The following is a 55,343-nucleotide window of genomic DNA, read 5'->3' on the forward strand; positions in this document are numbered from 1 at the left end:
TTGCGCACGGCCTGTACCAGCATCGGCCAGTTGCTGTCGATGCAGATCACCTTGCTGCAAGAGAAGGAAGCCCGCCGCCAGCAGCAGGAAAAAACCGGCATGATCGACGCGTTGGCTAACGCCATGGCGGGCGACAGCCTCGATGTGATGGAAAGCCTGCTGCCCCATGTGCAAACCCTGTTGAACCTGACCCTCGCCGACGGCCTGGCGATTCTGGTCGAGGAGCGCCTGCACTGCTTCGGGGTGTGCCCGACCGAGGCTGAAATACGCGCCCTGTACCCGTGGGTGCAAGCGCAAGGCAAAGGTGTCGTGGCCAGCCACCAGCTGGCTATCGACTTCCCGCCGGCCGCCGCCTACTCAGCGATCGCCAGTGGCTTGTTGGCCTTTCGTTTGCCTAAACCGGTGGACAACGCCGTGATGTGGTTTCGCCCTGAGCTGAAATCCACGGTGAACTGGAGCGGCCAGCCGATCAAGCATCAGGAGGCAGGTGCCAAGCCTTTGAGCCCGCGCCTGTCGTTTGAGCTGTGGAAGCAGCAGGTCGACGGCAAGGCCTTGGAATGGTCGGCCTCGGAACTGCTGGCGGTGGAGAGCCTGCGCCGCCATGCCCTTGAGCTTGACCTGGCGCGCCAGGTACAGCGCGAACATGCGGCTGTGCATGCACGCGATGAACTGGTGGCGGTGGTCTCCCACGACCTGCGCAGCCCGTTGACGATCCTGCTGATGCAATGCGGCATGATGCGCAAGCTGGTACCCGCCGACGACAGCAGGGCCAACCTGCGTCTGACCACGGCCATTGAAACCATGCAGAACGCCACGTCGCGCATGAATAACCTGCTGGAGGACCTGATCGACATTTCGCGCATCGAAGCCGGGCGTTACCAGGTCGCCCTGCAACCGCTGGAAGTTAAGGCGACCCTCGATCAGCTCGGCTTGATGTGGCACCCGCTGGCGGCAGCCAAGGGTATCAACCTGACCTGGCGTGCTGAGCCGGGATTACACATCCAGGCCGATCCGGAGCGGTTGTTCCAGGTATTTTCCAACCTGCTCGGTAATGCCCTGAAGTTTACTGACGTGGGGGGCGCCATCGAAGTGATCGCCCAAGCGGCGGACGACGAGGTGCTGTTTCGCGTGTGTGACAACGGGGTGGGCATCAGCGCGGCGCAATTGCCCTACATTTTCGAACGCTACTGGACGTCCCGCGAAGGTAACCCTACCGGCAGCGGGCTGGGATTGTATATCTCCCATGGCATTATCCAGGCCCATGGCGGCACGCTCTGGGCCGAGAGCGTGGCGGGGCAGGGCAGCGTGTTCAGCTTCAGGATCCCGGCGGCGCCTTAGGGCCGGTCGAGTAACTCAATGATCGCCGCGAGGGTCACTTGCGGCGCTTCCTGAGGCATATTGTGGCCCACGCCCGGCAACACCTGGCGCCGGTAAAACCCGCTGAAATGCTCGACGTCATCATCCACCTCGGGCGGCGGACCTACACCGTCATCGGCGCCGCACAACGAAATGCTCGGCACCGAAATCGTCGGTTGCAGTGCCAGGGCCTGCTCGATGGATTCCAACGCTGGGTCGCCGGGCGCATACATGAAACGGTGGCGATAGGAGTGAATCACCACCTCGACAAAGTCCGGGTTATCGAACGACGCCGCCGTCTGGTCATACAGGCCCGGCCCTTCGGCCCAGGACGGCGACCACAGTGACCACAATAGCTTGCAGAGCTCACGGCGGTTGGCAGTCAAACCGTCGACACCGCGCTGGGTGTGAAAGTAGAACTGGTACCACAAGCGATGCTCCGTCGCAGGCGTGCGTGGCGTGAGGGATTTGCCGATGTCCTGGATGTTGTAGCCATCGCCGGTCACCAACCCACGCACCCGTTCGGGCCACAGCGCCGCGACGATACACGCGGCACGCCCACCCCAGTCATAGCCGGCGAGGGTGGCTTGCGCAATGCCCAGCGCATCCATGAACTCCAGCAGGTCCTTGGCCAACGCTGCCTGCTGCCCGGAACGCATCACCTGCTCATTGATAAACCGCGTCGGGCCATAACCGCGCAGATACGGCACCCACACCCGACAACCGCGCGCGGCCAGCACCGGCGCGATCTCGTCATAGGCGCGCGGGTCGTAGGGGAAGCCATGCAGCAGGATCACCGGCGCACCGTCGGCAGGGCCGTGGGCTTCATACGCCATGTCGAGCATGGAAGTGCGTACGGAGTACAGGGGGAAGGCGGTGGTCATGGTGGGCTCCTTTCAGGTGCTGGAACGCTAGCCGATGGGCGTGACGGGCTGGCGCACGATTGAAGGCCATAGTGTGACTTGTCGAGACCATGGTCGAGGGCCTGCCCATCATGCACACGCCACCTCAGGGTTGCCAGGTGGTTTTCTCGCCGCTGAGCTTACGGTCCAGGAAGGTCGCCGCGCTGATCAGCGCCAGATGGCTCAAGGCCTGGGGCGTATTGCCCAGGTGGCGCGCCTGGCTGTCGAATTCTTCGGCGTACAAACCCAAGGGGTTGGCGTAGCGCAGCAGTTGTTCGAATTCCAGGTGGGCCTTTTCCACTTGACCGGCACGGGCCAGGCATTCGACGTACCAGAATGAGCAGGCCGCAAACGCGCCTTCGGTGCCTTGCAGGCCGTCGATCTGGCTGTCGTCGTTGCGGTAGCGGTAGACCATACCGTCGCGTACCAGGCTTTTCTGGATGGCTTCCAAGGTCGAAAGCCAGCGTGGATCGGTCGCCGCGACAAAGCGCACCAACGGCATCAGCAGCATCGAACCGTCGAGCGCGGTGCTGCCGGTATGCTGCACGAAATGCCCGCGTTCTTCGTTCCAGAAATTGCTCCAGATGTCGGCGTAGATCGCTTGGCGAGTCTGGTCCCAGCGCGCGAATGGCGCCGGCAGCGAACGCTTGGACGCCAGGCGGATGGCGCGGTCCAGCGCGACCCAGCACATCAGCCGCGAGTGCAGGAAGTGATGCTGCTCGCCGCGCATTTCCCAGATGCCCACGTCCTCGGTGTTCCAGATTTCGCAGACCTGGTCGGCGACATCGACGGTGTGTTTCCAACCCTCGTGGGAGATGGCTTCCCCGTACTTGTTGACCAGGTACACCGCGTCCATCAGCTCGCCGTAGATGTCCAGCTGGATCTGGTCGAACGCCTCGTTGCCGATGCGCACCGGTTTGGCGCCGCCGTGGCCGGTAAAATGCTCGAGTTCGGCCTCCGGCAATTCCTGGCGACCGTCGATGCCGTACAGGATATTGATCTTGGTCGGCTGGCTGCAGCAGTCGCTGACCCGTCCTTTGAGCCAGCGCATATAGGCGTTGGCTTCTTCGACAAAGCCCAGGCGCATGAAAGCGTAGACGGTGAACGACGCATCGCGGATCCAGGTGTAGCGGTAGTCCCAGTTGCGTTCGCCGCCCGGCGTTTCGGGCAGGCCGAAGGTGGCGGCGGCGATGATCGCGCCGTGTTTGCGCGAGGTCAGCAGCTTGAGGGCCAGCGCCGAGCGGTTGACCATTTCGCGCCAGCGCCCACGGTAGTTCGACTGCGCTATCCAGCCGCGCCAGTATTTCAAGGTGTGGGCGAGTGCCAGGTCGGTGCAACGGCTGTCCACGCGTTCATCGTCCTGGCCGCCGAGGACGAACTCGGAGCCTTCTTCCTGGTCCAGGACAAAGCTGGCCACGGCGGCGCCGTCCTTGATCTGCAGCGGATGGCTGCCGGACAGGCGCAGGCCGGGTTGGCCGTCGGCACTGAAGACGACGGTGCCGTCGTCGATGTTGGCGTGGGTCGGTGTGCGGGCGTAGTCATGCCGTACCGCGCAGCGCAGATGAATATTGGCCTTGCCACTGACTACTCGCACCCGGCGGATCAGCAACGGCAGGTCATCGATTTCTTCGCTGATGGCCAGCAGGTCAGTGATCTCCACCACGGCTTCGTCGCTGAGCCAGCGGGTTTGCAGCACGTTGGTGTCGGGCAGGTAGATCTGTTCGCGGCGCGCGTTGGGCAGGTCCGGGGTGAGTTGGAAAATCCCGGCATCAGGGCTGTCCAGCAGCGAGCAGAAGATCGACGGGCTGTCGAATTCCGGCCAGCAGAAGAAGTCGATACTGCCTTTGTCGTTTACCAATGCGGCACTGCGCATATCGCCAATGATGCCGTGGGCATCAATGGCGCTCTGTGGTTCGTTCTTCAAATCAACCATTGCCACGGAACTCCGGATAAAGGCTCATACCGCCGTCAATAAAGAGTGTGCTGCCTACGACATAGTCGGAGGCATCGCTGGCCAGCCACACCACGGCGTTGGCCACATCTTCCACATCGCCTACGCGACCGTAGGGAATCAGCTTGAGCAGCTCTTTTTCTGCCGCGCCTTCGGTGGCGGCACGGTTGATTGCCGTCCGGATCGCCCCCGGCGCAATGCCGTTGATGCGGATGCGCTGTTCGCTGACTTCCTGGGCGAGGGTGCGCATTAGCATCTCCACGCCCCCCTTGGACGCCGCGTAATTCACGTGCCCGGCCCACGGGATCAATTGGTGCACCGAACTCATGTGGATGATTTTGCCGGCAGCCCGCGACACGCCTTCGCGCACGCCCTGGCGATTGAAGATGCGCACCGCGGCGCGGGCACACAGGAACTGGCCCGTCAGGTTGACGCCGATCACCGCATTCCAGTCGTCAAGGGTCATGTCCACCAAGTTGGCGTCCTTCTGCATGCCGGAGTTGGCCACCAGAATGTCCAGATGGCCGAAGGCATCCAGGGTCTGAGCAAACAGCCGTTCGACATCTTCTTCTATTGAGACGTTGGCGCCGATGGCAATCGCCCGGCCACCCTCGGCGTTGATCTGCTTCGCCAGGGCCTCGGCCGGCGCGGCCTGGCTGTTGTAATTCAGCACCACGGCCGCTCCGGCTTGCGCCAGGGCCTTGGCCGCGCCGGCGCCGATTCCTGAACTGGCGCCTGTCACCAGGGCCACTTGTTGCTCCAAAGAGATACGCATTGCTCACCGACCTTAAATACGTGAGTTCCAGTAGCTGACTGGCCGCGCGCAGGGGAAGTTCATCCGTGTGATTTTAGCGACTACAACCATGGTGAAAAATGGAATAACAGAACTATAAAAAATAACCATAAGATACTAAAAAACCGCTCAAAAGCGTTTGACAGGCTTTTTCGCCACGTGTCTTATAGGCACACCTCAACCCGCTCCGTTGGTAGTTCGGAAGTCATCGCGGGGCCACCTATAAGAGATACCTATGTGCCTTTCGGCCGATATAGGGGAACTACCTGGTCAGGTAAAAGCAGCGGCCTTAGTTGGCGTGCCTAAGTTAATTATCTTCGATTGCGACGGCGTACTCGTCCAAAGTGAAGAAATAACCCTGTCTGTGTTGATCTCCATGCTTAATGCGCTTGCTTCGCGCGACAGGTTGCTTGATGTAACCCGCTTTATTGAACACTTCCGTGGTCGCAAGATTGCGGATTGTCTGCGCGAAGCTGAACAGATATTAAAACTCACGCTGGACACTGAGTTTGAACAGCGTTTTCGCCAGCAGGCCCTGGAAGCACTGACACTCAGTTTGAAGGCGACTGAGGGGATGGTTGAAGTATTGGAAAGCCTGAAGGTTCCCTATTGCGTCGCCTCGAGTGCGCCGCGCAATAAGATAGAACACTGTCTGCGTATTGCTGGATTGTTTTCTTATTTTGAAGGGCGAATATTCAGTTGTTATGAAGTCGGTCGCTGGAAGCCTGATCCGTTGGTATTCCTGACGGCGTGTGACACTTACAACGTCGATGTCAGTGACGCGTTGGTGATTGAAGACAGTGTTACGGGTATTCAGGCGGCGGTCGCTGCCAATATTAGTGTTATCGGTTTTGGTCCGACGTATCGGCATTCACAGTTGGTCGCAGTCGGCGCAGTGCCGATTACCGATATACGTGAATTACTGACCATTTTTAATTGATCTCATTACTCAGGGAGGAGGCGTCGTGAATACACTTGGTTACCTGGAACGACTTAAGCGCAACGATCAATGTTCGCAAGTTTGGTGGGATTCATCGCCTGCTGTGTACCTGCCTTACAAACACCACTTGCTGGAAAAGTACCCGGCGGCGGCTACCTATATAGAAAGGTTGATGCCGGATGATTTTTCCAAACCCTGGGGCTTGTGCAGTGTGACCACCAACCCCCGATTGGTGACGGCCGTTATCCTCGAAAAGCGTGAGTATTGGTCTTCACGCTTCAACCTTGCCAGCCTCTCTCCGGATGAGTTGCGCAAGCAGCTGTACAACGAAGTCATCATCGAAGGGGCCGCGAGTCTCCAGCCGCGCTGGGTGCAATCGGCACAGGCCGAAGGCTGGATTTCCGCGCAGGTCGACCCGGTGGATGTGCGCTGCGCCGAGCGCATGACGGCCAGGGGCCTGGAGCTGCAGCGCCTGGCACCGAACGTGATGGTCAAGGTGCCGGGCAGCCTGGAAGGCATGGCAACAGTCGAACAACTGGTGGCCCAAGGCGCGTCGGTCAATATCACCTTCTGCTTCACGGTCGCCCAGTTCCAGGCCGGCATCCAGGCCATCGAGCGCGGCCTGGCGACGGCGCGCAGCAACGGTGTCGACACCGCCCACTGCAACCACGTCATCACCTTCATGATCGGGCGTTTCGCCTGCCAGCCTGAATTCACGCTGCAAGCGGCCGAACGCGGCCTGGCATTGAGCGCCGAGGAACTGCGCTGGGCCGAGTTGATGATTTACGAGCAGATCCAGGCGCTGGTGGCGGCCTCGACCGTGCCGGTCAAAACCCTGCTGTCGAGCATAAAGGTCGACGTGGACGAGCGGGGCAACAAGCACTGCTGGCACCTGGAAAAGACCGGGCAGACCGCGACGTGCTACACGCTGACCCCCGACATCGTGGAGTTTCTGGTCGAGCGTGAAAGCCACGGTAAACCGGTAGTGCCCGCCGTGGGACCACAAAAGCCGCCTGCGTCGACGTTCGCGAAGCTGATTCGCATCCCGTACTTCTATGAAGCCTACTTTGTCGACAGCATCGAGCCGTACGACTTTGGCAACCACGAGGCCTTCCTCAACGCCTGCAATGAGGCCAACAGCGCACACCGGCGTCTGGCCGACTACTGCGTTCGGCTCTGCCCGGTGACAAAGCCCTTCAAGCGCGCCCTCAACGCGTTGCTGGCGGCCGAATTCGGGGTGATCGCATGAACCGGATGATCGGGTTGTGGGCACATCCACGTTCGCGCTCCACCGTACTGGAGCGGGTGTTTATCGAGCGGGGGGATTTCGAGGTTTTCCACGAGCCCTTTGCGCATATGGCGTTTTCAGCGGATTCGGCGATTCCTTCGGATGAATGGGACCACAGTTTGCCCACGACTTACCAGGGTATAAAAGAGCATCTACTCAAGGCCCGCGAACGCACTAACGTGTTTCATAAAGATATGTGTTACCACTGCCTGGACGATTTAAAAGTAGACAGTGGCTTTCTCGCGCAACAGGCCAATATCTTTCTTATTCGCGAACCCGCCAGCAGCATTATTTCCCATCATCGGGTGCACCCTGATATGCCGTTGCAGGCCATTGGGCATAAAGCGTTGTACGACATCTTTTGCGTGGTCACCAAACTGACAGGCAACGTGCCTTATGTGATTAATGCGGATGACCTGGCCGCCGATCCGGAACGGGTGATTCGCAAACTGTGTGATTACTTGGGTATTGAGTTTCTGCCACACGCGATGACGTGGAAGCGCGAATGCCCACAACAATGGAAAACCTGGCGCAGTTGGCATGTGGCTGCAGAAAACAGTGAGCGTATTGTGTCGCCGGAAAAAACATCGGTCGACTTGCGGGCATTCGAGCAGTTTCCGAAATTAAAGGAAATGTACGAATACCATCAAACTTTTTACGCGCGCATGAATGAGTTTTGTCAATAAGGATTGTTGTATGAAAAAGTTGATTGTGACCGGGGCAGCCAACGGAATTGGTCGGGCAACTGTAGAGATGGCGATTCAACAGGGCTACTTCGTTATCGGTGCCGACAAGGACGCCGAAGGTCTGAACGTGCTGCAAGGTCTTTACGGTGCCGATGTCTTCGAGGCGCATGTTGCGGACTTTTCCGACATGAATGTTATCAAGGGTTTTATTCCTACGCTGTATGAGCGCCATGCGACTATTTATGGGTTGGTCAATAACGCTGGCATTTACCACGGTAAAAGTGTCTACGCCTATTCCGACGAGCAGATAGACGAGATTCTCACCGTCAACCTCAAGGCCTTGGTGTACCTCTCCAAGGATTTCGCCGAGCGGGAAATGCAGCACGAAGCCCCGCGCAGCATCGTCAATATCGCCTCGGTGGCCGGTGAAGTGGGCAGCTGCGACGCTCTCTACGGCGCCACCAAGGCGGCGGTGATCGGCCTGACCAAGGCCAACGCCTGGAACTTTGCCCCGTTCGTGAGGGTGAACGTGGTGTCGCCGGCGCTGATTCATGAAACCGCCATCTACGGCACCATCCCCGAATACCGACGCGCCGAATACGCCCGCCAGGAGGTCCTCAAGGAGCCGATCCTGCCGAGTGGGGTGGCTGAGGTTATCTTGCTGCTTGTCGGTGATGCCATGCGGCACATCACCGGCCGGGTGATTCCGGTCGACAACGGAGCCTACCCACGATGAGCCATCCAGTGCGCAAGAAAAAACTGCTGCTGGTGGGCGCCGGCAACCTGTGCCTGCAGATCCTCAAGATTCTGGCGCCGAAGAACGCCTTCGAATTTGTAGTGCTGGGCCGCACTGAAGAAGCAACGATTCGGTTATGCAACTTAGTGGCGTTGTCGTGCGCACAGCTGGGGCAGTTCATCGCGATAAAGCCGGTGATTGCCGACCTGACCGACATCGGCAAGGTCGCGCGGCTGCTGCGTGAAGAAGCCCCGGACATGCTGGTGAACTGTGCGTCGCTGCAGTCCTGGCGGGTCATCACCGGGTTGCCCAAGCTCTCCTTTGAAAAGCTCGACCAGGCCCAGTTCGGCCCCTGGCTGCCGATGCACCTGACGTTGATGCATTGCCTGATGCAAGCAGTAAAAGCGTCCGGCATCACCACCAAAACCGTGAACGCAGCGTTCCCGGATGCGGTCAACCCGATCCTGGCGCGCATCGGTCTGGCGCCGGACATCGGCGTGGGCAATGTGGCCAACCTGATTCCCGCCGTGCGTTTTTCCATTGCGCGGTTGCTCGAATGTGCGCCCGCCGATGTGCAGGTGCAGCTGTATGCCCAGCATTACTTCAGCCATTACGTGCCACGCGGAGGCCTGCCTCCACGCGCCAGCTACCGCCTGTTGTATGAGGTGCGCGACCGGCCGGAGGTGGCTCGCCTGCCGGCCGAGGCGATTTTTTCTACGGTGAAATCCGAGTACCGCCGCCTGGGTGGGGTGGACGGGCAGTTCCTCACCGCGTGCTCCGCCGTCACCGTCATCGAAGGGCTGTTTTCGTCCACGCCGGTGTTGGTGCATGCGCCAGGCCCTCTCGGGCTTCCGGGCGGCTATCCGGTGCAGTTGCAGGACGGGCGGATCGAGGTGCAGTTCTCCGAGGCTTGCCCAATGGACGAGGCGGTACGCATCAACACGATCTGCCAGAGCCAGGATGGCATCGACGAAATCCATTGCGATGGTTCCGTCACGTACAACCCGCAGTGCATGGCCGTCATGCAATCGATGCTGGGCTATTCCAAGCACACCATGTCGATCGAGCAGTCCGCCGAGTTCGCCTACGAGCTGGCGAGCAAGTATCTGTCCTTCAAGAATTCAACCTGGTAGGTGTGTGATGAATCAGATGTCGGGGCGTAAGCACAACGAAGTCGCCAGTTATGCCACGCAGTATTCGGCGGATTTCGTCGAGCGTTGGGATGAGTTGATTGATTGGGAGAAGCGCAAGGAAGGGGAGGACGGGTTCTTTGAAAAGCTGCTGCGACGCCACGGCGTGCAGTCGGTGATCGATGTGTCGACGGGCAGTGGCTTTCATGCGGTGCAGCTCAAGCAGGCGGGCTTCGATGTCGTCGCCACGGATGGCAGCAGTACCATGTTGACCAAGGCACGAGCGAACTTTCGCAAACACGGTTTGGACATCCAGTCCCATTACCGCGACTGGCATTCACTGGATTCCCAGGAGCTTGGCCAGTTCGATGCGGTGGTGTGCCTGGGCAGTTCACTGTGCCATGTGTTCGCCGCGCACGATCGGTTGCGGGTGCTGGCGAAATTCAGGGCCTTGCTCAAGCCAGGTGGCCTGCTGATTGTGGATCAGCGCAATTTCTTCGCCATCCGTGCCGGCAAATTCAAAGCCAGCGGTCATTACTACTACTGCGGTACGAAGGCTTCGGTCAGCCTGGGGCAGGTTGATGAGCACCTGTGTGAGTTCATCTATTCGTTCGATAACGAGGAGCAGTACAGGCTGCAGGTTTACCCGCTGTTGCCGGGGGAATTGAAGGGGGAGGTGCTCAAGTCCGGGTTTACCGACCATGAGAGCTACGGTGATTTCGAACGTGACTACGACATGATGGATTGTGATTTCGTCATCCACACTGCGCGCGCCGAATAAGGAGGCTTGATGAGCACACTTGTACAGAGCAATACCCGCCCATTGGACAGCGTCGTGCTGGCGGTGGTCCTCACAGGGTTCGTGGCCAGTACCTATGGCTTTGGCGTTTACCTGTTCGCCAACCTGGTGGTGGACATGCGTCGCGACATCGGTTTCGACTACACCACGGTGGGCCTGATCACCGGCGGCGCGCAGATCGGCTTCCTGCTGTTTTCATCGGTCACCAGCGTGATCAGCCGGTATTTCGAGGGCTGGAAAATCAGCCTGGTGTCCACGGTGATGACCTCCCTGGCGCTGTTGGGCCTGAGTGTCAGTGACAGCATCTGGGTATCGGGAGCCCTGCTGATCCTGCTCGGCGGCTGTTCCGCCTCGGTGTACATCCCGTTGGCGGAAATCGTCACCAAGGGCTTCAGCCCCGGCAATCGCTCGCGGGTCATGGGGCTGATCTCCAGCGGCACTAGCTATGGCGTGTTTATCAACGGCCTGCTGGTGTCGTTCCTGACCCTGAATGGCGGCTGGCGCTCGATCTGGCTCACCGCCGGGCTGATCTCGGTGGCCCTGTGCGTGGTGGCCTGGTTTCTGTTGCGCAACCTGGCCGCCAGCCAGGACCGCGGGTTTGCCGGGGAGCGAGCCACTGCATTTGACAGCCGCCAGCCCTGGCTCAGCCGCTCGTTGTACCTGACCTGGGCCATCGCCTTCCTCAATGGCATGGCGCTGCTACCGTTTCAGACTTACCTGGCGCCGTTCCTGCGCGATGAACTGGGCGTGTCGGTCCAGGATGCCGGGTTTATCTGGACCACCATCGGCGCCGTGGGCATGGCGTCGGGCTTCTTGGTGGGCTGGATTGCCGACAAGGTGGGGGTGCGGGCGTCGCTGGCGATGTGTTTCCTGAGTGCGGGGCTGGCCGCCACCCTGGTGTTCAGTTTCAACAGCCTCCCGCTGTTCTACCTGGCCGCGTTTTTGTTTGCGCTGGCGTTCTATCCCATCTTCGGGCTGGTCCCCAGTTACATCGGGCAAATTGTGCCGGTCAGCCGACTGACCCAGGCCTTCGGTATTGCCAACGTATTGATCGGCCTGGGTGGGGTGTGCGGCAATTTCCTCGGCGGTTTTTCCAAGGACCTGACCGGGTCGTTCTCGACCGTGTATTGGGTGGTTGCGCTGCTGCTGTTCGTGCAATGCGTGATGGTGTTCATGCTGGGTAAACAACCTGTTTCGGTGACGGAGGGTGAGCGGCCATGAGTTATTTTCCAGACAGTCCAAACCAGAATCTGCATGCGTTTGCGTTCAACCACCGGCGCACCGAACACGCGCAAACGAACCATAAGCCAGCCGTGATCTGGATGACGGGTATCTCTGCGTCAGGCAAGTCGACCATTGCCGATGCGCTGGATATTGCCCTGCAGGAACAAGGGCGGCTCACCGCCATTATCGACGGCGATTCGGTGCGTGGCGGGCTGTGCCGGGACCTGGGTTTTACCGACAGCGACCGCGATGAGAATATCCGCCGGGTCGCCGAAGTGGCGCGGTTGATGCTGGAGGCGGGGTTGCTGGTGATCGTGGCGTTGATTTCACCTTCTTCGGCCAGCCGGCATTACGCGCGCTCGATCATCGGCAATGAGTTTTTTGTCGAAGTGCATGTGGATGCGCCGTTGGAAACCGCCGAAGAGCGTGACCCCAAGGGTCTGTATAAAAAAGCCCGCGCTGGCTTGATCAAGCACTTCACCGGTATTGACTCCCGCTATGACGTGCCGGTGTTTCCGGAAGTGCACTTGAATACCCAGGCGCTTTCAGTGGCGCAGTCTGTCGAGACGATTCTGGATTGGGTGGCGCGCAACGACGCTCGCACTTAGCCGTTGGTCTTTGCGCCGAGATGCCAATGTCTGCAACTCGAAAAAACAAGGTAATCTGCGCCATCGCAGGGAGAACGTGTTTTTTCAGGAGCAGGCATGACACATTTTACGGGCACTGCAAAATCGATCCGTCTGATTGGTGGGGCCCGGGTATTGGACTTTATCAATACCACCAATGGCCGGCGTCCCGGCACCGCGCTCAAGCTCATCGAAGAGCGGCTCACCAGTTTTCAGTTTTTCTTCGAATGGGCCTTGCATGCGTCATTGATCTCAGCCCGAGAGTTTGATGACTACAAGCCCATGGTGTTCGAGTCGTCGATCGCCTACCAACCGGACCTGGACGCCGTTATTGCGTTCAGGGAATGCCTGTATGAGGTGTTCTATCCGTTATCAATGAACCACGCCGCCCCCGACGAGGCCTTGCAGCAGATCAACCAGATGTTCCAGCAAGGCGTCGCCTGGCGGGTGCTGCGGTCGGTCGACGGTAAGCCTGCCTGGGCGTGGAAAGCCTGCACCACGGCGCAGGAACTGACGGCCATGGTGCTGGGACGCCTGGCTATCGAGGCCACGCAGTTGCTGGTGTCGGGTGATCTGCACGCGCTACGCAGTTGCAGTGCCACGGATTGCGATTGGGTGTTCATGGACATTTCCAAGAACAAACAGCGCAAATGGTGCCAGATGAGCGTGTGCGGCAGCCGCGAAAAACTCAGCCGTCTCAAACAGGTGAGCGCTCCCCATTAGGTTCTGATCCGCCGTTGACTCACCACATTGCCGCGCTTCCTGCTCAGGTTGGGCGGTAATGCTGTCCAACATAGGGGGTTATCTCTCAACCCTGCCGATGCTCTTCCTACTTGGGTTCTGGAAGTTTTCAGCTGTCTCAGGAACCGCTTCCCACCGTTCTGCCACACAGGATATGCCTGCCTCTGCTGGTTGCCTGGACGGCTTATTGAGCGTCAGGGTCGCTGGGACGGTGAGGTCAGGCGCCTGAACACACCGAACTGGAGAACCAAATGTCGGTATCAGCATTCAATCAGAGCGTCGCTCCCTCCACCGATAATGCCCCTCTTGCAGAGGCAAAACCCAATACTGAGCGGTCTGGTACCTCATCAAGTGCCCAGATCACGGTAGGTGTCAGTTTCACATCGCAGTCCAGCCAAAGCGGCCCGGTATTCAGCGGCCCGCCGCCGCGCCCAGTGCCGGACGGTGTGCGCCCGAACCCCGGCCCGCCGCCGCGTCCAGACCCGACGTTACCGGACCCCTATTACTCCAAACAAAGTAATGAGCAATTGGCCCAGGGGCTTCTGGATAATTATGGGGCGTTCAAGGGCCGCTGGCCTTCACGCAGTGTGACGCCCCAGAGCGTGCAGAAAATGGCCAATCGACCGTTGACCGGCAACCCCTCCCTGGACCCGAATATCCGACTGGCGAAGGAACTGTTGCGGCGTCCCGGTCTGATGCAAGCGCTCGATAGAAATGGCAGTACGGGGGCATTGGATGGCCGTTTGTCCAAGGACGACATCAGTAGCGTTGTTCGTTCCGATAACCCGTTGAAGTTGAATAACGACAAGCAACTCGTGCGAGAAATGCTGACCCATTTCAATTCGCTGAAGGGCGGCTACTTCAGCAGCACGATCAAGCTCCGCGAACTCAGCGCACGTGCGTCGCAAGCGTTGACCGGCAACCCATTCAGCGACCATCTCACCCAGCTGTCGAGGGAAGTGATGGCCCGTTCGGACCTCAGGTCGATGATGGACAACGTTGACAGTTGGCGTCGCGATGGAAAGATCTCTCAGCAGGAGTTGTACCAACTGCTTCGTTAGGCGTGGGGCGGGCCTCTGTCGCGGACTGCGCGGCAGAGGTTGGCAAACGCGTGGTACAGGAAATACAGATCCACCCGCAGGAACCGTTTTCAAAAACGCACCACAGAGTAAATATCCACCGGTCATTGACTACCGATGGGGGCCTTCATCTACCGGATTAGGTCTGGACCATGAACTCGACATCATTTGAATCCCGTCACTCCCAGTACGACGTCTCGGCCATGGCTACGCTTGCGCAACAGCCAGAGACCCCGGGAACGTCCCAGCCACAGGGGCTTAACCTCACATCCTCGCCTAAGTTCAGCTTCAAGGCGCCCACCGCCGAAGATTTTGACAAAGGCACTCGAGCGATCACTGAGGAGCCAGGATCCAATCCTTTGCTCTGCCTATTTGCCAACCTTTGGCACAAATTGTCCAGCCGCTAGTGGGCTGTTCCACGCCATGGATGGCCCGGCCAGGTGAGCGGGTTACAAACGCTCAAGATTCACTGGGGTAAGTCCGGCGTTTTGGACGGCAGTCTTCGGAACCATTGTCTTCTGAGCACCACTCAATTGGTGCTTGTGCCATGTTGATTTCGAGTCGGTTTTGCGGATCAGGTAATCAAGGCCCAGGCTACGAAAATCTAGATAGGGTAGAGGTGAATCATGGCGGAAATTGTCAATAATCTGGGCCGCACGCAAATAGCGGTATTAAATGCACCGAATAATCCCTCAGCAGGTGCGGGTAATGGTCAGTTTCGCCATGAGGTAGATACCCGAGCATTGGGTAAGCCGTTGCCAGCGTTGCAGACATTCAACACCCGTTTCGCGAACGGCGCCGATCGTCACTTTGACGGCCAGAACCTGTATGGAGGCATGTCGAAGGTTGGGAACCCCTTTGTCAGCTCAGACGACCACTTGCTGGCGACCGACCTCAAAAACAACCTGCAATTACTGGATGCCTTCAAGAAAGATGGTCGACTGACCCAGGGATCTTTGCAGGAAATAGCCAAAGAAGAACCCAGCAGCAGCAAGGTGTCGGAGCGCACTATCATGTTGGCGCGAGAGATACTCAACCGTCCCCGGCTGAACGATGCGATTGTTGCCAAAGGCGGTGAAATCACCCATGAAAGCCTTGCCAAAGCGGGCGACTCACAGATCGGCAATACCAACCCCAATACCCAGAGCGCCGATCCGTTCCATGCGAAAACCGATGCGCAGGTCGTGCAGGCATTCAGGGGGAAGTTTGATGATTGGCGGGACAAGTCGGAAGACTTCAGTGCCTTTTTTGGCTCAGAAAAACACCGGTACGTGAAAAGGGAAACGATTGCCGAGATCAGCAAGGACCCTAACGTAACGGACAACAACGGTGAAGCGGTACGGGATCCGCGCACCGGGTTTCCGTTGAAAAAATACACTGAGCAAGAGGTGTACCTGGCCAAGAATCTCACGGAGCGACCCGGGTTAATGGACTCTCTGGACAGTTACAAAGCCAATGGTTTCAGCCTGTTCGGCAGTCGTAACGACGATGGGTGGTTGAAGAACTACAGCCTTGATCGCTGGCTGCAGGAGGACAAGCAAGAGAGGGGAATTTAAAGACGCTCAAGGGGCACGAGTTGCTTGAAATACTCAAGCCGCTCGTGCTGCTTAACGTTCATACCCGCAGTATTTTTCCACTCACCGCCACCGCTGCCAGCAACCCTGCGATCAACAGGAAGGCCGTAGCGAGGCTGCTGCCATGGGCGATAAACCCGATCAAGGCCGGCCCGGCCAATATCCCCGCATAGCCCAGGGTGGTAATGGCCGGCACGGCAATGTGTTCTGGCATGACGTTCTGTTTGCCGACAGCGGTATACAGCACCGGGACGATATTCGAGCACCCGGCACCTACAAGTGCATAACCCAGCAAGGCCATTTCCCAAGCCGGGGATAAGGTGGCGAGGAATGTGCCGACCGCTGCCAGTGCACCGCCAGCCACGATCACCCGAGTAGCGCCCAGCCGGCGCACGATGGCGTCACCGGTCAACCGTCCGAGCGTCATGGTCAAGGCAAAGGCTGCGTAACCCAAGCCTGCATAGGCTTCGTCCAGGCCGCGCTCGGCACTGAGGAACACCGCGCTCCAGTCGAGCACTGCGCCTTCGGCCAGAAACACAATAAAGCACAGGCAACCGATAAACAGCACCACGCCACGCGGAACGGCAAACGCCGGGCCCGAACTTTGACTGCCGTACGGCAGCAGGTGCGGTGCCGCCTTGAGCAGTGCCGCCAGCGTGATGACGATCACCACCAGGGTAGCCTGCAGTGGCGAAAGGCCCAACCCGAGCAATCCCGAGACCCCCCCCGCGCCGATAATCCCACCCAGGCTGAACAGCCCGTGAAAACCGGACATCATCGTCTTGCCACTGGCACGTTCGACGATCACGGCTTGCAGATTGACGGTGGAATCCACCGTGCCTAAACCGGCACCAAACAGGAACAAACCCGCCATCAGCAACGGAATCGAACTGACCGTCGCCAACACCGGCAAAGCCAGGCAGATCATGATCGTCCCGGCACTCAGCACGCGTCGGCAGCCAAAGCGCGATGCCAAGGCACCCGCTGCGGGCATGGCAATGATCGAGCCGACGCCCAGGCACAACAGCAGCAGGCCCAGTGTGCCTTCACTCAGTTCGGCACGGGCTTTGGCATACGGCACCAGCGGTGCCCAGGCGGCAATGCCGAAGCCGGCAATGAAGAAGGCGATACGGGTCGACATTTGCTCCAGCCGCCCGGGAACCACGGGCGCTGAGGTGGAGATGGCAGTCATGAAAAGTCCTTGGTTTGGCGTTCAACGAACGATGTCCGGCGCGACATCCTTGCATATCAGGCGTTGGTTCGCGAGCGGGGTTCCCTTGGCGTTTTGCCGGGCGTGAATTTTATTTTTACACACTTGGAACGGCTGGGCAGTTTGCAGCCACGTAAGAAGTATCGGGTGTGTAGGAGGCGGCCTGGAAGGTGCGTAATCTCCGTGAGGGCTTTTGAACCCCTTCGTGCTCACGGTGATTACCACCTTCCAGGCCGCCTCCCATTGTCGGTAGGTTCTGTAATACGCTGTTGCCTGAATGTGCAGGCAACCAAACGGACGACCCGATGAAGCTGTTCAGGCAAACCACGCTATGACCCTGTTCTACGATGCCCGCGGCAACGTCTATGGCGTGGTCAGCCCAGCCTTGTTAAGAAACAAGGGCATTGAGGTGCCCGACAGCGCGGCGTTGGCCGCGCGTACTCGCAGTCGTTGGACGGCATCGGCCGTCGCTTCCGAATGCGGCTGGGGCGCGATACCACGCCCGGCTGATGCCAAGGCGCATCGCTGTGATGGTTTGTTGGTCGGGCCGTTCCAGGCCGAGCCGCCGTTTGACCTGTTGATCGTAAACACGGATGGCTCTTTGGCCGAGCGCAGCGGCAATGGCTTGACGATTTTTGCCCAGGCACTGACCGAACAGGCCCTGATGACTGACGCCTGTGAATTGCGCGTACACCACGACAAAACGGATGCGGTATCGCCCGTCGCCACTCGGGTGGAGCCGTCCGTTCGTGAGGACGTTGCGGGGTTCTGGCTTGAACTGGGGTTGCCCACGTTCGGACCCTCGGCGGTGGGGGCCCAAGGGGTTGATCAAGCCTTTCTGGAGGAGGCCGAACTGAGCCACATCAGTGAGCTGACGGCGATCAACCCTCAGTGGGCCACCAGTCAATTTGTACGGGTGGGCAACCCCCATTGTGTGACGTTGGTCGAGCGGGTGTCGGCATTGCCCGACAACGCACAAATGCAGCAGCCCGCCCTGTTCGAAGCCTTGAAGGCGATTGCCTTTGCACCTCCCGCAGGCGGCGGGCAACCCTGTGCGGCTGGGGTCAACCTGCAATGGGCGGCGCGAGAGTCCCGCAATCGACTCATCGCGCGGGTGTTCGAACGCAGAGAGGGGCCCACTGCGTCTTCCGGAACCAGCGCCAGTGCCGTGGCATGCGCGGCATGGCGTGCAGGCTGGGTTGAGAGCGGTGATATTGCCGTGGTCATGCCTGGTGGCATTGCGCCGGTGCGCTTGCTCACTCAGGACAAGACGTTGCTGAGCGTCAGTCTGTTCGGTGCAGCGCGGCTGCAAGGGTGAGGTTTCTTAACGGCTGACGCTGTGATTTGGCGTCGGCTGTTTCTCTGTTAGTTAGTTATCGTGACGAACTTTAATGTAGGGCATTTCTTATGACTAAGAAGTGGCGCATTGCCTCGTTTTTTCATTTGGTAAAAGACACTTCCAACTTCTTCGTACGAAACTTCTTTTTTATTTTTGCGCGGCCGATTCTTCCCCGTAATCGCTAAGCTTTGAGGCGTTCAGGCGCTTTTTTCTCGGTCACTTATTCTTTAGCGAGAGAGAGTATTTCAGGGCGGTCATTCATTAGCGGCGGGTAACAACGGATGGTTAACGCGTTTGTTTCGTCACGTTTCAAACTTATTCTTCCACGCATAAATATCGACTTCCAAGTGCTGGCATTCAACGGCAGCGAGGTCCTTGATCAAGCGTTTTTCATCCACGTACAGGTCGTGAGTGAAAACCCCTCCCTAGCGCTGGAGACGTTGCTCCACCAACCCGCCTACCTGGATTTCGGTGACGCGAACGAAGGCCTGCATGGGCATATCTACGCGATAGGCCGAGATGACCCAGGTCAGCGCACCACGCGCTACCACCTGACCCTGGCACCTCGGCTGGCCTATCTTGCGCATCGGCGCGACCAGCGGATTTTCCAGCGGCGCAGCGTGCCGCAGATCATCGCCGCCGTCCTCGAACAGCATGGCATTCTGGCGGACGCCTACGTGTTCGAGCTGGGCCCCGTGGTTTATCCGCCGCGCACGTTCTGTGTGCAGTACGCGGAAAGTGACCTGCACTTCATCCAGCGGCTGTGTGAAGAGGAGGGCATTCACTACCATTTTCGTCACAGCACGGACGCTCATCTGTTGGTGTTCGGTGACGACCAGACGGTGTTTCGCCGCTTGCCGGTGCAGCGCTATTACCCGGCTGGCGGGCCGCAGGCCGAAACGCAGGTTATCCAGCGTTTCGAGGTGCGTTTGGGCACACGCAGCCAGGCGACGGTGCGCCGCGATCATGATTTCGAACACCCTTCGTTGCTTCTGCAGGACACCGCCGGTTCTGCTCCGGCGCATCCTCTTGAGGATTATCACTACCCAGCAGGATTCAGCGGCCATGTCCGGGGTAAGCGCTTGGCGCGGCGGGGGTTGGAGCGTCACCAACGTGACCGTCTTCGGGCATTGGGCAGGAGTGATCAACCCGCGCTGCGCAGTGGACATTTTCTTGAATTACGCGATCACCCCGACCCGTCCTGCAACGATTTGTGGCTCATCACTTCGGTGCGTCACGAGGGCTATCAACCGCAGGTGCTGGAGGAGGCTGCGCCCGCGACTGACCGGTTCCTGGGGTATCGCAATCGCTTCACGGCGACCCCTTGGCAAGCGGTACATCGACCGTCCCTCAAACATCCCAAGCCGAGCATCCATGGCAGCCAGACCGCAACCGTGACCGGGCCGCCCGGAGAGGAGGTGCATTGCGACGCTTATGGCCGGGTGAAGGTGCGCTTTCACTGGGACCGCCTGAATACGTCGGATGATACAAGCAGTTGCTGGGTCCGGGTGGCGTCCGGATGGGCCGGTGACGGGTTCGGTGCAACGCTGATTCCGCGTGTGGGCATGGAGGTGCTGGTGACCTTCCTGGAAGGGGACCCGGACCAACCGTTGATCAACGGTTGCCTGCCGAATGCGTCGCACAGGTCGGCCTATCCCCTCCCGCAGTACAAGACCCGCAGTGTCTTGCGCAGCTGCAGTTCCCCCGGCGGCGCGGGCGCCAATGAGCTGTACCTGGAAGACCGCCGCGGCGAGGAGTTGATTTATCTTCGCGCACAGCGGGACCTGGAGCAGCAGGTCGGCCATGACAGCCGGTTGGAGGTGGCGGGCGAACGCCGGGAAGTCATCCACGGTATGAGCACCACTCACCTGGGCAGCGAGGAGCATCGCCAGGTCACGGGTGATCGCAGCGTCGTACTCAAGGCCAGCGATCACCTCGATGTACACGGCGATAGCCGGACCCACGTTGGCCAGACTTTGTTCGTCGAAGCGGGGCAGCAGCTTCACCTCAAGTCCGGTGCCAGCCTGGTGATCGATGCCGGGGCGCAACTGAGCCTCAAGGCGGGCGGCGAGCACCTGGTCATCCAGGCGGGGGGCATCTTCAGCAGTCGGCCCATCACCCTGGGCGGTTCACCCTCCGTGACCCGAGCGGCGAATGCGTTAGCGGCGGCCGACAGGCCAGCGATCTCCGTGGTGCAAGGCACCCTCATGAACCTGGCCAGCCAACTGGGGGCCGACTACTGCCCGGTGTGCGAGCGCTGCCGCGAAGGCCTGTGTGATCTGCCGGGGAGGGCTGCTTGATGCAGAACATGCCAGGCCAATGGATGGATCAACAGCATCAGGCAGGACATCGGTTGTGTTTGATCCTTGAGGGGCAGCATGAAGCCTGTCAGCCACTGCTGGCGATGCGCGATGTTTCACAGCATCGCAGCCTCTACGCCGAGACCGACTTGGCGGAACTGGCGGGGCAAGGCCCAGTGATTTTGTTGCTGGAGCAGATGAACGAGCCTGCATTGCTCGGCCTTTTGCAGCAGCCCGAGAACAACTGGGGCTGGCTGGGCAGCCTGCCAAGCGAAGACCTGGACGTCGTGACTCGGCACTGGCGTGACAGGCTGCTGGTGGGCCCGGAAGGTGTGCAATCGATGTACCGCTTTCACGACAACCGCACCCTGGCACGCGCACTGGCCTATCTGCGCGCGGAACATTGGCCGCAATTCCTCGGCCCGTTGTTCAGCGTTTGCTACTGGCACGAAGAGCGCTGGCGCACGGCTGACAACCCGGCCCCCGGTGAACATCCGGTGCCCAACCCCGCGCCTTGGCTGAACACCCCCAACCCGAACGCTGAAGCCATCCTGCAGGCCAATATCCTGCGTTACCTGTTGACCGAGCACAGTGAAGACCTGGTCGCGTTAGCGGAATTCCAGGACCCAAGAATCTGGCTGGCGCAGGTATTGGAGCAGGCTCGCACCTGGCAGTGGCGAAGGCCCGAGCAACTGGAGTTTCTGGTGGTACGACGGTTGGAAGAGGCCACACGGGGCACGGTCGTTCAGTGGGGGCCGCGGGGTGGGGAGGCACCGGGAGAGCATTTTGAACGGGTGGCAGCCCAGTGGGAATTGACAGGAGGAAAAAATGGCTAGGCGAAGGTGGGGCGTGTTGATTGTGCTGGCGATGATAGGGCAGGCGGGGTGCGTGAGCAAACCGGTTGAACGGTTTACGTTGGAGGTGGATTTGCCGGCGGAGTTTCGCTTCATCGGCGGCGCCAACTATGGTCCCGCGACTGGGGAAACGTGCACGTTGCCGAGACGTCGAGGCAAAAGGCCCGAGAGGAAAATCTTTATTGCGCGTTACAAACCGGTGGCTGAACGCGTGAGTTTTGAGCTACCGCTGACGGAGATCATTGAAGGGTGCCCTACGGTTTTGCGCAGTGTGGATTTTAGAACGTATGCGAAGTGGGGGACCCGATATTCAGACGTCGGGGGAGACCTCGCAGGTTTCTCAATCACAGATCCCTCGAACGCCGATATACCTGGGATGCCAGATTCGGGCGTTCAGGAATTGCACAAGCAATGTCAGTGGTTGTTTCGGACGGCGGGGCCGCAACACGCGATCATCAAGGTTCTTTCATGCAAGGCTTTTGAGGTGGCCCGTCAACCACACGGACAGGGATCAGGACACGTGGTGCAGCGGGATCAGTTGCCGGGAAAGACACTCAGGGTGACGCTGACTTTAATTGACGAGGAGGAACCGTATTTTGACGGTACCTGGGTGGCAGTACCTGGCGGATGGAAGCGTTGTAAAGGTAACAGCTTTGAAGACCTGTACGCGTTTTGCAACGGTAATACCACCGACTTTAAGCCTATAAAAATGCCCGATGGTCGCATCTGTGATGTCTACCCATCGTGCAAGTAACAAGGAGCAAACTCATGATGTTGGACGCACGGAAGCAACCTTTTTTCAGTGATAACAAGCCGGCTTGTCCATTGCGCGGGCATTGGGTGAGTTTTTGCCTGGCAGATGAACTCGGCGTTGGGACGGCCTACGGTGGGTTGCCTTACACCCTTCACGATAGCGCGGGGCAACAATACAAAGGCAGGCTGGACGGAAACGGATTCGCCACACTCAAAGATATTTACTGTGGGCCTGTGGCCCTTGTTTTTGACGACCTGTATTCAGGAACGGAGCCGTTGTATCAGCAACTGATGTCGCGCCGAGCTTACAAGCTCCCTATCACCGAGCTTCAAATTCGGGCGGAACACACTCGATTTGCTCGCTCCGACGGTCGGCGTACTGAGGGTGATCCGGCTCAACCAACAACCAGTCGGTTTTATCAAGTTGAAGTTCGCGACTTGGTCCGTCATGTCGCCCACTTGCCACCGGTTGCGCAGCGAACTCACCAACCCCAGCGGCACGCGTTAAAGATGCTGGCGGACCTTGGCTTCGGGCCGCCCCAATCGACCTTGGCGGGGATCGTATTATTTCCCAACAACCATACCGTCCTGGAGGTTCGGCCACTGCGAGCGTTGCGTCCGATGCTTTCAACCGAAGACAGCTTCTGTGCCTTGAACCTGTATCAGCTGGCGTTGATGGCCACCTTGAGTTATTGCAATTTCGGCCAGGAGCCACCTCAACGGCCTCGGGACGCAGTTCGATTCCCCTTCGACCCAAGCGTCGGTCATTTTTTTGCTGAAAAGCTCTCGGGTTATCACGAAGCCTGGCGAGTCGATGCAGATCAACAGCAACGGTTCTATCCGCTCTACGAAGAGGTCCCGTATTCCCGGCGCTTCGAGATTTTGCCTTTCGATCCCACGCTGTACCCCCAAAACCGACCTGAATTAGCGGAGAAGCAGGAGCACCCCGCGAGTTTGCATTTTTTTGATGATGAAGAATTTGGTACTGACACGCAGGCATTTATCAGTCATCACGATGAGGTGATCCTGATTGCGGTACGGGGTACTGCCAGCGCTGCAGATGGGCTACGGGATGCAGACGCTCATCAGGTGGCTTTCGCCGAGGGTATCGGCAAGGCGCACGAAGGGTTTTATCAGGCTTATCGGGCGATGCGTGATTTCGTGCTGCATTACCTCACTCAGTTTCACACCGGCCAACGAATCATCATCTGCGGCCACAGCCTGGGTGGCGCAATCGCTTTGCTCTTGGCAGAAGGCCTGCGCCGAGCGCCGGAGGGGAACTACAACATCCTCCTCTACACCTACGGTGCCCCGCGCGCCGCCGACTCCGAATTCACCCTCGGTGCCTCAAGCCTGGTCCACCACCGCATCGTCAACCACAACGATCCAGTCCCCAGCGTCCCGGCTCCGTGGATGAACACCACCGCCAAACTCTGGATCCCCGGCGCCGTCACACTCTTCAGCGCCCCCGCGTCCGGTGGCCTGCTGTTTGCGGCCGGCCTGGTACGTTTCGGTGGCAATCCCTACCAGCACCATGGCGAACAGCAACACTTCATGCCGATCATGCTCGCAGATGGCACGCATTCTTCAGTGTTGTGGAAACCCGGTTGTGAGTCCATCCAGGAAGCCGGCTGCAACCGAGCGTTGCAACTCCACGGTGACATGCCTGACCGTGACAATCTGCTGAAACAGCTGTTTCAGGCCAATCAGCACTTCATGACCGCCAGCTATATCCCAGCCGCCTGGGCGACGCTACGTCGCTGGCAACAAACCCAGGAAAGCAGCGGGCCCTTGGTCACACCGAGAGAATTTGAACGGCTCGATCACGCACTTGAAACCATGCGCCAGCAACTGCGCAACAAGCGCCGCGAACTGGTCCGCCTGAAGCCCGCCAACGATCGGGGCTATGAGCACAACGAAGCCTTGAACGCCGAGATCGACCGCTTGCACACCAGTCGTGAGCGCCTTGCGACCCTGCGCTGGCGCCGTTTGGACGCGCGTGATGTCTACGGCAGTCAAGCCCACAGCGCCAGCTTGCAACCGAGCCTCAGGCGCTGGTTCAGTCACCATGAAAACCGCGAGCTGGCCCAGGTCGCCAGTATCCCTCCTGCCATGCCTGGCGAATGGGGGAGGGCGCAAACACTGGATATCGACTCGATTGCCTGAACAGAGCCTTTACACAAACTCCACCTGCGCCGGCTGACGTTTCATCAAGACCTTGCCGTTGCGGATCGAGTAAAGCGGCAGGCCCTGGCTACGGATGACCTCGTAGTCGCTGTCCGCCGAAAGGATCAGCAGGTTGGCTGGCCGTCCAGGCTCCAGGCCGTATCGTTCGCCCAGGGCCATGGCTTTGGCGCTGTTGTCGGTCACCAGGTCCAGCGCGCTTTGCAGGTTGCGGTAGCCAAGCATGTGGCAGATGTGCAAACCGGCTTCCAGCACCCGCAGGATGTTGCCGTTGCCCAAGGGGTACCAGGGATCGACGATGGAGTCTTGGCCGAAGCACACGTTCATGCCGGCCTCCAGCAGTTCGTTGACCCGAGTGACGCCACGGCGTTTCGGGAACGTATCGAAGCGGCCTTGCAGGTGAATGCTCTCGGTGGGGCAGGAAACGAAGCTGATACCGGAGTGCCCCAACAGGCGGAAGAGCTTGGCGCAGTAGGCATTGTCATAGGAGCCCATGGCGGTGGTGTGGCTGGCGGTAACGCGAGCGCCCATGTCACGGCTGCGGGCTTCTTCGGCCAGCACTTCGAGAAAGCGCGAATGCGGGTCGTCGGTTTCGTCGCAGTGCACGTCCACCAGGCAGCCGGTGCGTTCGGCCAGGTCCATCAGGAACTTCACCGAACTCACGCCCTGGTCGCGGGTGTACTCAAAGTGAGGGATGCCGCCGATTACGTCGGCGCCGAGGCGAATGGCTTCTTCCATCAGTTCGCGACCGTTGCGGTATGACTCGATGCCTTCCTGGGGGAACGCGACGATCTGCAGGTCGATCAGGTGCGTACTTTCCTGGCGCACTTCCAGCATGGCCTTGAGCGCCGTGAGGTCCGGGTCGGTGACGTCGACGTGGGTGCGCACGTGTTGGATGCCGTGGGCGGCCAGGGCCTGGATCGTCTTTTTGGCGCGGGTCTTGGTGTCTGCCTGGGTGATGGTGGCCTTGCGTTCGCCCCAGCATTCGATGCCTTCGAACAGGGTGCCGCTCATGTTCCAGCGCGGCTCGCCGGCGGTCAGTGTGGCGTCGAGATGGATATGGGGTTCGACGAAGGGCGGAATCACCAGGTTGCCGGCGGCGTCCAAGTCGTCGGCCGCGGCAGTCGTTGTACCCGATTGGGGGGTGATGCTGGCGATCCGGCCATGTTCCAGGTGCAGATCATGCAGGCCTTCACGGTTGCGCAGGCGGGCGTTGATGATGTGCATGGGCAAGTTCCTCTTGGCTAAAAACAATCAGGCAGACAGCCGCCAGATCATCAGCGCAATGCCGATGTCCAGGCGGTCATAAGCGTTATCCAGCGTCAGGCCGCACAGGGCTTCGATGCGCTGGACACGGTGTGTCAGGGTGTTGCGGTGCACGGCCAGCCGTTGGGCGGCGGCCACAAGGTTACCATTCTCGTGAAACCAGGCTTCCAGGGTCGGCATCAGGCTGGGGCCATGGTGCACGTCGTGGCGCAGTAATGGGCCGAGGCGTTCATTCAGGAATTGGTCGAGCAGGGCGCGATCACGCACGCCGCTGAGCAGTTTGAGCACGCCCAGTTCGTCGTACATGCAGAGCCCGGCCCGCTCGCTGAAACGCCGTGCAGCGGCCAACGCCTGGCGCGCTTCATCCTGCGCCTGGGCCAGGCGTACCGGTGGGTGCGCGGCGGCGCTGAGGCCGATAAACAGTTTGAGCGGCGCCAGGCGCAGGTTCAGCGGGTTGAGCCAGTTGGCCAATTGCTGGCGGTTGGCCAAGGCGGCGACAGCGTCCGGCGCCGGCAGCAGCAGTGTCCATTGCCCGGCCCGTCCGAGTACCGGCAACCCGGCAGACACCTGACGCAAACGCCGACTGATAGCGTCATGTTGCCGCGCCAGTTGCGCCTCTACATAGGCGGCATCGCCCTGGGCAAACAGCCATTCGCTGCCTTCCAATTGCAGTTGCACAACCTGCCAGTGCCCGGCCAGCGACAGGCCCAATTGCACTGCACGGTGCAGCAGCAAATCCAAGGATTGGTAATCGCCGGTCAGCAAGCGCTCCAACACATCGTGCCGCGAGCGCCCCAATTGCTCGGACTGGATCAGCGCCGAGCCAATGGCCTGGGTCACCAGCACCATTTTCAGCGAATAGGGCTGTTCGATCAGTGGCATGCCGGCGGCTTCGGCAGCCTCCAGCAAACGCGGGGGAATCGCCTGGATATATGCCGGCCCCGTGAGTATCACCAACCCAGCCACTTGGCGCTGACAGGCTTCATCCAGCAGTTGCAGCAAGTTGGCTTCATCCCGTGGGTGATTGATCCCGGTCACGAACACCAGCTCGCCGCCCAAGACCCATTCGGCAATCCCGCTGTTCTCCGCGACATAGGGCCAGCGCACGGTATTATCCAGGCCAACGGCGCCTGCGCGCAGGCGCATTGATTCCAAGCCCGGCAGGGCCAGTACATCGGCAAGGGTCAGGCTCATGCGCGGGCGTCAGCCAGCGGCGCGCGCACCCGGAGTACGGTGGTGAGCACGATGTAGGTCAACGACGCAGCAACGATGCCCACCAACGGCGCGACCCAGGGCGAGCTGAAAGCCAGCACCGTGCCCACCGCATACGCCACCAGCCCAGGCCAGTTGAACGCCGGCAGGCGAGCGTCGGCCAGGCGCGGATAGTGGCCGCGGTAACGGTAGAAGAGGTCCGCCATGATCACCCCGCCAATCGGTGGGATCACCGTGCCCAGCAGGATCAAGTACGGCACCAGCAGGTCGTACATGCCAAGCAACGCCAGCAGGGTGCCGATCACCGCGCCGGCCAGGGTCACGGTCTTGCGCCGCTTAGTGCGCAGCAGGTTGCAGCCGGCCACCGCGAAGTTATAAATGGTGTTGTCCTGGGTGCTCCAGATGTTGAGCAGCAACATGGCCATCGCCGCCATGGCAAAGCCCTGCAGCAGCAACACTTCGACCACATCCGGTTGTTGATAGACGATGGCACCGTAGGCGCCGATCAGCACCATCAAGCCGTTGCCGATAAAGAAACCGATCAGGCTGGCCAGCACCGCCACCTTGGCCGAACGCGAAAAGCGCGTCCAATTGGTGGCTTGGGTCGCGCCGCTGACAAAGGTGCCGAACACCAGAGTGATTGCCGTGGAAAAGTCCAACGCACCGCTCGGCACCACCGCCAACAACCCCTCCAGCCCGCCGACTTTCACGGTCGCCACCCACATCGACAGACACAGAAGGATGCCCATCGCCGGCACCGCGATGTAGGACAGAATCTCCAGCCCGCGATAACCAATGTAGGCCGTGGCGCAAAACACCAGGCCAAACAGCACCATCAACGCCAGCACGCTGCCCTGGCTCAGTTCGAAATACTTGCCCAGCACCACCGCGGCCGTGGCGGTACCCCAGGCGTACCAGCCGATTTGGGTAAAACCGAGGATCAAGTCGCTGAGCTTGCTGCCCAGTTCGCCGAAGCAGAAGCGGCCCATCAGAACCGAATTCAGCCCGCTCTTGAACGCGATGTAACCCAGGCCTGCGGCGTAGATACCCAACAACAGGTTACCCAGGGCCACGACGCCGAGCATGTCGATAAAGCTGAACGCCACCCCCAGCTTGCCGCCGGCAAACATGGTCGCGGTAAAAAACGTAAAGCCCAGCAGCACCATGGCGGTCGACGCCAGGCCTTTGCGCGCATGCATCGGGACTTCGCTGAGGGGGTAATCATTGCCCGGTTCTTGCTGCGTCATGTGCCTTGCTCCCTGAATGAGTGACGCAGGCCTACTGCACCGTGCGTGCCAAACCGGCGGCAGTGACAGGCGCACGGTCGACGCTGTGCATCGTGCACACTATTTATAGCCAAACATGGGAGAAACGCAGGAAGGGTTGTACGCCGTGCCCAGTCGGGCACGAAAGCGGTGCAGCGGTGATACAAATTGGATCAGTCGAATAGCGTGTAGGTCGTCTCGCCGCGATGAAAGGCGAATGCCGCCTCCAGATCACTCTCGATGGTGCGCCCACGGGACAGCGGCGGCAGCGCATCGAGGCGGAAAAAGCCCACTTCGGTAGTCTCGAAACCCGCCATCGGTGCGCACTGATCCACCGGTTCACACAGGAAGTACAGCTTGTAGAAGTCCCGCACGTCCGGACGATACAAACCCTTGGCCTTGTGCGTGACGCTGTACAGCGCCCGCGCGGTGACCGTCAATCCGGCCTCCTCGCGAATCTCCTTGACGATATTTTCCGCCGCCGACAAACCGATATCGGCATAACCGCCCGGCAACGCCCAGCAGCCATCGGTCAACTCGCGCACCAGCAGAATTCGGTCGTCCTCGATGATCGCACCCCGTACGTCGATCATCGGTGTCGAATAGCGCTGGGCAAAGTCGGTGACTAACCCGGTGATGCGCTCCAAGGGCACATTGCCCAATTGCGCGAGCATGCTGTGGGCAATCTCGGCAATTTCTTCCAGGCGCTCGCGCTCGAAATCATCAGTGCAAAAGTGCAGCCCCGTGGACGCCAACGCCTGCAAGCGTTTGGCTTGGGCCAGCCAGGTGTTTTCCATGGGTTACTCCTGGAGTTGTTTGGTCATGTATACGCGGTGCAGGCCATGTTCTTCGGCCCGGTGGGTTTCGACATAGCCACGGCGCGTGTACAGCCTGATGTTCTCGGCCATGGTTTCATTTGTGTACAGGCGGATGGCGGCGAAGCCTGCGGCGAGCGCCTGTTGCTCGGCAAAATCCATCAGCAACCGCCCGAGGCCCAGGCCCTGGGCATCCGGGGCGACGGCCAGATTATCCAGCAGCAGTGCGTCATCAGCATCCAGCAGGATGATAAAACCCTGAACCCGCCCGGCATTTTCCAGCACGTGTACGCCTCCGGCTTTCACTTGTTGGTGATAATCCTCCAGCATCGGCCCTGGCTTGCGGCCGATCCGTTCGATGTACGGCGAGTAGGCCGCCTGGACGATAGCCTCGATGGCAGCAACATCTGCAGCAGTGGCGAGGCGCATCATTGCAATGTGCTCCCTTGGACAGTCGATCAATCTGTCGGCGCTTCGAAGATCCCTTCGATAGGCCGTTCGAACACGTTGGCAATCTTGAACGCCAACGGCAAGCTTGGATCGTAGCGGCCGGTCTCGATGGCATTGATGGTCTGGCGCGATACGCCAAGGCGCTCGGCAAGGTCGGCCTGGGACCAGCCCAGTTCCGAGCGTAACTGACGCATCAGGTTATTCATTGGTAGCGCCTTGTGCCGATGATCGTAGCCACGCACCAGACGCCACCCATGATCGGCCACACCATAAAGGCCGACGAGCGTGGGAAGCCGGCAGTTTCCAGGAAGCCGTAGCTGAAGGTCGTGAGCGCCGTGCACACAAACGCCACGGCCAGCGCGTCCAACTGGATCTTGCGGCCCATTTCATCCATGGCGTTCAGCCGGCGGATGATCGTAACCGCCATCGCGATCATCGGAATCACTGGCAGCAAGGCCAAGGCGATTTTTGCGGCGCCGTCGGGCATGGACGACACATAGGCGCTGGAAATGACGACGCACAGCATGTACGCCAGCATTATCACCGCGAATTCCACCAGAAAGCGTTTGACCGACATGACCATCTCCACAAGTAAAGGGTGCTTTACATTAGGTTTGGATTATTGCCGTGTCAAGGGTGCTTTACATTGAGGGTGGCAGACGTAAAAAAACCACCCGCAGGTGGTTCTTCAACGCGCAATCGCTTACTCGCCGCGATAGATGCAACCGCTGGTGCAAGTCTCGTGGATGCGAATCGCACTGAGCTCAGGCAGCAGGGGTTTCAGCTCATTCCAGATCCACTTGGCCAGCACTTCGCTGGTCGGGTTTTCCAGGCCTGGGATGTCATTGAGGTAGTTGTGGTCGAGACGTTCATAGAGCGGTTTGAAAATCGCCTTGATCTCCGAGAAGTCGCGAATCCAGCCGGTATGGGGATCGAGGTCGCCGCTCAGGTGGATCGCCACCTTGAACGAATGCCCGTGCAGGCGCCCGCATTTATGGCCTTCCGGTACGTGGGGCAGGCGGTGGGCGGATTCGAATGTAAATTCCTTGAAGATTTCCACAGTGTTTTCAGCTCGGTCGGTGTCTGGCAGGCGGCGAGTTTAACAGCTTGATCCCTTGGCGCGCATACCGTCCCTCGCTGTATAGGTATCTACACGACTCTGGGTATGGCGCTGGACCTGTGGCGAGGGAGCTTGCTCCCGCCGGCGGCCTGACAGCTGACCACAATCTAACGGTTACCCCGCGATCCAAATGTGGGAGGGGGCTTGCTCCCGATAGCGGTGTGTCAGTCGATTCATCAGGTGACTGATTCAGCGCCATCGTGGCCTCGGTATCTACACCACCCTGGGTATGGCGCTGGACCTGTGGCGAGGGAGCTTGCTCCCGCCGGCGGCCTGACAGCTGACCACAATCTAACGGTTACCCCGCGATCCAAATGTGGGAGGGGGCTTGCCCCCGATAGCGGTGTGCCAGTCGATTCATCAGGTGACTGATTCAGCGCCATCGGGGCCTTGGTATCTACACAATTTTGGGTATGGCGCTGGACCTGTGGCGAGGGAGCTTGCTCCCGCCGGCGGCCTGACAGCTGACCACAATCTAACGGTTACCCCGCGATCCAAATGTGGGAGGGGGCTTGCCCCCGATAGCAGCGTGTCAGTCGATTCATCAGGTGACTGATTCAGCGCCATCGGGGCTTGGGCATCTACACAATTCTGGCTATGGCGCTGGACCTGTGGCGAGGGAGCTTGCTCCCGCCGGCGGCCTGGTAGACGATCAGGATGTTGGATCAGACCGGGTACATATCCGTTAGTTAGGTAACGGCTGCTATGGGTTCCGCTTTTACAGCGGCTCACTTTTGAAAAGCGCAAAAGTAAGCAAAACGCTCTTGCCCCAACACTCGGCACCTCGCTCACGCTCGGTGTGCCCGTAATCCGACAGGTATTTGGGGGGCCGCCGCCACGCGCCATCCATGGCGCGGGGCGGCTAAACCGGCATCCCTGCCGGTTTACCCCCCAAATCCCTGTCGAATTCCGGCCAGCGTGTTTGACGGGGCGCCTGAGATCAAAAGCTAGATCAAGGTCACGATCAAGAGCGGCTCGCTTCGCATCGTGGTTAGTGGGGTGGAGGGGCTGCACAGTTTTGTGCCGATAACTTTGGTTATCGCTGGTAAGCCGCCGTCTACAAGACTTGTAGTCTCTCGCCCAATCCGCCGTTATCCGCCAATGCCAGAAACTCATCCCCTAGCCGCCGGCTTTCGCTCATCGCTGTCTGCCAGTATTTGTTGCGGCTTGGGTCGTCGCCCATGAAGCGCTTGAAGTCGCTGCGGTCCGGGAGTTTGCCGTGGGGCAGGCGGGCGAGGTAGTCCTTGGATGGCGCCAGCAGTAACACGTCCTGCAGGCCCTGCTGGTTGCTGCGCCGCCACGGCAGGCCCTTGTCGAACCAGCCGGGGATGACCCGGTCGGTGAAGTGCGGGTACAGCACGATGTCATCGCCGTGGTAGGGCAGGTCGAGGTGGTAGTCCAGCAGGCCACCGTCGCGGTAGGTGCCGGCGCCTGCGCCGGGCAGGTCGCGCACGCCTTGCATGACCATCGGGATTGAGCCCGACGCCAGCAGTGCCTGGCGCAGGTTGCCCAGTTCCAGGGCCAGGAAGCGCGAGGGGAAATCCTTTAGCGGGTGCACGGGCGGGGCCTGGCGTGGGTCGTGGATGATCAGCCGTTCGAAGTGCCGCGACAGCCGCGCGCGGCCGCGTAGGTTGTCGGCGATTACTGAGGACAGGCCCAGCCCGAGGCGCCCACGGTGGTCATCGGCAAGCAGGCCATGGCTCTTGACCACCATGATGTTGAGGCGGTAGTCCGGGTTGTCCAGCACCCGTGCATCGCGGCCGGCCAGCAGGTCGTCGAGCATGCGCCGGCAGCTGTGGCTGACTTCGGCCATGGTCACGCCTTTGGCAAAGCGCTGTTCGTTATATAAGCGGCCAAGGTCCAGCAGGCCTTGCACCGGGTCGGGCAGGCAGGCGCTGGCAAACCGCCAGGAACCGATGGACGCGCCGATCAGCGCCCGCTCGCGTGGTGCGCGGGGCAGCCAGTCGCCGAACAGCGCCAGGTCCAGGCCCTGGATGCCCAGCGCCTTGGGGCCACCGGCCGCGCCGGGCAGGATGCCGACATCGGCAGGCTTGAGGCCTTGCTCGCGAATCCGGGCAAAGGCGCGTTTGCCGGCCTTGAGGGTCAGGGCGGGAAACTTGATGTGGATGGCTGTCATACCGGTCTCTGTTGAAGCGAGCGGGGCAGTATAGAAAATCTCGCGGGATGAGGGAAAAAGGCCTGGGCTGGAATTGCCATGGTGGCAATTCAGTTTCAGTTAAGTTGCAGCGCGTACGGTGGCTGGCGTAGGAAAACATCCAGTAACGGAGACTTATCATGAAGCGCCTCACCGCTCTGGTTGCCGCCGGTATCATCGCTCTCACGGCGACCCAGGCCCGAGCCGTGGACCCCGACAAGCCACTGAAAGTGCCGGCCACTGTTACTATTGTCGCCTTTGATCAACTGGAAGCGGCGGCCCTGGCCCTGCACCCTGGTTCGACACTGCTGGATACCGACCTGGACGAGGCCTATGGCAAGTACGTCTACGAGGTCGAATTGGAAGATGCCCACGGCATCGAATGGGATGTTGAATTGGACGCGCTCACCGGGCAGGTTCTCAAGAATCATCAGGATACGTAATGAAGGTAAATTTACGCGCCGGCAGTCGCGTGGCGCTGGTGCTCATGGCATTTTGCTCCAGCTTGGCGGCCCGCGACCTCAATCAGGATGAAGCCTTGGCACTGCGCCAGCAGGGAGTGATCCTGCCGCTCGAACAGCTGTTGCATCAAGCCATGGCGCGCTATCCCGGCTCACGCCTGCTGGAAGCCGAGCTGGAAAAGAAACACGGGCAATATGCCTATGAAGTGGAACTGGTGACCACCGACGGTGTGGTGCGCGAGATCAAGCTGGACGCGAGCACCGGTGTGCTGATCAAAGACGAGGAAGACTGATGCGCCTGCTGCTGGTGGAAGACAACGTACCCTTGGCCGATGAACTGTTGGCTGGCCTCCAGCGCCAGGGCTATGCCGTCGATTGGCTGGCCGACGGGCGCGATGCCGTTTACCAGGGCCGAAGCGAGCCCTACGACCTGATCATTCTCGACCTTGGCCTGCCCGGCCTGCCTGGGCTCGAGGTGCTGGCCCAGTGGCGTGCCGCCGCGTTGGCGATCCCGGTGCTGATTCTCACCGCCCGCGATTCCTGGGCCGAGCGCATCGAAGGGCTCAAGGCCGGCGCGGACGATTACCTGGCCAAACCCTTTCACCCTGAAGAGTTATACCTGCGTATCCAGGCGTTGTTGCGCCGTTCCCATGGCCAGGCTAACCAGCCCACGTTGCAAGCCGCCGGCCTGCACTTGGATGAAGGCCGCCAGTGCGTGTTGCGCGATGGCGCCGAGATCCAGCTGACCGCCGCCGAATTCCGCCTGTTGCGCTATTTCATGCTGCACCCCGAACAGATCCTGTCGAAAAGCCACCTGGCCGAGCACCTGTACGATGGCGAGACCGAGCGGGATTCCAATGTGCTGGAAGTGCACGTCAATCACCTGCGCCGCAAGCTGGGCCGCAGCGTGATCGAGACCCGGCGCGGCCAGGGTTACCGGTTTGGCGCCAACCCTGCATGAGGTCGATCCAGCGGCGCCTGAGCCTTGGCCTTATCAGTGTGATGGTGATCGTCGGCGTGGTGCTGGCGCAGACCAGTCTGTGGTTGTTCGAAGCCGGTTTGCAGCGCTACCTGGAAGCCGGTCTGCGCAACGATGCCGAAAACCTGCTGGTGGCTCTGGTGCGCGGACCCAACGGCGTGCAGCTGGATGAACAACGCCTGTCGCCGGCCTATCAGCGGCCGTTTTCCGGGCACTACTTCCGCATCGATTTTGCCGAGACCCACTGGCGCTCCCGCTCCTTATGGGACCAGGAACTGCCGCGCCTGCCCGAGATCGGGCTCAAGGGTAATCTGCAACTGGGCCCGGAAGGCCAGCAATTGCTGGTGTTGCGTTCGGACTACAAACGCTTCGGCCAGTCGATTTCCATCAGCGTGGCCCAGGACTACACCCCGGTGCGGGAAAGCTTCCACCTGATGCGTCAGATCGGCCTGGTGCTGGGGTTGGCGGCGCTGCTGCTGGTGTTGGTCCTGCAGCGGGTCACCGTACGCCGCGCGTTGCGCCCGCTGGAAACCGCCCGCAACCAGATCGCCCAACTGCAGCAGGGCCAACGTTCGCAGCTCGACACCCAGGTACCGCTGGAGCTGGAGCCGTTGGTGGCGCAGATCAATCACTTGCTGGCCCACACCGAAGACAGCCTCAAGCGCTCGCGCAATGCCCTCGGCAACCTTGGCCACGCGCTCAAAACCCCGTTGGCGGTGCTGTTGAGCGCGGCATCGAGCGAGGCGCTCAAAGATCGTCCTGAGGTGAGCAAACTGTTGCGTGACCAGTTGGAGCAGGTGCAACAACGCCTCAACCGCGAACTCAACCGCGCCCGCCTGGCGGGTGAAACCCTGCCCGGTGCGTTGTTCGATTGCGATAAAGAACTGCCTGGCCTGCTCGCCACCCTGACCATGATCCACGGCGAGCACCTGGACCTCAGCTACCACGCCGCACCCGGCCTGCAGTTGCCCTGGGACCGTGAAGATCTGTTGGAACTGCTCGGCAATCTGTTGGGCAACGCCTGCAAATGGGCGGACGCCGATGTGCGCCTGGGCATCATCGAGACTGAGCACAGCTACCGGTTGGCGGTGGAAGATGACGGTCCCGGCATCCCCGAAGCGCAGCGTGACCAGGTGTTCAGCCGTGGCGCGCGCCTGGATGAACAGATAGACGGCCACGGCCTTGGGTTGGGGATCGTGCGGGACATTGTCGAGGTGTGGGGCGGGGTGTTGCAGTTGCACGAAAGTGAGTTGGGTGGGCTGAAAGTGCTGATCGAATTACCCCGTGGGAGGGGGCTTGCTCCCGATGGCGGTGTTTCAGCCAACGCCTCTATCGACTGATTCATCGCTATCGGGAGCAAGCCCCCTCCCACTGTTGATCTGCGTCAGGTCAGGTGGCGTGCAGTCGCTCAGACGCGGAACTGATCCATTAGCCCCTGTTGTTGATTCGCCAGGCTGTTCAACGCCTGGCTCACCCTGGCAGACTCATTCGCCTGCTCCGACAGCGATTCGGTCACATCGCGAATGGTCGCCACGTTGCTGTTGATCTCCTCGGCCACCGCGCTTTGTTCTTCGGCGGCGCTGGCGATTTGCAGGTTCATGTCGCTGATCACTGTGACCGCATCGCCAATCTGACGCAGGGCAGTCACGGCCTCGCCGACTTGTTCGACGCTGCCCTGGGCCTGGCGATAGCTGTTACCCATGGCGCCGACGACATCGACGGTGCCGCTTTGCAACTGCTCGATCACCAGGCGGGTTTCTTCCACCGATTCCTGGGTGCGTTGCGCCAAGTTGCGCACTTCGTCGGCCACCACCGCAAAGCCACGGCCGGCCTCACCGGCGCGGGCGGCTTCGATGGCGGCGTTGAGGGCCAGCAGGTTGGTCTGCTCGGCGATGCCGCGAATCACTTCCAGCACCGAACCGATCTTCTCGCTATTGGCGGCCAGGCCTTCGACTTGGGCCATGGCGGTGCTCATGTCCGCCGCCAGGCGGCCGATGTTGGCGGTGGTGCGGTCGATCACGGTCAAGCCGTCGCGGGTCGCCTGGTCGGCATCGCGGGCCGCTTGCGCCGCCTGCGCCGCGCTGCGCGCCACGTCCTGGGCGGTGGCGCTCATTTCGTGGGAGGCGGTGGCCACCTGATCGACCTGGCGGTACTGCTGTTCCATGCCGGCGCTGGTTTGCGTGGCAATGGCGGCGGACTGGTCAGCGGTGCCACGGGCGTCCTGCACCGAGCGTTTCACCTCGGCGATGATCGGTTGCAGCTTGTCGAGGAAACGGTTGAACCAGCCGGCCAGTTGGCCCAGCTCATCCTGTTTGTCGTAGGCCAGGCGGCGAGTCAGGTCGCCTTCGCCGCTGGCGATGTCTTCGAGCATGTGTGCCACGCCGAGGATCGGCCGGGTCACACTGCGCGCCATCAGCCACACCAGAATCAGGCCGACCACGGCTGCAATCAGGCCCAGGCTCAGTTCCAGCAGGGTGCCCTTGGCATTGTCGGCATCCAGTTGGGCTTTCAGCGCTTCGGCGGGGGCCACCAGGACGTTCTCTGGCACGTCCAGCAACACGCCCCACGGTTTGCCCTCCGGAATCGGCGCGAATGGTGCCAGTACCTTGAGCTGATGGTTGCTGCGCAGGCTGCGGATCTGTGTACTGCCGGCCAGGGCGCTGATCAACTGCGCACCGTTGGTGGTGTCGACCTGGTCCAGGCGCTGGCTGAGTTTGCTCGCGTCCGTACTGTAGCCGGCGAGCAAGCCGGTGGGGCTGAGGATGCTGACTTGGGTCTGACCGTCATACAACTTCTGGCTGGCCTGTTGGCTCACGGCCTGCAGGCTGTTGAGGTTGATGTCCACCGACAACGAAGCGATGACGTTGCCATTGACCATCAGCGGGAAGACGATGCTGGTCATCAGCACGTTTTGCCCATCGATCCTGTAGAAGTAAGGCTCGATCACGCAGGGTTTGAGGGTCGTACGCGGGCAGGTGAACCAGGCGTTGGCCTTCTCGCCGCTGGGGCTGAGCTGGGTATTGGACATGTCGCTTTCCGGCAACGCCATCGAGGTCAGCTTGCCCGGCGTCGGTTGCGACCAGTACAGGGCGAAGCGGCCCTTGTCATTACTGCCCAGTTCGGCCTGGCCGGCGAATAACTCATCCTTGCCGTCCAGGGCGTTGGCTTCGAACACCAGGGATAAACCGAGCAAGTCCGGGTTGGCCTGCAGGGCGGCCTTCACCTGGCGGGTCAGGTCTTCACGGGTGTCGAAGGCGTCGAGGAAGCGCTTTTCAGCCTGCTCACGCAAAAACAGCACCTGGCGGGAAAAACCGTGGCCGTATTGGTAGGCGTCCATGAATTGGCGACGAATGCCCAACGCTTGCACTTCACCCTGCGCCTCGATGCGCGCCTGGGCGGCTTCATCCAGCATCTGCATGCTGGAGGCTTTGACCTGCTGAGAGCTCTGCGCCATGCGATACAACGAAAGACCCACCAGCAGTGTCACGATCCCCAGCAGGCACAGGCCGGCGAGCAGGGTGATTTTCCATTGAATGGAGAGCTGCCTAAGCGACATCGGAAATCCTTAACCTAAAATACAAACAGAGGCTCTGTATCGGCGGTTTCAGAGGTTTCTTTATTAAAACAGTCATTCTCACTACAGGTTTTTTGACATGCGGGCCCACCTGCTGCAAAGTGCGCGCCCTCTAATAAGACCTCCTTCAAGCCTGCACGCTGGCTGCCATCCGATGGCCGCCTGGGCGCGGGCATGCCTGTTTTTTATGTTTCTGCTTGAGGTAACCATGATTAACGCAGTCATTGCCGCGGTCGGCACCATGCTGGTGCTCAGCCTGTCCCGCGTGCATGTGGTCATCGCCATCATCGTCGGTGCCCTGGTCGGTGGCCTTACCGGTGGCCTGGGTATCGACGCCACGCTCAAAGCCTTCAATGGCGGCTTGGGCGGTGGTGCAACTGTGGCGTTGTCCTACGCCTTGCTCGGCGCTTTCGCCGTGGCAATTGCCAAATCCGGCCTGGCCCACGCCTTGGCCGACAAGGCGCTGCTGCTGGTCGACCGCCAGGAAGCCACCGGCGGCAGTCACGTCAAATGGCTGTTGATTGGCCTGCTGTGGGTGGTGGCGATTGCCTCGCAGAACATCCTGCCGATCCATATCGCGTTCATCCCGCTGTTGGTGCCGCCGCTGCTCTACGTGCTGACCAAGCTGCAACTGGACCGCCGCCTGATCGCCTGTGTGATGACCTTCGGCCTGATCACGCCCTACATGTTCCTGCCGGTGGGCTTCGGCAATATCTTCCTCAACCAGATCCTGCTGGCCAACGTGGCCAAGAGCGGGGTGGATATCAGCCAAGTCAACGTCACTCACGCCATGAGCCTGCCGGCGCTGGGCATGGTGGTTGGCCTGCTGGTGGCGGTGTTTGTCAGCTACCGCAAAAAGCGCGTGTACGACCTGGAGAAAATCGAGCGGGTCGAACAGGTCGCGGTGCAATACAACCCGCTGACCCTGCTGGTGGCCGGCGTGGCGATTGCCTCGGCGTTCATCATCCAACTGTGGCTGGACTCGATGATCATCGGCGCCCTGGCCGGGTTTTTGATCTTCTCGGTGTCGGGCATCGTGCGCTGGCGCGACACCGACGACCTGTTCACCGAAGGCATGAAGATGATGGCGATGATCGGCTTCATCATGATTGCCTCGTCGGGCTTCGCCGAAGTGCTCAAGGCCACCGGTGACGTGCGTTCGCTGGTGGAAACCTCGGCGGCGTTCATCGGCCATAGCCGTGGGGTGGGCGCGCTGCTGATGTTGCTGGTGGGTTTGCTGGTGACCATGGGCATCGGTTCGTCGTTTTCCACGGTGCCGATCCTGGCGGCGATTTTTGTGCCGCTGTGCGTGCAACTGGGCTTCAGCCCGGTGGCCATCGTGTGCATCGTCGGCACGGCGGGTGCCTTGGGCGACGCCGGCTCACCGGCCTCGGACTCCACCCTCGGCCCCACCTCCGGCCTGAACATCGACGGCCAGCACCACCACATCTGGGACACCGTGGTGCCGACGTTCCTGCACTACAACCTCCCGTTGCTGGCGTTCGGCTGGCTGGCGGCAATGACACTCTGACCCGCTGACTACAGATATCTCTTGTGCGGCCGATAGCTTTTCAAGTCGCCTAATAAGAGAGAAAAGCCATGCGTCTGAGCCTCAAGGCCAAAGTCCTTTCACTCGCCGTAGTGCCGGTGTTGCTGTTCGCCGTGGTCATCAGCCTGACCACCGTCTGGATCCTGCAGGGTCAGGCGCGCAACGAGGTGGAGGAAACCCGCCAGCGCCTGCTCAACGATGCCAAGGCCACTCTGCAAAGTTATGTCGAAGTGGCCATGACCACCATCAAACCGCTCTACGACGCGGCTGCCCCCGGTGATACCGCCGCGCGTGCCGAGGTGGTCAAGCTGCTGTCCAATACCCGCTACGGCAAAGATGGCTACTTCTTCGGCTACGACTCCGAGACCATCCGCCTGTTCAAGGGCAACAGCCCCGACGGTGTCGGCAAGAGTTTCAAGGACAACCGCGACCCCAATGGCGTGTACGTCAACCGTGACTTGGTCAAGGTCGGCAAGGACGGCACCCACTACCTGCAATACAGCTCGACCCAGCCGGGGCAGACCGAACTGGTGCCGAAGATGGGCTACACCGAATACCTGCCCAAATGGGACATGGTCATTGGTACGTCGGTGAACCTGGATGGCATCGAGGCCCAGGTCGCCGTGGTCGAAGCCAAGGTTGAGAAACGCATGGAAGGCGTTCTGCTGAGCATTCTTGGCGTGGCCGTGGTGGTGCTGTTGGTGATCGCGGCCGTCGGTATGGTAATGGCCAATACCATCCTGCGCCCGCTGCACCTGATGAAAGCCAACCTCGACGATATCGCCGCCGGGGAGGGCGACCTGACCCGCCGCCTGGCCATCACCAGCCAGGACGAGCTGGGCGATCTGGCGGGCGCTTTCAACCGTTTTGTCGACAAGATCCACGGCCTGGTGCGCCAGATCACCGAGATGACCACCCAACTCACCGGCCTGGTCAGCCAGGTCTCCGATCAGGCCCAGCGCTCCGAGCAGGCCATGGAGCGCCAGCGCCACGAGACCGACCAGGTCGCCACCGCGATCAACCAGATGTCGTCCGCCGCGCAAGAAGTGGCGCGCAGCGCCCAGGGCGCTTCAGTGGCCGCCCAGCAAACCGATGCCGAAGGCCAGGCCGCCAAGCGCGTGGTAGACGGCAGCATCGCGCAGATCCATGCGCTGGTGAACGACATCCGCAGCAGCGGCGTGTCCCTCGACAGCTTGCAACAGGACGTGTCCTCCATCGTCAGTGTGCTCAGCGTGATCCGCTCTATTGCTGAGCAGACCAACCTGCTCGCGCTCAACGCCGCGATCGAGGCCGCACGGGCAGGGGAGGCCGGGCGTGGTTTTGCGGTGGTGGCGGATGAAGTGCGCGCGCTGGCCAGTCGCACGCAGACCAGCACCCAGGAAATCCAGGGCATGATCGACCGCCTGCAAAAAGGCACCGAAGCCGCCGTGGACGCCATGCGCCGCTCCAGCGATGCTGGCGACGGCACCTCGGCCAAGGCCAACGAAGCCGGGGCGTCCCTGGACACCATGGCGCAGTTGATCGGCACCATCAATTCGATGAACGCCCAGATCGCCAGCGCCGCCGAAGAGCAGACCGCCGTGGCCGAAGAGATCAATCGCAGCGTGCATCAGATCGCCGTGGCGGTGGACAGCGTCGCCGATGAGACCCAACTGGGTGCCCAGACCTCCCGCAGCCTGGCGGATCTGGGTCAGCGTTTGGGGCAACTGGTCGGCCAGTTCAGGATCTGATCAGCCATAGCTTCAGCGTATGTTGGCCTAACGTTAATACGCATATACCTATCACGGCCCCTCAGTGAGACGTGAGCCCTTACCACAACAGGGGCTTATCTCATGTCACTTGCCGACCTTGCCGATCCGCTTCAGCGCCTGGCTGAACTCGACACCCACACGGTTTCCGATGCACTGGATTTCCTGCAACTGCCTGGCCCCGTACCTGCGGATCGCCTACGCCCTGGATGAGGATTCGTTGCGCCAAGCCTGCGCGGCGATCCACCGGTTTTGCGTGGCGACCCGTTAGACGTCGCGCATCAGCAAACCAAAGCGCACGTCCATCTCGGCCGGAAGCGGCACATACACCGTGTGCCCATCCCCCGGCGCCACGTCGATGGCCTCGCCCTTGAGGTTGTGTAAGGTGGCCAGGTCAAAGTGAAAGTTGCCGGCGGGCGTCATCAATTCCAGATGATTGCCCACGGCAAAACGGTTCTTCACCTTGACCTCGGCCAACTCGCCCCGACGCTCGCCGGTCAGCTCCCCGACGAATTGCTGGCGCTCCGACACCGAACTGCCGTTCTGGTAGTTCTGGTATTCGTCGTGCACATGGCGGCGCAGGAAGCCTTCGGTGTAGCCGCGCTGGGCCAGGGATTCGAGGTCGGTCATCAGGTGGCGGTCGAAAGCGCGACCGGCTACCGCATCGTCGATGGCCTGGCGATATACCTGGGTGGTGCGCGCGCAGTAGAAGTGCGATTTGGTGCGGCCCTCGATCTTCAGCGAATGCACGCCCATGTGGGTCAGGCGCTCCACATGCTGCACGGCGCGCAGGTCCTTGGCGTTCATGATGTAGGTGCCGTGCTCGTCTTCGAAGGCGGGCATCTGTTCATCGGGGCGGTTGGCTTCTTGCAGCAGGAAGACGTGGTCGGTGGGCGCGCCTATGCCCAGCGTGGGCTGACATTCCTGGACGATATCGCCCGTGGCGTTTTCCACCGCCGGGGTCGCCTGGTACTTCCAGCGACAGGCATTGGTGCAGGTGCCCTGGTTGGCATCGCGCTTGTTCATATAGCCCGAGAGCAGGCAGCGCCCGGAATAAGCCATGCACAGGGCGCCGTGTACAAACACTTCCAGCTCCATGGCCGGTACTTGCTGGCGAATCTCGTCGATTTCTTCCAGCGACAATTCCCGCGACAGGATCACCCGGCAGATCCCTTGCTGCTGCCAGAACTCCACGCTCGCCCAGTTGACCGTATTGGCCTGCACCGACAAATGGATAGGCATCTGCGGGAAGTGCCGGCGCACCAGCATGATCAGCCCCGGATCGGACATGATCAGTGCATCCGGGCCCATGGCGATCACCGGGGCCAGGTCCTTGAGGAAGGTCTTCAACTTGGCGTTGTGGGGTGCGATGTTGACCACCACGTAGAAGCGCTTGCCCAGGGCGTGAGCTTCCTGAATGCCGAGGGCCAGGTTGGCGTGGTCGAACTCGTTGTTGCGTACCCGCAGGCTGTAGCGCGGCTGGCCGGCGTACACCGCATCGGCGCCATAGGCGAAGGCGTAGCGCATGTTTTTCAGGGTGCCTGCGGGGGCGAGCAATTCGGGAGCGAGGATGGGAGGCATGGGCACGGGTCGCAAAAGGTCGCGAAGGTAGCCGAGCGGCAGCGGCGGTTTATTGATCCAGGTCGTCCTTTGGGCTTTTTGTATCGCTGTGTATCGACGGGCGGCGTGGATACGTGGGGATTTACACGCACGGGTTTTCGACACAGGCGCGATACCTGCGGGCCTTCTAATGGATTCCAGCGAGGCACACCGCCTCTCGTCATCGAACCCTGGAGCCTATCGCCATGAACACCAACGCCATGTACGCCGCCTGCCTGTTTGCTGCCCTGAATGTCTGCACCTTGTCGGCCCGCGCCGAAGCCAGCGTCACTGCGCACACCTACGACTACAGCACTCACTTGGACATCAAGCAGGTGGTGTCCATGACTCAGGATCCCACGCCAGTCTGCGGCGTGGTCAATGCGCGTATGACCTACCTGGACTCCCACGACAGGACCCAGGTGCTGGACTACCTCAAGTTCGGCGACGGTTGCATCGGCGATAACTGATTGCTTGCGGCCATAAGGTGAACATCATGCTACTGATCGCATTCCTGGGCGGCATCCTGACCGTCCTCAGCCCTTGTATCCTGCCGGTGGTGCCGTTTCTGTTCTTCGGGGTTGGTCGAACCCGCCGCTCGATCCTGCTGACGCTTGGCGGCATGGTCCTGACCTTCGCGCTGGTGTCCAGCCTGGCGGTGACCAGCAGTGAGTGGGTGGCACAGGCCAGTAATACCGGCCGCCAAGGGGCGCTGATGGTGATGGTGCTGTTTGCGCTGTCGTTGATCTCGGCGCGGGTTGGCGCCTGGTTGGCGCGGCCGTTCGTGCTGTTGGGCAACCGCATTGACCCCGACCACCGTGCACAGTCCGGCGCGCTCAAATCGCTGTTGATCGGCGTCGCCACCGGCTTGCTGTGGGCGCCGTGTGCCGGACCGATCCTGGGCGTCATCCTGACCGGCGCGATGCTGCAAGGCGCTAATGCGCAGACCAGCGTGTTGCTGGTGGCGTACGGATTGGGCAGCGCGTTGTCGCTGGGCACCTTGATTGTTGCGGGACGCGGCCTGGTCAACCGGCTCAAGGCCTCGATTCCGGTCACCGGCTGGCTGCGCCGTGGGGCAGGGGTGGCGGTACTGGCGGCGGCGGTGGTGATGTCCACCGGGGCCGACAAAACCCTGCTCGCGGGTACGTCGTCCGAAGGCGTCAGCCGCCTGGAAAAAGGCGTGCTGGAACAGGTTCCCAAGGGGGTGGATTACCGGGTGCGCAAGGTCAAGGCCGATCCGGTACCGGCTAACGCGCAGGGCGCGATGCCGTCGCTGTCCGGCGCGGTCGAGTGGCTCAACTCACCCGAACTCACGCGCGAATCCTTGAAGGGCAAAGTGGTGCTGGTGGATTTCTGGACCTACGACTGCATCAACTGCCAGCACACGCTGCCCTATGTGAAGCAATGGGCGCAGAAGTATGCGCAGCAGGGCTTGGTGGTGATCGGCGTGCACACCCCGGAATACGGCTACGAGCGCATCCTCAGCAACGTCAAGGACCAGGTGCGCAAGCTGGGTATCACTTACCCGGTGGCTGTCGACAACCACTACGCGATCTGGCGCAGCTTCGACAACCAGTACTGGCCCGCCCATTACCTGTTCGACACCGACGGGCAACTGCGTTACACCCACTTTGGCGAAGGTCGTTATGAAGTTCAGGAACAGATGATCCAGGCGTTATTGGATGAAGCTAAAGCCCTCAAGTGAGGCGGTCTATGCTTGTTCGATAACCCAGGGGCACTCCCAGGTTTCGCTGCGGACTAAGCAACGGGGCCTACACGGGGCTGCTGCTTTTCTGACATGGATCGGACATGAATCAAACCAACCTGCAATTCAAAACCCTGCTGTTGCTCCTGGGCCTGGTGACCATCGCCTTCATCTGGATATTGCTGCCGTTCTACGGCGCAGTGTTCTGGGCGGTGATCCTCGGCATCATCTTTGCCCCAATGCAGCGTCGCCTGCAGCAGCGCTTTGGCTGGAACCGCAACTTCACTTCCCTGGCGACCTTGAGTGCCTGCCTGATCATCGCGATCCTGCCGGTGATCATCACCAGTGCCTTGCTGGTGCAAGAGGGCGCGACGCTTTATAAAAATGTGGAAAGCGGCAAGCTGGACGTGGCGGGGTATATCGAGCAGTTCAAGAACGTGCTGCCGCCGTACTTCCAGCACCTGCTCGACCGCTTTGGCATGGGTAACCTGGAAGGCTTGCGCGAGAAAATCGTCAAGAGCGCAATGCAAGGCAGCCAGTTCTTTGCGACCCAGGCGTTCAGCTTCGGCCAGGGCACGTTTGATTTCCTGGTGAGCTTTTTCATCATGCTGTATCTGCTGTTCTTCCTGCTGCGCGATGGCCCGGAGCTGGTGCGCAAGGTGCGCACGGCGGTGCCGTTGGCCGAGCCGCAGAAGCGCCGGTTGCAACTCAAGTTCAATCGGGTGGTGCGTGCCACGGTCAAGGGCAACGTGCTGGTGGCCGTGACCCAGGGCGCGCTGGGCGGGTTGATCTTCTGGTTCCTGGATATCCCCAGTGCGTTGCTCTGGGCGGTGCTGATGGCGTTTCTGTCGTTGCTGCCCGCTGTGGGCGCCGGGATTGTGTGGGGGCCGGTGGCCGCTTACTTCCTGTTGAGCGGTTTGATCTGGCAGGGCGTCGTGCTGGCGCTGTTTGGCGTGTTTGTGATCGGCCTGGTGGACAACGTGCTGCGCCCGATCCTGGTGGGCAAGGACACCAAGATGCCGGACTACCTGATCCTGATCTCGACCCTGGGCGGTCTGTCGGTGTTTGGCTTGAACGGCTTTGTCATCGGGCCGCTGGTGGCGGCGCTGTTTATGTCCAGCTGGGCGTTGTTTGTGGAAAGCAAGCCGCGAGTCAAATTGCCATTACCGTAAACCTCAAGCATGCAGCCTGAAGGTCGAGGCTTGTTGCAGCTGTTTTTCGGCTGCGGACAAGGACGTGAGCGGGCCGCTGATGGCCTCGCCATCGCGAACTACGTACCAGCATGCGAGCAAACCCAGCTCCCGAAGTGGGGCGGGGACGGCGCTGCCGATGACGGACATGATCTGAACAGTGGGCATAAGGACCTCCAATCGCTATGGGGGTCACCTTACGGGGCTGGGCGGCCGAGGAAAAATCACCTGGCTCGATAGTCGACATCGACGCGAGGCGTCAGTCCACGACCTGGTCGAGCATATTCACCACTTCCTGCTCGCTGAGCAGGCCTTTGCGCACCAGGTTTTCCGCCAGCAGCGCGAGGAACTTGGCGCTGCGGTGGCCTTCCAGGTGCTTGAGCTCGGTGAGGGCGCTGTAGACCTTGCTGGATGTACAAAGGCCGGCGGTGCGGTGTGGGTTTTGCGTGGGCATGGTCAGTCGTCCTTGTTGTTATTGAGTGGACAGAATCGATAGTGGAAGTATGTCGTGACATAAACATGACAGCGCGAGGCCCGTTCGGGCAAGTAGACATTCAATGTCGATGATGTGCGAATACGCGCCTGGCATTGTCCTCGGAACGACCTTGGCGCGATAAATCCAGACTTACCAGACAAAATCCAGGCAAAAAAAGGCCCCGCAACCTGCGAGGCCTGTTTCAGATCAGTCGATTACCAGCCGCGGCCGTAGTAGCCGTGGGGAGGGCCGTAGTAGCCACGCGGTGGGCCGTAATAAACCGGCGCCGGACGGTAGTAAACCTGTTGTTGCACATACACCGGTGGCGGCGGTGCGTAATAGACCGGCGGCGGAGCGGCATACACCGGCTGCGGTTGCACATACACCGGCTGCTGCACATAGACCTCACGCGGCTGGCTGGCAACCACGGAGCCCACGACTGCGGCGCCGACTAAAGCACCCAATACGGCCGGGCCACCCCAACCACCACCGTGGGCGGAGGCTTGGCCTGCCATAGCGAGTGCGCCAACAAGCAAGGCGATCTTGGGGATTGTACGAATCATGGTCATTCCTCGGTTAGCCCCTGCGCTTGTGGCCTGTAATCAATAGACTCAAGTAATGTCGCGGGGATACTTTTAAGACAACGTATTTCTGAAAAACAGCACAGCCGCTAGGTAAAGGTTGTGTAAGGTCTGTACCGATTTGCTTACTCAAAGGAGTTACCCATGCAGATGCACCCCAACAAGGACACTCGGCTGTGCATGTCACTGTCGGCGCGCCCTGGTAATTTCGGCCTGCGTTTTCATAACCATCTGTACGAACAGCTGGGTCTGAACTTCTACTATAAAGCCTTCAGCAGCCAGGATTTGCCCGGCGCGATCGGTGGTATCCGGGCGCTGGGCGTACGCGGCTGCGGGGTGTCCATGCCGTTCAAGGAGGCCGCCATTGCCTTAGTGGACGAACTCGACGATTCGGTTCAAGCCATCGATTCCCTGAACACCATCGTCAACACCGACGGGCACCTCAAGGCCTACAACACCGACTACATCGCCATCGAGCAGTTGCTGAAAAAGCACGCGGTGCCGAAGGACTCCACTTTTGCCCTGCATGGCAGCGGTGGCATGGCCAAGGCCGTGGCCAGTGCCTTGCGCGACGGTGGTTACGCCAATGGCGTCATCGTCGCGCGCAACGAGACGGCGGGCCGGGCGTTGGCAAAGCATTTGGGTTATGAGTGGCAAGCCGAACTGGGGGACTTGCGCCCGCAGATGCTGATCAACGTCACGCCCATCGGCATGACCGGCGGGCCCGAGGCGCAGGCGTTGGCATTCGAGGCGAATGCTATCGACGCGGCCGACACCCTTTTCGATGTCGTGGCGATCCCCACCGAAACGCCGCTGATCGTGCGCGGGCGCGCCAAGGGCAAGCGAGTGATCACTGGGTTGGAAGTGATAGCAATCCAGGCGTTGGAGCAGTTTGTGCTCTACACCGGGGTGCGACCGACGCAGGAGCAGTTCGAAAAAGCCGTGGCATTCGCCCGAACCTAAAGAGTACTGAAAATCAACTGTGGGAGGGGGCTGGCCCCTTCCCACATTTTTTCCGCGTTACAGCGGCTCCAATTTGGCCAGCCGCTCTTCCAGCAGTGCAATCCGCGCTTCCAGTTCTTCGATGCGCTCCACAGACACGCCACTGCCAGCCCCGCGCTCCACCGGACTCCCGCGTGCCGCGTTAATCACCTCGATATCCGCCGGGTCCCCCAGCGCATGGGTATAACGATCTTCCCGCTGCCCCGCCTGACGCGGCACCAGTAACGCCAGCCCTCGTGCAATCAGGCGCTCCAGTTGGTGCACCACCTGCTCGGCATCTTCGAAGTCGTGCATGCGCCCGCTGCGGGTCAGCAGTTCATTGACGGTCTGCGGCCCGCGCAAAAACAGCAGCCCGGTCAGGATCACCTGGGCCGGCACCAGTTCCAGCGCCTTGTCCACGCGATGCTCCCAGCGGTCGGCACGGCTGCCCATGACCAAGCGGGTAAAGCCTTGGCCTTCGAGCACACGCAGGCTCTGGCCGACCTGTCCCTGGCTGAGGTTCATCACCGGCTCGCGGCTGGTTTTCTGGTTGCAGGCCAGCACCAGGGCGTTGAGGGTCAAGGGGTAGGTTTCCGGGTTGGTTGCCTGTTTTTCGATCAGGCAGCCCAGGATGCGGATTTCCGTGCTGTTGAGGCGCGGCTCAGGCGTGTCGGTGTCGTGCTCGGCGGTCATCGCGCTTTCCCTATGCTGTGAAGGTCCTTAGCCTAATCCCGAAAAAATAAAAGACAAGCGGCGAGCATGTCTATAATCGCCGCTGGTTCAAACCGTGCCATAACCATGAGACTGCCATGACTATTTCCCTGTACGCCGCCTCCATCCCGGTCTTCAAGCAAATGCTCACCGCCCTGAGCGGCGTGTTGACCAAGGCCGAAGCCCACGCCACCGCCAAGAACATCGAGCCGAACGCCTTGCTGCAAGCGCGCCTGTTCCCGGACATGTTCCAACTGGTGCGCCAGGTGCAGATCGCCGTCGACTTCGCCAAGGGCGTTTCCGCACGCCTGGCCGAGATCGAAGTGCCGAAATATGAAGACACCGAAGTTACCTTCGCCGACCTGCAGGCGCTGATCGCCAAGGTGCTGGCGTTTGTCGATACCATCAAGCCAGAGCAGATCGACGGCAAGGAAGGCATCGAGATCATCACCCGTCCCGGCACGCCGAAAGAGAAGCGCTTCAGTGGCCAGTCCTACCTGCTGACCTACGGCCTGCCGCAGTTCTTCTTCCACGTCACCACGGCTTACGCCTTGCTGCGCCATAACGGTGTGGAAGTGGGCAAGCGCGATTACATGGGCGCTTTCTAAGCATCCAGTCACAAAAAAGCCCGGGGTCGTTCTTCAGTGAACGACCCCGGGCTTTTTTTTCGCCTGGCGTTTAAGCCGGTTGTTCTTCCTTGCCCAGGCAAGCAGCCGCGGTGAACAACACGTCAGTCGACGAATTGAGCGCGGTTTCCGCCGAATCCTGCAGCACGCCGATGATGAAACCGACAGCCACCACCTGCATGGCAATCTCACTGGGGATGCCAAACAGGCTGCACGCCAGCGGAATCAGTAGCAGCGAACCGCCGGCCACGCCGGAAGCGCCGCAGGCGCAGATGGCCGCGACCACGCTGAGCAGCACGGCAGTCGGCAGGTCGACGGCAATGCCCAAGGTGTGCACGGCCGCCAGGGTCAGCACGGTGATGGTGATCGCGGCACCGGCCATGTTGATGGTGGCGCCGAGCGGGATCGATACCGAGTAGGTGTCTTCATGTAAGCCCAGGCGTTTGCTCAACGCCAGGTTGACCGGGATGTTCGCCGCCGAACTGCGGGTGAAGAACGCGGTGATCCCGCTTTCGCGCAGGCACATCAGCACCAGTGGGTAGGGGTTGCGGCGCAGCTTCCAGAACACGATGGCCGGGTTGATCACCAGTGCCACGAACAGCATGCAGCCGATCAGCACCAGCAGCAGGTGGGCGTAGCCGAGCAGGGCGCCGAAACCGGAGGTGGCCAGGGTCGATGCCACCAGGCCGAAAATGCCAAGCGGCGCAAAGCGGATCACCACGCGCACGATCAGCGTGACGCCGTTGGACAGGTCGTCGAGCACCGTGCGGGTGGTTTCGCCCGCATGGCGAATGGCAACCCCCATACCGATGGCCCAGGCCAGGATGCCGATAAAGTTGGCATTCATCAGCGCGCTGACCGGGTTGTCCACCACGCTCAGCAGCAGGCTTTGCAGCACTTCACCAATGCCGCCCGGCGCGCTGACGGCCGCGTCATGGGCCGCGAGCACCAACGATGAGGGAAACCACATGCTCGCGATCACCGCGACCACGGCCGCGGCGAAGGTGCCCAGCAAGTACAGGAACAGGATCGGCTTGATATGGGTTTCCTGGCCGTGCTTATGGTTGGCGATCGACGCCATCACCAGCACAAACACCAGGATCGGTGCCACGGCCTTGAGCGCCGCGACGAAGACCTTGCCGATAAATCCGGTGGCCTTGGCGGCCTCGGGCAACAGCAAGGCCAACAGGATGCCGGCGATCAAGCCAATGACGATTTGCGTGACCAGGCTGACGCGCGCGAGTCGATGCAGGAGGGAAGGGGCAGCAGTCATAAACACTTGTCTCTAGTTTTTTTGGAGGCACAGCGGCACAGGCAGAAAGGGCTGTAGGACGCGGATCGCGAAGTCTAGCATGCTGTAGGAAAAGTCCTTGGTGGTGCGGCATCGCGTCACCCAGGTGCCCAAGCTCTCGCAAAATCCTGTTAAGATTGCGTCCTCTCATTTTTCCTATCCTTCAGCGAGCCCTCAGGGCTGTCGTTGATGTCGTCGTTTCTGGAGTTTTCATGTTGTTTCCCATCCTGCTGCTGTCGGCCGCCGGCTTTACCGTGCTGACCACAGAATTCGTCATCGTCGGCCTGCTGCCGTCCATCGCCCGTGACTTGAACGTCAGTGTGTCCCAGGCCGGGCTGCTGGTGACGTTGTTCGCGTTTACCGTGGCGGCCTTTGGTCCGTTTCTCACGGCGTACTGCGCGCGCTTCCCACGCAAGCGGCTGTTTATCAGCATCCTGATCATGTTTGGCGTAGCTAATACGGTGGCGGCGCTGGCACCGAATATCTGGGTGATGGCGCTGGCGCGGTTGATTCCGGCGTTGGGCTTACCGGTGTTCTGGGCCTTGGCCAGTGAAACCGCAGTGGACATCGTCGGCCCTGAATACGCTGGGCGCGCCATCGAAAAGATCGGTTTCGGTATCGTTTGCGCCACGGTGTTCGGCATTCCGGTGGGCACGCTGATTTCCGATATGTTCGGCTGGCGCAGCGCGTTTGCCATCCTTGCGATCGTGGCGGTGGCCAAGGCCTTGCTGCTGTTTATCTACCTGCCGGTGACCCAACCCAAGAACGATCAAGTGACGTTGCGCTCGCAGTTCAAGATCCTGCGCAATCCGTTGATGCAGGGCCATATCCTGCTGTCGATCCTGGTGTTCAGTGGCATGTTCACGGCGTACACCTACCTGGCCGATATCCTTGAACGCCTGGCCGGTTTCGACGGCACGTTGGTGGGCTGGTGCTTGATGGGCTTTGGTGCAGTCGGGTTGATCGGCAATTCCTTGGGCGGGCGCGCGGTGGACCGCCATCCGTTGATTGCGTCCATGGTGTTCTGCGGCTTTATGATCGCCGGCATGGTCGCGCTGGTGCCGGCGATTCACTCCACCGTCGGCCTGGCGGCGGCGATGGCCTTGTGGGGCGTGACCCAGGCGGCGATGTTCCTGGTCAGCCATGTGCGCTTGATGAAGGCCGCGCCCCACGCGCCGGCGTTTGCCGCGTCGCTGAATATCGCCGGGGCCAACCTGGGGATCGGCCTGGGCGCGATGGTCGGTGGCCATGTGATCGACACCCTCGGCCTGGGCAGCCTGGGCTTTGCCGCGTCCGGGTTTATCCTGGTGTCGATCCTGCTCGCCTTGTGGCTGATGACCGCGAAATCGATGTCGACCTGTGCCTGATTCAGGTGGGCGCGGGCTTGTTGTGGTGAGCAGGCTTGCCCGGCGCTGGGCTGCGAAGCAGCCCCTTGGTCGGCGGTGAACCCGTCGGGGGACAAGCCCCACTCACTGCAGCACGCCCACATTATGCTCAGGGCAGGGTGGTAAACAGCTCCCGTCGAGCGCCCTCGGTAATCGCCACGATGCCAGGGTGCTTGACCTTGCGCTCCACCGAGATCGCGTAGAACGACTCGGTCACGGCCACGGTCTGGCCAATCAGCGCCACGCCGTACTGACGCACCACTTCATCGGCAATCACGCTGGGGGCGATAAAGATCCCACTGCCGGATTGACCGAATGCCTGCATCAACGCGCTGTCATCGAACTCGCCGATGATCTTCGGTTGAATCTGCTGCTCGGCAAACCAACGCTGCAAACGGCTGCGCACGACGGTTTCCGCACCCGGAATCAACAGCGGTGCGCCGTGCAGGCACTGTGGGAAACTACCACCGTATGCGTCAGCCAGCGCCTGGGTGGCGAAAAAGCTGATGCCACATTCGCCCAACTTCTGGCTATAGCCTTTGATGTCGAGGTGGGTGGGCATGGGGCTGTCGGAAATCACCAGGTCCAGGCGCTGGATCGCCAGATCGGCTAGCAGGCGTTCGAGTTTGTCCTCGCGGCAGGTGATACGGATCGGCTCACTCAATTCCATGGTCGGCGCGATCAGCCGGTAGACGATGGACTTGGGCACCACGTCCGCCACCCCGACACGGAACAGGATCTGCTGCTCATCGGGTTGTGCGCGCAGCAGGGCCTCCAGTTCGTTGCCGGTCTGGAACATCTGCTCGGCATAGGGCAGGGCCCGGCGCCCGGCTTCGGTCAGTTCAAGCTGGCGCCCGACACGCTGAAACAGCGCGATACCAAAGGTCTGCTCGAGCAGGCTGATCTGCCCGCTGATCGTCTGGGGCGTGAGGTTGAGTTGCTCACAGGCGCGCACGATGCTGCCGGTCTTGGCCACCACCCAAAAGTAGTGCAGTTGTCGGTAATTGAGCATGACGGCCATCACTTCGTAAAAACCGAAGTATACGCGAGAAAAATACGAATTTTCCTGAACTGTTCATCTGCATAGAATGCCTCGCTATCGCGGGGCCACTATTTGGACCCAATGGTTCTAACGAGGAAGACATCATGAAACTCAATTCCCTGGGCACGGCAGCGCTGCTTGCGCTTTCATTGGTGGTGATCAGCGGTTGCGATCAGGTCGAGAAAAGTGCGCAGCAGGTGCTGGGCAAAGCCACCGAGTCGGCCAAGCAAGCGATCGATGACACCCACAAGGCCGCCGAGCAGGCGTTGAGTGAAGCGACAAACGGCCTGATCACGCCACAAAAAAAGGATGATCAGGAAGAAAACGAGTCTGAATCGAACAGCAAAGAAGCCTAACTTCCCCGTACAACGTCAGGACTGACCTATGGATTACCTTTTACAACTGGCTGCCAGCCCCACTGCCTGGGTTGCCCTGGCCACCTTGATCGTCATGGAAATCGTGCTGGGCATCGATAACCTGATCTTTATCTCGATCCTCACCAACAAATTGCCGGAGAAGCATCGGGCCAAGGCGCGCCGTATCGGTATCAGCATGGCGTTGATATTGCGCCTGGGCCTGTTGAGCACCATCGCGTTCATCGTGCAACTGACCACGCCGGTGTTCGAAGTGTTCGGCCAAGGCTTCTCGTGGAAAGACATGATCCTGATCGCCGGTGGCTTGTTCCTGGTGTGGAAGGCGACCACCGAGATCCATCACAGCATGGACCCGGAGCCCGAAGAGAAGGCCAGCGTCGGCAATACGGTCGCCATCGGTTTCGCCGCCGCCATCGGGCAGATCCTGTTGCTCGACCTAGTGTTCTCCATCGACAGCATCATCACCGCCGTGGGCATGACCGAGCACTTGCCGATCATGATCATTGCCGTAGTGACCTCGGTGATCGTGATGCTGGTGGCGGCTGAGCCGTTGGCCAAGTTCATCAACGACAACCCGACCGTCGTGATGCTTGCCCTGGGCTTCCTGATCATGATCGGCATGACCCTGATCGCCGAAGGCTTCGGTGCCCATGTGCCTAAAGGCTACGTGTACGCGGCCATGGCGTTCTCCGCAGCGATTGAATGCTTGAACATTGCCCGGCGTAACCGCCACAAGCGTTTGCTCGCTGCCCGCCAGTAACGCCTGAAACCCAAAGGCCGGCTGCGCTCACAAGAGCCCAGCCGGCCTTTTGCTGTCTGGTAGAATCCGTCCACTTGTTACCTTGAGGTCCACCATGAACGAGCCGATTCGCCTCACCCAGTACAGCCACGGCGCGGGTTGCGGCTGCAAGATTTCGCCCCAGGTGCTGGAAGTGATCCTCGCCGGCAGCGGCGCACAGAACCTTGACCCCAACCTGTGGGTGGGCAACGCCTCGCGTGACGATGCGGCGGTATACGCCATCGATGACGAGCGCGGCGTGGTCTCGACCACGGACTTCTTCATGCCGATTGTCGATGATCCTTACGATTTCGGTCGGATTGCCGCCACCAATGCCATCAGCGATATCTACGCCATGGGCGGCGATCCGCTGATGGCCATCGCCATTCTGGGCTGGCCGGTGAACGTGCTGGCGCCGGAGATTGCCCGCGAAGTGATCCGTGGCGGCCGCTCGGTGTGTGACGAAGCCGGCATCCCCCTGGCCGGCGGGCATTCCATCGATGCCCCGGAGCCGATCTTCGGCCTGGCCGTGACCGGGCTGGTGCAAAAGCGCCACATGAAGCGCAACGACACCGCCACCGCCGGTTGCCGGCTGTACCTGACCAAACCCCTGGGCATCGGCATCCTCACCACCGCTGAGAAAAAGGGCAAGCTGCGCGAGGCGGACATCGGCCTGGCCCGCGACTGGATGTGCACCCTGAACAAGCCCGGCAGCCGTTTCGGCAAGTTGGCGGGTGTGACGGCGATGACCGACGTCACCGGTTTCGGTCTGTTGGGTCACTTGGTGGAAATGGCTGACGGCAGCGGTCTGACGGCGCGCATCGAATACGACAACGTCCCACGCCTGGCCGGGATCGAAGACTACCTTGACCAGGGCTGCATGCCCGGTGGCACCTTGCGTAACTTCGACAGCTATTCGAGCAAACTCGGGCGCCTGCAGGAGCTGCACAAGCGCGTACTGTGCGACCCGCAGACCAGCGGAGGCCTGTTGATCGCCGTCACGCCCGAGGGGGACGCGCACTTTCACACCGTGGCGGCTGAGCTGGGCCTGGTCTTGAAGCCTATCGGTGAGCTGGTCGAGCGACAGACCCACGCGGTTGAGGTGATTTGATGGCAACTGATATCACCGACTACCGCGACATTTTCCTCAACGACCGGCCGATGATGGATACCCGTGCGCCGATCGAGTTCACCAAGGGCGCGTTCCCCGGGGTGATCAACCTGCCGTTGATGACCGACGACGAACGCCAGCGCGTCGGCACCTGCTACAAGCAGCAAGGCCAGCAGGCCGCAATCGTGCTTGGGCACGAACTGGTGTCGGGCGCCATCAAGGCCGAACGCATCGAACAATGGGCACGTTTCGCCCAGGCCAACCCCGAGGGCTACCTTTACTGTTTTCGTGGTGGGTTGCGTTCGCAGATCGTGCAGCAATGGCTCAAGACCGAAGCCGGCATTGAATATCCGCGTGTCGGTGGCGGCTACAAGGCCATGCGCACCTTTTTGCTGGAGACCGTCGAGCACGCTGCGACGCAGTGTGACTTCGTGC

55 protein-coding genes and 2 pseudogenes (2 of these 57 running past the window's edge) are annotated in these 55,343 nt (G+C 60.6%); 35 read left to right on the forward strand and 22 right to left on the reverse strand.

What is annotated here, in order from left to right:
• On the forward strand, window positions 1-1,338 hold the 3' portion of the coding sequence (locus tag ACI512_RS13805) for an ATP-binding protein (RefSeq protein ID WP_236381416.1). The gene continues 873 nt to the left of window position 1, outside the view; only the last 1,338 of its 2,211 coding nucleotides appear in the window; the start codon falls outside the window, past its left edge; the stop codon is at window positions 1,336-1,338.
• Here the strand turns inward: ACI512_RS13805 and ACI512_RS13810 are convergent.
• The 3 genes from ACI512_RS13810 to ACI512_RS13820 form a co-directional block, all read right to left on the reverse strand.
• Window positions 1,335-2,240 (reverse strand): alpha/beta fold hydrolase, encoded by a 906-nt coding sequence (locus ACI512_RS13810; protein WP_236381417.1) that lies wholly within the window; start codon window positions 2,238-2,240, stop codon window positions 1,335-1,337. The genes ACI512_RS13805 and ACI512_RS13810 overlap by 4 nt on opposite strands.
• Window positions 2,241-2,364: 124 nt before the next feature.
• Entirely contained in the window at window positions 2,365-4,191 is a 1,827-nt protein-coding gene (locus ACI512_RS13815; RefSeq protein WP_405121844.1) for a glycoside hydrolase family 15 protein, read from the reverse strand.
• Window positions 4,184-4,984: a glucose 1-dehydrogenase gene (locus ACI512_RS13820; protein ID WP_064055447.1), complete on the reverse strand. Its 801-nt coding sequence runs from the start codon at window positions 4,982-4,984 to the stop codon at window positions 4,184-4,186. The genes ACI512_RS13815 and ACI512_RS13820 overlap by 8 nt, the downstream gene beginning before the upstream one ends.
• A gap of 253 nt (window positions 4,985-5,237) precedes the next feature.
• On the opposite strand from ACI512_RS13820, the gene ACI512_RS13825 reads away from it, so the two are divergent.
• The 11 genes from ACI512_RS13825 to ACI512_RS13875 all read left to right on the forward strand — a co-directional run bounded on the left by ACI512_RS13825 (window position 5,238) and on the right by ACI512_RS13875 (window position 15,807).
• A complete protein-coding gene (locus ACI512_RS13825) occupies window positions 5,238-5,942 on the forward strand; it encodes an HAD family phosphatase (RefSeq protein ID WP_236381419.1) in 705 nt (234 codons plus the stop codon).
• Between the two features lie 25 nt (window positions 5,943-5,967).
• On the forward strand, window positions 5,968-7,191 hold the full coding sequence (locus ACI512_RS13830; protein WP_236381420.1) for a transaldolase family protein: 1,224 nt from the start codon (window positions 5,968-5,970) through the stop codon (window positions 7,189-7,191).
• The gene (locus tag ACI512_RS13835; protein WP_012723336.1) at window positions 7,188-7,916 is read left to right on the forward strand and encodes a sulfotransferase family protein; all 729 of its coding nucleotides are present in this window, start codon (window positions 7,188-7,190) and stop codon (window positions 7,914-7,916) included. Before ACI512_RS13830 ends, ACI512_RS13835 begins: the two co-directional genes overlap by 4 nt.
• 10 nt (window positions 7,917-7,926) lie before the next feature.
• Complete coding sequence (locus tag ACI512_RS13840) at window positions 7,927-8,652, forward strand: SDR family NAD(P)-dependent oxidoreductase (RefSeq protein WP_236381421.1); 726 nt, start codon at window positions 7,927-7,929, stop codon at window positions 8,650-8,652.
• On the forward strand, window positions 8,649-9,785 hold the full coding sequence (locus ACI512_RS13845; RefSeq protein ID WP_012723338.1) for a hypothetical protein: 1,137 nt from the start codon (window positions 8,649-8,651) through the stop codon (window positions 9,783-9,785). Before ACI512_RS13840 ends, ACI512_RS13845 begins: the two co-directional genes overlap by 4 nt.
• A gap of 7 nt (window positions 9,786-9,792) precedes the next feature.
• A complete protein-coding gene (locus tag ACI512_RS13850; RefSeq protein ID WP_043205123.1) occupies window positions 9,793-10,563 on the forward strand; it encodes a bifunctional 2-polyprenyl-6-hydroxyphenol methylase/3-demethylubiquinol 3-O-methyltransferase UbiG in 771 nt (256 codons plus the stop codon).
• Between the two features lie 9 nt (window positions 10,564-10,572).
• Window positions 10,573-11,802 carry a nitrate/nitrite transporter gene (locus ACI512_RS13855; protein ID WP_236381422.1) on the forward strand — a complete coding sequence of 410 codons (1,230 nt, stop codon included), beginning with the start codon at window positions 10,573-10,575 and terminating at the stop codon, window positions 11,800-11,802.
• On the forward strand, window positions 11,799-12,413 hold the full coding sequence (gene cysC / locus ACI512_RS13860) for an adenylyl-sulfate kinase (RefSeq protein ID WP_012723341.1): 615 nt from the start codon (window positions 11,799-11,801) through the stop codon (window positions 12,411-12,413). The genes ACI512_RS13855 and cysC overlap by 4 nt, the downstream gene beginning before the upstream one ends.
• Window positions 12,414-12,509: 96 nt before the next feature.
• Entirely contained in the window at window positions 12,510-13,154 is a 645-nt protein-coding gene (locus tag ACI512_RS13865; protein ID WP_236381427.1) for a CGNR zinc finger domain-containing protein, read from the forward strand.
• A gap of 269 nt (window positions 13,155-13,423) precedes the next feature.
• Window positions 13,424-14,233: a hypothetical protein gene (locus ACI512_RS13870; protein WP_236381429.1), complete on the forward strand. Its 810-nt coding sequence runs from the start codon at window positions 13,424-13,426 to the stop codon at window positions 14,231-14,233.
• Between the two features lie 644 nt (window positions 14,234-14,877).
• Entirely contained in the window at window positions 14,878-15,807 is a 930-nt protein-coding gene (locus ACI512_RS13875) for a hypothetical protein (RefSeq protein WP_250948322.1), read from the forward strand.
• A gap of 58 nt (window positions 15,808-15,865) precedes the next feature.
• On the opposite strand, the gene ACI512_RS13880 is transcribed toward ACI512_RS13875, so the two are convergent.
• Entirely contained in the window at window positions 15,866-17,017 is a 1,152-nt protein-coding gene (locus tag ACI512_RS13880) for an MFS transporter (protein WP_405121845.1), read from the reverse strand.
• A 349-nt stretch (window positions 17,018-17,366) separates the two neighbouring features.
• Here ACI512_RS13880 and ACI512_RS13885 point away from each other — a divergent pair, with 349 nt between their 5' ends.
• The 5 genes from ACI512_RS13885 to ACI512_RS13905 all read left to right on the forward strand — a co-directional run bounded on the left by ACI512_RS13885 (window position 17,367) and on the right by ACI512_RS13905 (window position 24,447).
• Window positions 17,367-18,353 carry a diaminopimelate epimerase gene (locus ACI512_RS13885; protein ID WP_236382318.1) on the forward strand — a complete coding sequence of 329 codons (987 nt, stop codon included), beginning with the start codon at window positions 17,367-17,369 and terminating at the stop codon, window positions 18,351-18,353.
• 302 nt (window positions 18,354-18,655) lie between these two features.
• Window positions 18,656-20,674: a type VI secretion system tip protein TssI/VgrG gene (gene tssI, locus ACI512_RS13890; RefSeq protein WP_236382329.1), complete on the forward strand. Its 2,019-nt coding sequence runs from the start codon at window positions 18,656-18,658 to the stop codon at window positions 20,672-20,674.
• Window positions 20,674-21,510 (forward strand): DUF4123 domain-containing protein, encoded by an 837-nt coding sequence (locus ACI512_RS13895; RefSeq protein ID WP_236382331.1) that lies wholly within the window; start codon window positions 20,674-20,676, stop codon window positions 21,508-21,510. Before tssI ends, ACI512_RS13895 begins: the two co-directional genes overlap by 1 nt.
• Window positions 21,503-22,282, forward strand: coding sequence for a hypothetical protein (locus tag ACI512_RS13900; protein ID WP_236382333.1), 780 nt, complete (start codon window positions 21,503-21,505; stop codon window positions 22,280-22,282). The genes ACI512_RS13895 and ACI512_RS13900 overlap by 8 nt, the downstream gene beginning before the upstream one ends.
• A gap of 14 nt (window positions 22,283-22,296) precedes the next feature.
• Window positions 22,297-24,447: a lipase family protein gene (locus ACI512_RS13905; protein WP_236382334.1), complete on the forward strand. Its 2,151-nt coding sequence runs from the start codon at window positions 22,297-22,299 to the stop codon at window positions 24,445-24,447.
• 9 nt (window positions 24,448-24,456) lie between these two features.
• Here the strand turns inward: ACI512_RS13905 and codA are convergent, their stop codons facing one another.
• The 9 genes from codA to ACI512_RS13950 all read right to left on the reverse strand — a co-directional run bounded on the left by codA (window position 24,457) and on the right by ACI512_RS13950 (window position 32,730).
• Window positions 24,457-25,692 carry a cytosine deaminase gene (codA, locus tag ACI512_RS13910; protein WP_046036762.1) on the reverse strand — a complete coding sequence of 412 codons (1,236 nt, stop codon included), beginning with the start codon at window positions 25,690-25,692 and terminating at the stop codon, window positions 24,457-24,459.
• 27 nt (window positions 25,693-25,719) lie between these two features.
• Window positions 25,720-26,925, reverse strand: coding sequence for a PucR family transcriptional regulator (locus ACI512_RS13915; protein ID WP_012723353.1), 1,206 nt, complete (start codon window positions 26,923-26,925; stop codon window positions 25,720-25,722).
• Window positions 26,922-28,190 carry a cytosine permease gene (codB, locus tag ACI512_RS13920; protein ID WP_236382336.1) on the reverse strand — a complete coding sequence of 423 codons (1,269 nt, stop codon included), beginning with the start codon at window positions 28,188-28,190 and terminating at the stop codon, window positions 26,922-26,924. Before codB ends, ACI512_RS13915 begins: the two co-directional genes overlap by 4 nt.
• 191 nt (window positions 28,191-28,381) lie before the next feature.
• A complete protein-coding gene (locus tag ACI512_RS13925; RefSeq protein WP_093544997.1) occupies window positions 28,382-29,005 on the reverse strand; it encodes an NUDIX hydrolase in 624 nt (207 codons plus the stop codon).
• Window positions 29,006-29,008: 3 nt separating this feature from the next.
• A complete protein-coding gene (locus ACI512_RS13930) occupies window positions 29,009-29,455 on the reverse strand; it encodes a GNAT family N-acetyltransferase (RefSeq protein ID WP_329616653.1) in 447 nt (148 codons plus the stop codon).
• 26 nt (window positions 29,456-29,481) lie between these two features.
• On the reverse strand, window positions 29,482-29,679 hold the full coding sequence (locus tag ACI512_RS13935) for a helix-turn-helix transcriptional regulator (RefSeq protein WP_231808831.1): 198 nt from the start codon (window positions 29,677-29,679) through the stop codon (window positions 29,482-29,484).
• Window positions 29,676-30,050 (reverse strand): hypothetical protein, encoded by a 375-nt coding sequence (locus tag ACI512_RS13940; RefSeq protein WP_236382345.1) that lies wholly within the window; start codon window positions 30,048-30,050, stop codon window positions 29,676-29,678. Before ACI512_RS13940 ends, ACI512_RS13935 begins: the two co-directional genes overlap by 4 nt.
• Before the next feature lie 126 nt (window positions 30,051-30,176).
• Window positions 30,177-30,533: a 6-carboxytetrahydropterin synthase QueD gene (gene queD, locus ACI512_RS13945; protein ID WP_003190259.1), complete on the reverse strand. Its 357-nt coding sequence runs from the start codon at window positions 30,531-30,533 to the stop codon at window positions 30,177-30,179.
• A 1,117-nt stretch (window positions 30,534-31,650) separates the two neighbouring features.
• Window positions 31,651-32,730, reverse strand: coding sequence for a patatin-like phospholipase family protein (locus tag ACI512_RS13950; protein ID WP_236380263.1), 1,080 nt, complete (start codon window positions 32,728-32,730; stop codon window positions 31,651-31,653).
• A gap of 158 nt (window positions 32,731-32,888) precedes the next feature.
• On the opposite strand from ACI512_RS13950, the gene ACI512_RS13955 reads away from it, so the two are divergent.
• Genes ACI512_RS13955 through ACI512_RS13970 form a run of 4 tightly spaced genes read left to right on the forward strand, consistent with a single transcriptional unit; the run spans window position 32,889 to window position 35,528 of the window.
• Complete coding sequence (locus ACI512_RS13955) at window positions 32,889-33,191, forward strand: PepSY domain-containing protein (RefSeq protein ID WP_012723360.1); 303 nt, start codon at window positions 32,889-32,891, stop codon at window positions 33,189-33,191.
• The gene (locus ACI512_RS13960) at window positions 33,191-33,502 is read left to right on the forward strand and encodes a PepSY domain-containing protein (RefSeq protein WP_236380264.1); all 312 of its coding nucleotides are present in this window, start codon (window positions 33,191-33,193) and stop codon (window positions 33,500-33,502) included. The genes ACI512_RS13955 and ACI512_RS13960 overlap by 1 nt, the downstream gene beginning before the upstream one ends.
• Complete coding sequence (locus tag ACI512_RS13965; protein ID WP_046036848.1) at window positions 33,502-34,170, forward strand: response regulator transcription factor; 669 nt, start codon at window positions 33,502-33,504, stop codon at window positions 34,168-34,170. The genes ACI512_RS13960 and ACI512_RS13965 overlap by 1 nt, the downstream gene beginning before the upstream one ends.
• Window positions 34,167-35,528 carry a sensor histidine kinase gene (locus ACI512_RS13970; protein ID WP_405121846.1) on the forward strand — a complete coding sequence of 454 codons (1,362 nt, stop codon included), beginning with the start codon at window positions 34,167-34,169 and terminating at the stop codon, window positions 35,526-35,528. The genes ACI512_RS13965 and ACI512_RS13970 overlap by 4 nt, the downstream gene beginning before the upstream one ends.
• A 68-nt stretch (window positions 35,529-35,596) precedes the next feature.
• Here ACI512_RS13970 and ACI512_RS13975 read toward each other — a convergent pair whose 3' ends face one another.
• Together ACI512_RS13975 and ACI512_RS13980 are read right to left on the reverse strand one after the other, a co-directional pair.
• Complete coding sequence (locus tag ACI512_RS13975; protein ID WP_405121892.1) at window positions 35,597-36,352, reverse strand: methyl-accepting chemotaxis protein; 756 nt, start codon at window positions 36,350-36,352, stop codon at window positions 35,597-35,599.
• Window positions 36,353-36,454: 102 nt separating this feature from the next.
• Window positions 36,455-37,744, reverse strand: a pseudogene (locus tag ACI512_RS13980) (HAMP domain-containing protein); the annotation flags it as partial.
• A 229-nt stretch (window positions 37,745-37,973) separates the two neighbouring features.
• On the opposite strand from ACI512_RS13980, the gene ACI512_RS13985 reads away from it, so the two are divergent.
• The 4 genes and pseudogenes from ACI512_RS13985 to ACI512_RS14000 all read left to right on the forward strand — a co-directional run bounded on the left by ACI512_RS13985 (window position 37,974) and on the right by ACI512_RS14000 (window position 41,272).
• Window positions 37,974-39,293, forward strand: a complete 1,320-nt coding sequence (locus ACI512_RS13985; RefSeq protein WP_162471077.1) for a Na+/H+ antiporter family protein — start codon at window positions 37,974-37,976, stop codon at window positions 39,291-39,293.
• 68 nt (window positions 39,294-39,361) lie between these two features.
• A pseudogene (locus ACI512_RS13990) lies at window positions 39,362-40,183 on the forward strand (cache domain-containing protein); the annotation flags it as partial.
• 102 nt (window positions 40,184-40,285) lie between these two features.
• Window positions 40,286-41,041, forward strand: a complete 756-nt coding sequence (locus ACI512_RS13995) for a methyl-accepting chemotaxis protein (RefSeq protein ID WP_371914030.1) — start codon at window positions 40,286-40,288, stop codon at window positions 41,039-41,041.
• A 102-nt stretch (window positions 41,042-41,143) separates the two neighbouring features.
• Window positions 41,144-41,272: a hypothetical protein gene (locus tag ACI512_RS14000; protein WP_268947311.1), complete on the forward strand. Its 129-nt coding sequence runs from the start codon at window positions 41,144-41,146 to the stop codon at window positions 41,270-41,272.
• 54 nt (window positions 41,273-41,326) lie between these two features.
• Here the strand turns inward: ACI512_RS14000 and yegQ are convergent, their stop codons facing one another.
• A complete protein-coding gene (yegQ, locus tag ACI512_RS14005; protein ID WP_236380267.1) occupies window positions 41,327-42,640 on the reverse strand; it encodes a tRNA 5-hydroxyuridine modification protein YegQ in 1,314 nt (437 codons plus the stop codon).
• Between the two features lie 224 nt (window positions 42,641-42,864).
• On the opposite strand from yegQ, the gene ACI512_RS14010 reads away from it, so the two are divergent.
• The 3 genes from ACI512_RS14010 (at window position 42,865) to ACI512_RS14020 (ending at window position 45,535) form a co-directional block, all read left to right on the forward strand.
• Window positions 42,865-43,128 carry a DUF2790 domain-containing protein gene (locus ACI512_RS14010; protein ID WP_236380268.1) on the forward strand — a complete coding sequence of 88 codons (264 nt, stop codon included), beginning with the start codon at window positions 42,865-42,867 and terminating at the stop codon, window positions 43,126-43,128.
• A gap of 26 nt (window positions 43,129-43,154) precedes the next feature.
• Window positions 43,155-44,363, forward strand: a complete 1,209-nt coding sequence (locus ACI512_RS14015) for a cytochrome c biogenesis protein DipZ (protein WP_236380269.1) — start codon at window positions 43,155-43,157, stop codon at window positions 44,361-44,363.
• A gap of 104 nt (window positions 44,364-44,467) precedes the next feature.
• Window positions 44,468-45,535, forward strand: a complete 1,068-nt coding sequence (locus ACI512_RS14020; RefSeq protein WP_236380270.1) for an AI-2E family transporter — start codon at window positions 44,468-44,470, stop codon at window positions 45,533-45,535.
• A gap of 3 nt (window positions 45,536-45,538) precedes the next feature.
• Here the strand turns inward: ACI512_RS14020 and ACI512_RS14025 are convergent, their stop codons facing one another.
• The 3 genes from ACI512_RS14025 to ACI512_RS14035 all read right to left on the reverse strand — a co-directional run bounded on the left by ACI512_RS14025 (window position 45,539) and on the right by ACI512_RS14035 (window position 46,597).
• Window positions 45,539-45,721, reverse strand: coding sequence for a hypothetical protein (locus tag ACI512_RS14025; RefSeq protein WP_012723371.1), 183 nt, complete (start codon window positions 45,719-45,721; stop codon window positions 45,539-45,541).
• A gap of 91 nt (window positions 45,722-45,812) precedes the next feature.
• Window positions 45,813-46,007, reverse strand: coding sequence for a hypothetical protein (locus tag ACI512_RS14030; protein ID WP_010211349.1), 195 nt, complete (start codon window positions 46,005-46,007; stop codon window positions 45,813-45,815).
• Window positions 46,008-46,243: 236 nt separating this feature from the next.
• Window positions 46,244-46,597, reverse strand: a complete 354-nt coding sequence (locus ACI512_RS14035) for a hypothetical protein (RefSeq protein ID WP_012723373.1) — start codon at window positions 46,595-46,597, stop codon at window positions 46,244-46,246.
• Window positions 46,598-46,753: 156 nt separating this feature from the next.
• Between ACI512_RS14035 and ACI512_RS14040 the strand changes: the two genes are divergently transcribed.
• Window positions 46,754-47,572 carry a shikimate 5-dehydrogenase gene (locus ACI512_RS14040; RefSeq protein ID WP_236380271.1) on the forward strand — a complete coding sequence of 273 codons (819 nt, stop codon included), beginning with the start codon at window positions 46,754-46,756 and terminating at the stop codon, window positions 47,570-47,572.
• Between the two features lie 57 nt (window positions 47,573-47,629).
• On the opposite strand, the gene ACI512_RS14045 is transcribed toward ACI512_RS14040, so the two are convergent.
• Window positions 47,630-48,283 (reverse strand): YceH family protein, encoded by a 654-nt coding sequence (locus ACI512_RS14045; protein ID WP_236380272.1) that lies wholly within the window; start codon window positions 48,281-48,283, stop codon window positions 47,630-47,632.
• 116 nt (window positions 48,284-48,399) lie between these two features.
• Between ACI512_RS14045 and ACI512_RS14050 the strand changes: the two genes are divergently transcribed.
• Entirely contained in the window at window positions 48,400-48,909 is a 510-nt protein-coding gene (locus ACI512_RS14050) for a DUF1993 family protein (protein ID WP_010211342.1), read from the forward strand.
• 70 nt (window positions 48,910-48,979) lie between these two features.
• On the opposite strand, the gene sstT is transcribed toward ACI512_RS14050, so the two are convergent.
• The gene (gene sstT, locus ACI512_RS14055) at window positions 48,980-50,200 is read right to left on the reverse strand and encodes a serine/threonine transporter SstT (RefSeq protein WP_236380273.1); all 1,221 of its coding nucleotides are present in this window, start codon (window positions 50,198-50,200) and stop codon (window positions 48,980-48,982) included.
• A 230-nt stretch (window positions 50,201-50,430) separates the two neighbouring features.
• Here sstT and ACI512_RS14060 point away from each other — a divergent pair, with 230 nt between their 5' ends.
• Window positions 50,431-51,585: an MFS transporter gene (locus ACI512_RS14060; protein WP_405121848.1), complete on the forward strand. Its 1,155-nt coding sequence runs from the start codon at window positions 50,431-50,433 to the stop codon at window positions 51,583-51,585.
• Window positions 51,586-51,712: 127 nt separating this feature from the next.
• On the opposite strand, the gene nhaR is transcribed toward ACI512_RS14060, so the two are convergent.
• Complete coding sequence (gene nhaR, locus ACI512_RS14065; protein WP_236380277.1) at window positions 51,713-52,615, reverse strand: transcriptional activator NhaR; 903 nt, start codon at window positions 52,613-52,615, stop codon at window positions 51,713-51,715.
• A 134-nt stretch (window positions 52,616-52,749) separates the two neighbouring features.
• Between nhaR and ACI512_RS14070 the strand changes: the two genes are divergently transcribed.
• The 4 genes from ACI512_RS14070 to mnmH form a co-directional block, all read left to right on the forward strand.
• Window positions 52,750-53,001, forward strand: a complete 252-nt coding sequence (locus ACI512_RS14070) for a hypothetical protein (protein ID WP_012723381.1) — start codon at window positions 52,750-52,752, stop codon at window positions 52,999-53,001.
• Window positions 53,002-53,029: 28 nt separating this feature from the next.
• Window positions 53,030-53,779, forward strand: coding sequence for a TerC family protein (locus ACI512_RS14075; RefSeq protein WP_064055477.1), 750 nt, complete (start codon window positions 53,030-53,032; stop codon window positions 53,777-53,779).
• 94 nt (window positions 53,780-53,873) lie between these two features.
• Window positions 53,874-54,908, forward strand: a complete 1,035-nt coding sequence (selD, locus tag ACI512_RS14080; protein WP_236380278.1) for a selenide, water dikinase SelD — start codon at window positions 53,874-53,876, stop codon at window positions 54,906-54,908.
• Window positions 54,908-55,343, forward strand: partial view of a tRNA 2-selenouridine(34) synthase MnmH gene (gene mnmH, locus ACI512_RS14085; RefSeq protein ID WP_231808105.1) — the start only. The gene runs 668 nt beyond the window's last position; 436 of the gene's 1,104 nt are visible here — the first part of the coding sequence; its start codon is at window positions 54,908-54,910; its stop codon lies off the right edge, out of view. Before selD ends, mnmH begins: the two co-directional genes overlap by 1 nt.

Source organism: Pseudomonas petroselini (assembly GCF_045037875.1).
Classification (GTDB): domain Bacteria; phylum Pseudomonadota; class Gammaproteobacteria; order Pseudomonadales; family Pseudomonadaceae; genus Aquipseudomonas; species Aquipseudomonas petroselini.

What these genes read in the sequence shown, in the direction of transcription:
- ACI512_RS13810 (WP_236381417.1), bottom strand. Translation starts at nt 2,240, where the DNA reads ATGACCACCGCCTTCCCCCTGTACTCCGTACGCACTTCCATGCTCGAC.
- ACI512_RS13815 (WP_405121844.1), bottom strand. Translation starts at nt 4,191, where the DNA reads ATGGTTGATTTGAAGAACGAACCACAGAGCGCCATTGATGCCCACGGC.
- ACI512_RS13820 (WP_064055447.1), bottom strand. Translation starts at nt 4,984, where the DNA reads ATGCGTATCTCTTTGGAGCAACAAGTGGCCCTGGTGACAGGCGCCAGT.
- ACI512_RS13825 (WP_236381419.1), top strand. Translation starts at nt 5,238, where the DNA reads ATGTGCCTTTCGGCCGATATAGGGGAACTACCTGGTCAGGTAAAAGCA.
- ACI512_RS13835 (WP_012723336.1), top strand. Translation starts at nt 7,188, where the DNA reads ATGAACCGGATGATCGGGTTGTGGGCACATCCACGTTCGCGCTCCACC.
- ACI512_RS13840 (WP_236381421.1), top strand. Translation starts at nt 7,927, where the DNA reads ATGAAAAAGTTGATTGTGACCGGGGCAGCCAACGGAATTGGTCGGGCA.
- ACI512_RS13845 (WP_012723338.1), top strand. Translation starts at nt 8,649, where the DNA reads ATGAGCCATCCAGTGCGCAAGAAAAAACTGCTGCTGGTGGGCGCCGGC.
- ACI512_RS13850 (WP_043205123.1), top strand. Translation starts at nt 9,793, where the DNA reads ATGAATCAGATGTCGGGGCGTAAGCACAACGAAGTCGCCAGTTATGCC.
- ACI512_RS13855 (WP_236381422.1), top strand. Translation starts at nt 10,573, where the DNA reads ATGAGCACACTTGTACAGAGCAATACCCGCCCATTGGACAGCGTCGTG.
- cysC (WP_012723341.1), top strand. Translation starts at nt 11,799, where the DNA reads ATGAGTTATTTTCCAGACAGTCCAAACCAGAATCTGCATGCGTTTGCG.
- ACI512_RS13865 (WP_236381427.1), top strand. Translation starts at nt 12,510, where the DNA reads ATGACACATTTTACGGGCACTGCAAAATCGATCCGTCTGATTGGTGGG.
- ACI512_RS13870 (WP_236381429.1), top strand. Translation starts at nt 13,424, where the DNA reads ATGTCGGTATCAGCATTCAATCAGAGCGTCGCTCCCTCCACCGATAAT.
- ACI512_RS13875 (WP_250948322.1), top strand. Translation starts at nt 14,878, where the DNA reads ATGGCGGAAATTGTCAATAATCTGGGCCGCACGCAAATAGCGGTATTA.
- ACI512_RS13880 (WP_405121845.1), bottom strand. Translation starts at nt 17,017, where the DNA reads ATGACTGCCATCTCCACCTCAGCGCCCGTGGTTCCCGGGCGGCTGGAG.
- ACI512_RS13885 (WP_236382318.1), top strand. Translation starts at nt 17,367, where the DNA reads ATGACCCTGTTCTACGATGCCCGCGGCAACGTCTATGGCGTGGTCAGC.
- tssI (WP_236382329.1), top strand. Translation starts at nt 18,656, where the DNA reads ATGGTTAACGCGTTTGTTTCGTCACGTTTCAAACTTATTCTTCCACGC.
- ACI512_RS13895 (WP_236382331.1), top strand. Translation starts at nt 20,674, where the DNA reads ATGCAGAACATGCCAGGCCAATGGATGGATCAACAGCATCAGGCAGGA.
- ACI512_RS13900 (WP_236382333.1), top strand. Translation starts at nt 21,503, where the DNA reads ATGGCTAGGCGAAGGTGGGGCGTGTTGATTGTGCTGGCGATGATAGGG.
- ACI512_RS13905 (WP_236382334.1), top strand. Translation starts at nt 22,297, where the DNA reads ATGATGTTGGACGCACGGAAGCAACCTTTTTTCAGTGATAACAAGCCG.
- codA (WP_046036762.1), bottom strand. Translation starts at nt 25,692, where the DNA reads ATGCACATCATCAACGCCCGCCTGCGCAACCGTGAAGGCCTGCATGAT.
- ACI512_RS13915 (WP_012723353.1), bottom strand. Translation starts at nt 26,925, where the DNA reads ATGAGCCTGACCCTTGCCGATGTACTGGCCCTGCCGGGCTTGGAATCA.
- codB (WP_236382336.1), bottom strand. Translation starts at nt 28,190, where the DNA reads ATGACGCAGCAAGAACCGGGCAATGATTACCCCCTCAGCGAAGTCCCG.
- ACI512_RS13925 (WP_093544997.1), bottom strand. Translation starts at nt 29,005, where the DNA reads ATGGAAAACACCTGGCTGGCCCAAGCCAAACGCTTGCAGGCGTTGGCG.
- ACI512_RS13930 (WP_329616653.1), bottom strand. Translation starts at nt 29,455, where the DNA reads ATGATGCGCCTCGCCACTGCTGCAGATGTTGCTGCCATCGAGGCTATC.
- ACI512_RS13935 (WP_231808831.1), bottom strand. Translation starts at nt 29,679, where the DNA reads ATGAATAACCTGATGCGTCAGTTACGCTCGGAACTGGGCTGGTCCCAG.
- ACI512_RS13940 (WP_236382345.1), bottom strand. Translation starts at nt 30,050, where the DNA reads ATGTCGGTCAAACGCTTTCTGGTGGAATTCGCGGTGATAATGCTGGCG.
- ACI512_RS13950 (WP_236380263.1), bottom strand. Translation starts at nt 32,730, where the DNA reads ATGACAGCCATCCACATCAAGTTTCCCGCCCTGACCCTCAAGGCCGGC.
- ACI512_RS13955 (WP_012723360.1), top strand. Translation starts at nt 32,889, where the DNA reads ATGAAGCGCCTCACCGCTCTGGTTGCCGCCGGTATCATCGCTCTCACG.
- ACI512_RS13960 (WP_236380264.1), top strand. Translation starts at nt 33,191, where the DNA reads ATGAAGGTAAATTTACGCGCCGGCAGTCGCGTGGCGCTGGTGCTCATG.
- ACI512_RS13965 (WP_046036848.1), top strand. Translation starts at nt 33,502, where the DNA reads ATGCGCCTGCTGCTGGTGGAAGACAACGTACCCTTGGCCGATGAACTG.
- ACI512_RS13970 (WP_405121846.1), top strand. Translation starts at nt 34,167, where the DNA reads ATGAGGTCGATCCAGCGGCGCCTGAGCCTTGGCCTTATCAGTGTGATG.
- ACI512_RS13975 (WP_405121892.1), bottom strand. Translation starts at nt 36,352, where the DNA reads ATGGAACAGCAGTACCGCCAGGTCGATCAGGTGGCCACCGCCTCCCAC.
- ACI512_RS13995 (WP_371914030.1), top strand. Translation starts at nt 40,286, where the DNA reads ATGGAGCGCCAGCGCCACGAGACCGACCAGGTCGCCACCGCGATCAAC.
- ACI512_RS14000 (WP_268947311.1), top strand. Translation starts at nt 41,144, where the DNA reads ATGTCACTTGCCGACCTTGCCGATCCGCTTCAGCGCCTGGCTGAACTC.
- yegQ (WP_236380267.1), bottom strand. Translation starts at nt 42,640, where the DNA reads ATGCCTCCCATCCTCGCTCCCGAATTGCTCGCCCCCGCAGGCACCCTG.
- ACI512_RS14010 (WP_236380268.1), top strand. Translation starts at nt 42,865, where the DNA reads ATGAACACCAACGCCATGTACGCCGCCTGCCTGTTTGCTGCCCTGAAT.
- ACI512_RS14015 (WP_236380269.1), top strand. Translation starts at nt 43,155, where the DNA reads ATGCTACTGATCGCATTCCTGGGCGGCATCCTGACCGTCCTCAGCCCT.
- ACI512_RS14020 (WP_236380270.1), top strand. Translation starts at nt 44,468, where the DNA reads ATGAATCAAACCAACCTGCAATTCAAAACCCTGCTGTTGCTCCTGGGC.
- ACI512_RS14025 (WP_012723371.1), bottom strand. Translation starts at nt 45,721, where the DNA reads ATGCCCACTGTTCAGATCATGTCCGTCATCGGCAGCGCCGTCCCCGCC.
- ACI512_RS14030 (WP_010211349.1), bottom strand. Translation starts at nt 46,007, where the DNA reads ATGCCCACGCAAAACCCACACCGCACCGCCGGCCTTTGTACATCCAGC.
- ACI512_RS14035 (WP_012723373.1), bottom strand. Translation starts at nt 46,597, where the DNA reads ATGACCATGATTCGTACAATCCCCAAGATCGCCTTGCTTGTTGGCGCA.
- ACI512_RS14040 (WP_236380271.1), top strand. Translation starts at nt 46,754, where the DNA reads ATGCAGATGCACCCCAACAAGGACACTCGGCTGTGCATGTCACTGTCG.
- ACI512_RS14045 (WP_236380272.1), bottom strand. Translation starts at nt 48,283, where the DNA reads ATGACCGCCGAGCACGACACCGACACGCCTGAGCCGCGCCTCAACAGC.
- ACI512_RS14050 (WP_010211342.1), top strand. Translation starts at nt 48,400, where the DNA reads ATGACTATTTCCCTGTACGCCGCCTCCATCCCGGTCTTCAAGCAAATG.
- sstT (WP_236380273.1), bottom strand. Translation starts at nt 50,200, where the DNA reads ATGACTGCTGCCCCTTCCCTCCTGCATCGACTCGCGCGCGTCAGCCTG.
- ACI512_RS14060 (WP_405121848.1), top strand. Translation starts at nt 50,431, where the DNA reads ATGTTGTTTCCCATCCTGCTGCTGTCGGCCGCCGGCTTTACCGTGCTG.
- nhaR (WP_236380277.1), bottom strand. Translation starts at nt 52,615, where the DNA reads ATGCTCAATTACCGACAACTGCACTACTTTTGGGTGGTGGCCAAGACC.
- ACI512_RS14070 (WP_012723381.1), top strand. Translation starts at nt 52,750, where the DNA reads ATGAAACTCAATTCCCTGGGCACGGCAGCGCTGCTTGCGCTTTCATTG.
- ACI512_RS14075 (WP_064055477.1), top strand. Translation starts at nt 53,030, where the DNA reads ATGGATTACCTTTTACAACTGGCTGCCAGCCCCACTGCCTGGGTTGCC.
- selD (WP_236380278.1), top strand. Translation starts at nt 53,874, where the DNA reads ATGAACGAGCCGATTCGCCTCACCCAGTACAGCCACGGCGCGGGTTGC.